At 59.7% G+C, this 57671-nt stretch carries 43 protein-coding genes and 1 pseudogene (1 of these 44 running past the window's edge); 26 read left to right on the top strand and 18 right to left on the bottom strand.

Translation table 11 applies throughout. From position 1 onward, the window contains the following. Together treS and ACIF4X_RS00215 are read right to left on the bottom strand one after the other, a co-directional pair. Positions 1-1301: the beginning of a maltose alpha-D-glucosyltransferase gene (gene treS, locus ACIF4X_RS00220; protein WP_397480430.1), read on the bottom strand. The gene continues 2041 nt to the left of window position 1, outside the view; only the first 1301 of its 3342 coding nucleotides appear in the window; the start codon lies at positions 1299-1301; its stop codon lies beyond the left edge, outside the window. Between the two features lie 159 nt (positions 1302-1460). Further along, entirely contained in the window at positions 1461-3458 is a 1998-nt protein-coding gene (locus ACIF4X_RS00215) for an alpha-1,4-glucan--maltose-1-phosphate maltosyltransferase (RefSeq protein ID WP_397480429.1), read from the bottom strand. Positions 3459-3675: 217 nt separating this feature from the next. On the opposite strand from ACIF4X_RS00215, the gene ACIF4X_RS00210 reads away from it, so the two are divergent. Further along, the gene (locus ACIF4X_RS00210) at positions 3676-3834 is read left to right on the top strand and encodes a hypothetical protein (RefSeq protein ID WP_016985118.1); all 159 of its coding nucleotides are present in this window, start codon (positions 3676-3678) and stop codon (positions 3832-3834) included. Between the two features lie 125 nt (positions 3835-3959). Here the strand turns inward: ACIF4X_RS00210 and ACIF4X_RS00205 are convergent, their stop codons facing one another. After that, complete coding sequence (locus ACIF4X_RS00205) at positions 3960-4472, bottom strand: MgtC/SapB family protein (RefSeq protein WP_397480428.1); 513 nt, start codon at positions 4470-4472, stop codon at positions 3960-3962. A 123-nt stretch (positions 4473-4595) separates the two neighbouring features. Here ACIF4X_RS00205 and ACIF4X_RS00200 point away from each other — a divergent pair, with 123 nt between their 5' ends. The 3 genes from ACIF4X_RS00200 (at position 4596) to mapR (ending at position 8117) form a co-directional block, all read left to right on the top strand. Then, on the top strand, positions 4596-4844 hold the full coding sequence (locus ACIF4X_RS00200) for a DUF3203 family protein (protein ID WP_397480427.1): 249 nt from the start codon (positions 4596-4598) through the stop codon (positions 4842-4844). 195 nt (positions 4845-5039) lie between these two features. Beyond that, positions 5040-6470 carry a cytochrome c oxidase accessory protein CcoG gene (gene ccoG, locus ACIF4X_RS00195; RefSeq protein ID WP_397480426.1) on the top strand — a complete coding sequence of 477 codons (1431 nt, stop codon included), beginning with the start codon at positions 5040-5042 and terminating at the stop codon, positions 6468-6470. Between the two features lie 237 nt (positions 6471-6707). Beyond that, positions 6708-8117 (top strand): GntR family transcriptional regulator MpaR, encoded by a 1410-nt coding sequence (gene mapR, locus ACIF4X_RS00190; RefSeq protein ID WP_016985121.1) that lies wholly within the window; start codon positions 6708-6710, stop codon positions 8115-8117. A 150-nt stretch (positions 8118-8267) separates the two neighbouring features. On the opposite strand, the gene ACIF4X_RS00185 is transcribed toward mapR, so the two are convergent. The 8 genes from ACIF4X_RS00185 to ACIF4X_RS00150 form a co-directional block, all read right to left on the bottom strand. Next, positions 8268-9014, bottom strand: coding sequence for an SDR family oxidoreductase (locus ACIF4X_RS00185; RefSeq protein ID WP_129393441.1), 747 nt, complete (start codon positions 9012-9014; stop codon positions 8268-8270). A gap of 190 nt (positions 9015-9204) precedes the next feature. Beyond that, the gene (locus ACIF4X_RS00180; RefSeq protein WP_397480425.1) at positions 9205-11286 is read right to left on the bottom strand and encodes a putative bifunctional diguanylate cyclase/phosphodiesterase; all 2082 of its coding nucleotides are present in this window, start codon (positions 11284-11286) and stop codon (positions 9205-9207) included. Positions 11287-11587: 301 nt separating this feature from the next. Beyond that, positions 11588-13069: an efflux transporter outer membrane subunit gene (locus ACIF4X_RS00175; RefSeq protein WP_397480424.1), complete on the bottom strand. Its 1482-nt coding sequence runs from the start codon at positions 13067-13069 to the stop codon at positions 11588-11590. Continuing rightward, on the bottom strand, positions 13066-16173 hold the full coding sequence (locus ACIF4X_RS00170; protein ID WP_397480423.1) for an efflux RND transporter permease subunit: 3108 nt from the start codon (positions 16171-16173) through the stop codon (positions 13066-13068). Before ACIF4X_RS00170 ends, ACIF4X_RS00175 begins: the two co-directional genes overlap by 4 nt. A 142-nt stretch (positions 16174-16315) precedes the next feature. Continuing rightward, positions 16316-19417: an MdtB/MuxB family multidrug efflux RND transporter permease subunit gene (locus ACIF4X_RS00165; RefSeq protein ID WP_397480422.1), complete on the bottom strand. Its 3102-nt coding sequence runs from the start codon at positions 19415-19417 to the stop codon at positions 16316-16318. Next, the gene (locus ACIF4X_RS00160) at positions 19414-20721 is read right to left on the bottom strand and encodes an MdtA/MuxA family multidrug efflux RND transporter periplasmic adaptor subunit (protein ID WP_397480421.1); all 1308 of its coding nucleotides are present in this window, start codon (positions 20719-20721) and stop codon (positions 19414-19416) included. Before ACIF4X_RS00160 ends, ACIF4X_RS00165 begins: the two co-directional genes overlap by 4 nt. Positions 20722-20896: 175 nt before the next feature. Then, positions 20897-21397, bottom strand: coding sequence for a thiol peroxidase (gene tpx / locus ACIF4X_RS00155; RefSeq protein ID WP_095112063.1), 501 nt, complete (start codon positions 21395-21397; stop codon positions 20897-20899). Between the two features lie 149 nt (positions 21398-21546). Beyond that, complete coding sequence (locus ACIF4X_RS00150; RefSeq protein WP_397480420.1) at positions 21547-21990, bottom strand: polyketide cyclase; 444 nt, start codon at positions 21988-21990, stop codon at positions 21547-21549. A 131-nt stretch (positions 21991-22121) separates the two neighbouring features. Between ACIF4X_RS00150 and ACIF4X_RS00145 the strand changes: the two genes are divergently transcribed. Beyond that, on the top strand, positions 22122-22547 hold the full coding sequence (locus ACIF4X_RS00145; RefSeq protein WP_397480419.1) for a YciI family protein: 426 nt from the start codon (positions 22122-22124) through the stop codon (positions 22545-22547). Positions 22548-22721: 174 nt separating this feature from the next. On the opposite strand, the gene ACIF4X_RS00140 is transcribed toward ACIF4X_RS00145, so the two are convergent. Continuing rightward, entirely contained in the window at positions 22722-23090 is a 369-nt protein-coding gene (locus ACIF4X_RS00140) for a DUF6124 family protein (protein WP_122844117.1), read from the bottom strand. Positions 23091-23672: 582 nt separating this feature from the next. Here ACIF4X_RS00140 and ACIF4X_RS00135 point away from each other — a divergent pair. From ACIF4X_RS00135 to ACIF4X_RS00065, 15 genes and pseudogenes are all read left to right on the top strand, one after another. After that, positions 23673-24459: pseudogene (locus tag ACIF4X_RS00135) on the top strand (hypothetical protein). 10 nt (positions 24460-24469) lie between these two features. Beyond that, positions 24470-25921 carry a DUF1254 domain-containing protein gene (locus ACIF4X_RS00130; RefSeq protein ID WP_397480418.1) on the top strand — a complete coding sequence of 484 codons (1452 nt, stop codon included), beginning with the start codon at positions 24470-24472 and terminating at the stop codon, positions 25919-25921. Between the two features lie 13 nt (positions 25922-25934). Next, a complete protein-coding gene (locus ACIF4X_RS00125; RefSeq protein WP_397480417.1) occupies positions 25935-27338 on the top strand; it encodes a DUF1254 domain-containing protein in 1404 nt (467 codons plus the stop codon). 16 nt (positions 27339-27354) lie between these two features. Next, positions 27355-28305: a transporter gene (locus ACIF4X_RS00120; RefSeq protein ID WP_397480416.1), complete on the top strand. Its 951-nt coding sequence runs from the start codon at positions 27355-27357 to the stop codon at positions 28303-28305. Positions 28306-28328: 23 nt separating this feature from the next. Continuing rightward, entirely contained in the window at positions 28329-29309 is a 981-nt protein-coding gene (locus ACIF4X_RS00115) for an AAA family ATPase (RefSeq protein ID WP_397480415.1), read from the top strand. Then, positions 29306-30241: a DUF58 domain-containing protein gene (locus tag ACIF4X_RS00110; protein ID WP_397480414.1), complete on the top strand. Its 936-nt coding sequence runs from the start codon at positions 29306-29308 to the stop codon at positions 30239-30241. Before ACIF4X_RS00115 ends, ACIF4X_RS00110 begins: the two co-directional genes overlap by 4 nt. Further along, positions 30238-30840: a DUF4381 domain-containing protein gene (locus ACIF4X_RS00105; protein ID WP_397480413.1), complete on the top strand. Its 603-nt coding sequence runs from the start codon at positions 30238-30240 to the stop codon at positions 30838-30840. Before ACIF4X_RS00110 ends, ACIF4X_RS00105 begins: the two co-directional genes overlap by 4 nt. Beyond that, positions 30827-31819 carry a vWA domain-containing protein gene (locus ACIF4X_RS00100; protein ID WP_397480412.1) on the top strand — a complete coding sequence of 331 codons (993 nt, stop codon included), beginning with the start codon at positions 30827-30829 and terminating at the stop codon, positions 31817-31819. The genes ACIF4X_RS00105 and ACIF4X_RS00100 overlap by 14 nt, the downstream gene beginning before the upstream one ends. A gap of 1 nt (position 31820) precedes the next feature. Beyond that, a complete protein-coding gene (locus ACIF4X_RS00095) occupies positions 31821-33401 on the top strand; it encodes a VWA domain-containing protein (RefSeq protein ID WP_397480411.1) in 1581 nt (526 codons plus the stop codon). Further along, on the top strand, positions 33398-34837 hold the full coding sequence (locus ACIF4X_RS00090) for a hypothetical protein (protein WP_397480410.1): 1440 nt from the start codon (positions 33398-33400) through the stop codon (positions 34835-34837). Before ACIF4X_RS00095 ends, ACIF4X_RS00090 begins: the two co-directional genes overlap by 4 nt. Further along, entirely contained in the window at positions 34834-35856 is a 1023-nt protein-coding gene (locus tag ACIF4X_RS00085) for an HAD family hydrolase (protein WP_397480409.1), read from the top strand. The genes ACIF4X_RS00090 and ACIF4X_RS00085 overlap by 4 nt, the downstream gene beginning before the upstream one ends. 70 nt (positions 35857-35926) lie before the next feature. Then, positions 35927-37507 (top strand): arylsulfatase, encoded by a 1581-nt coding sequence (locus tag ACIF4X_RS00080; RefSeq protein ID WP_397480408.1) that lies wholly within the window; start codon positions 35927-35929, stop codon positions 37505-37507. Between the two features lie 191 nt (positions 37508-37698). After that, entirely contained in the window at positions 37699-40203 is a 2505-nt protein-coding gene (locus ACIF4X_RS00075; RefSeq protein ID WP_397480407.1) for a fused MFS/spermidine synthase, read from the top strand. A 100-nt stretch (positions 40204-40303) separates the two neighbouring features. Continuing rightward, entirely contained in the window at positions 40304-41932 is a 1629-nt protein-coding gene (locus ACIF4X_RS00070) for a J domain-containing protein (RefSeq protein ID WP_397480406.1), read from the top strand. Continuing rightward, positions 41929-42924, top strand: coding sequence for a DUF3829 domain-containing protein (locus ACIF4X_RS00065; RefSeq protein WP_397480405.1), 996 nt, complete (start codon positions 41929-41931; stop codon positions 42922-42924). Before ACIF4X_RS00070 ends, ACIF4X_RS00065 begins: the two co-directional genes overlap by 4 nt. A 49-nt stretch (positions 42925-42973) precedes the next feature. Here the strand turns inward: ACIF4X_RS00065 and ACIF4X_RS00060 are convergent, their stop codons facing one another. Then, on the bottom strand, positions 42974-43648 hold the full coding sequence (locus tag ACIF4X_RS00060) for a DUF3313 domain-containing protein (RefSeq protein WP_397480404.1): 675 nt from the start codon (positions 43646-43648) through the stop codon (positions 42974-42976). Positions 43649-43859: 211 nt separating this feature from the next. Here ACIF4X_RS00060 and ACIF4X_RS00055 point away from each other — a divergent pair, with 211 nt between their 5' ends. Beyond that, the gene (locus ACIF4X_RS00055) at positions 43860-46226 is read left to right on the top strand and encodes a tetratricopeptide repeat protein (RefSeq protein WP_397480403.1); all 2367 of its coding nucleotides are present in this window, start codon (positions 43860-43862) and stop codon (positions 46224-46226) included. 214 nt (positions 46227-46440) lie between these two features. Here the strand turns inward: ACIF4X_RS00055 and ACIF4X_RS00050 are convergent, their stop codons facing one another. From ACIF4X_RS00050 to ACIF4X_RS00040, 3 genes are all read right to left on the bottom strand, one after another. Next, entirely contained in the window at positions 46441-47415 is a 975-nt protein-coding gene (locus tag ACIF4X_RS00050; RefSeq protein WP_397480402.1) for a hypothetical protein, read from the bottom strand. A gap of 153 nt (positions 47416-47568) precedes the next feature. Then, positions 47569-48048 (bottom strand): DUF934 domain-containing protein, encoded by a 480-nt coding sequence (locus ACIF4X_RS00045; protein WP_397480401.1) that lies wholly within the window; start codon positions 48046-48048, stop codon positions 47569-47571. Beyond that, positions 48045-49718, bottom strand: coding sequence for a nitrite/sulfite reductase (locus ACIF4X_RS00040; protein ID WP_397480400.1), 1674 nt, complete (start codon positions 49716-49718; stop codon positions 48045-48047). The genes ACIF4X_RS00045 and ACIF4X_RS00040 overlap by 4 nt, the downstream gene beginning before the upstream one ends. Before the next feature lie 339 nt (positions 49719-50057). Here ACIF4X_RS00040 and ccoN point away from each other — a divergent pair, with 339 nt between their 5' ends. Together ccoN and ACIF4X_RS00030 are read left to right on the top strand one after the other, a co-directional pair. Then, complete coding sequence (gene ccoN, locus ACIF4X_RS00035; RefSeq protein WP_397480399.1) at positions 50058-51485, top strand: cytochrome-c oxidase, cbb3-type subunit I; 1428 nt, start codon at positions 50058-50060, stop codon at positions 51483-51485. A gap of 18 nt (positions 51486-51503) precedes the next feature. Beyond that, positions 51504-51722, top strand: coding sequence for a hypothetical protein (locus ACIF4X_RS00030; RefSeq protein WP_016983187.1), 219 nt, complete (start codon positions 51504-51506; stop codon positions 51720-51722). 191 nt (positions 51723-51913) lie between these two features. Here ACIF4X_RS00030 and ACIF4X_RS00025 read toward each other — a convergent pair whose 3' ends face one another. Next, positions 51914-52405 carry a hypothetical protein gene (locus tag ACIF4X_RS00025; protein WP_397480398.1) on the bottom strand — a complete coding sequence of 164 codons (492 nt, stop codon included), beginning with the start codon at positions 52403-52405 and terminating at the stop codon, positions 51914-51916. Positions 52406-52617: 212 nt separating this feature from the next. Here ACIF4X_RS00025 and ACIF4X_RS00020 point away from each other — a divergent pair, with 212 nt between their 5' ends. Beyond that, the gene (locus tag ACIF4X_RS00020) at positions 52618-53310 is read left to right on the top strand and encodes an aspartate/glutamate racemase family protein (RefSeq protein WP_397480397.1); all 693 of its coding nucleotides are present in this window, start codon (positions 52618-52620) and stop codon (positions 53308-53310) included. Between the two features lies 1 nt (position 53311). On the opposite strand, the gene ACIF4X_RS00015 is transcribed toward ACIF4X_RS00020, so the two are convergent. Beyond that, positions 53312-53830: a GNAT family N-acetyltransferase gene (locus ACIF4X_RS00015; RefSeq protein WP_397480396.1), complete on the bottom strand. Its 519-nt coding sequence runs from the start codon at positions 53828-53830 to the stop codon at positions 53312-53314. Between the two features lie 305 nt (positions 53831-54135). Here ACIF4X_RS00015 and ACIF4X_RS00010 point away from each other — a divergent pair, with 305 nt between their 5' ends. Beyond that, positions 54136-57039, top strand: a complete 2904-nt coding sequence (locus ACIF4X_RS00010) for a hypothetical protein (protein ID WP_397480395.1) — start codon at positions 54136-54138, stop codon at positions 57037-57039. Between the two features lie 341 nt (positions 57040-57380). Continuing rightward, positions 57381-57503 carry a hypothetical protein gene (locus ACIF4X_RS00005; RefSeq protein WP_397480394.1) on the top strand — a complete coding sequence of 41 codons (123 nt, stop codon included), beginning with the start codon at positions 57381-57383 and terminating at the stop codon, positions 57501-57503. The last annotated feature ends 168 nt before the right edge of the window (positions 57504-57671 follow it).

The following is a 57671-nucleotide window of genomic DNA, read 5'->3' as shown; positions in this document are numbered from 1 at the left end:
GGCAGCACCAGACTCGCCGGATCGGCGCGAGAGAAGCCGCCGTTACGGTCGATCGACCACTGCATCGGCGTACGCACACCGTCGCGGTCGCCGAGATAGATGTTGTCGCCCATGCCGATTTCATCGCCGTAATACAACGTCGGCGTGCCCGGCATCGACAGCAGCAGGCTGTTGAGCAATTCAACGCGGCGGCGATCCCGCTCCATCAACGGTGCCAAGCGACGGCGAATACCGAGGTTGATCCGCGCACGCCGATCAGCGGCGTAGTAATTCCATAGATAGTCACGCTCTTTGTCGGTGACCATCTCCAGGGTCAGCTCATCGTGGTTGCGCAGGAAAATCGCCCACTGGCAGTTGGCGGGAATTTCCGGGGTTTGCCGCAGAATGTCGGTGATCGGGAAGCGATCTTCCTGGGCCAGCGCCATGTACATGCGCGGCATCAGCGGGAAGTGAAACGCCATGTGGCATTCGTCACCGTTGAGGCCTGCAGCATCGGTGTCGCCGAAGTACAGTTGAGTGTCTTCCGGCCATTGGTTGGCCTCGGCCAGCAGCATGCGGTCGGGATAATTGGCGTCGATTTCCGCACGGATTTGCTTGAGGACGTCGTGGGTCTCGGGCAGGTTCTCGTTGTTGGTGCCATCGCGCTCGATCAGGTACGGGATTGCGTCGAGACGCAGACCATCGATGCCCATGTCCAGCCAGTAGCGCATCACCGACAGCACGGCTTTCATCACTTGCGGGTTGTCGAAATTCAAATCGGGTTGGTGAGAATAGAAACGGTGCCAGAAGTACTGGCCGGCGACCGGGTCCCAGGTCCAGTTGGATTTTTCCGTGTCGAGAAAAATGATCCGCGTGCCGTCGTATTTCTGATCGTCATCCGACCATACGTAGAAGTCCCGCGCCGCCGAACCGGGCTTGGCCTTGCGCGCACGCTGGAACCACGGGTGCTGGTCGGAGGTGTGGTTGATGACCAGCTCTGTAATCACCCGCAAACCGCGTTTGTGCGCTTCGGCGATAAAACGCCTGGCGTCGGCCATGGTCCCGTAATCGCTGTGCACGCCCCGGTATTCGGCGATGTCGTAGCCATCATCGCGACGTGGCGAGGGGTAGAACGGCAGCAGCCAGATGGTGTTGACGCCGAGGTCGGCAATGTAATCGAGCTTGGCGATGAGGCCGGGAAAGTCGCCGATCCCGTCGTTGTTGGAGTCGAAAAATGATTTGACGTGAACTTGGTAGATCACCGCGTCCTTGTACCAGAGCGGGTCTTTGATGAAGGTGGCTGCCTTGGGTTTCTTCGCCATGTGAAACTCCTGAAAAATTCTGAAGATGTCTTAACTGAAGAAATACGGTCATTGTGGGAGCTGGCTTGCCAGCGATAGCGGTGGTTCAGCAATGAAGATGCAAGCAGACAGACCTCAATCGCTGGCAAGCCAGCTCCCACATTTGAATCATTGCGATCATTACGTAGCGGTGATTCGCCAAATGCCGAACGGTTGATACGCCGGGTCAATGCGCATGAACTGGTATTTGCCATGCCAGTCCCAACGGTGCCCGTTCATCAAGTCTTCGCCATGGGTCGTCGCGTCATCGGGCAGGCCCATTTCCCACAGCGGCAGTTCGAAATTCGCTTCCTGCACGTTATGCGGATCGAGGCTGACCGCGACCAGAATGAAATTGCTGCCGTCAAAGCTGCGCTTGCCGAAATACAGAATGTTGTCGTTCCAGGCGTTGTAAACCTTCAGGCCCAGATGCGTGTGCAGCGCCGGGTTCTGCCGGCGAATGCGGTTGAGCTGGGCGATCTCGGCAATGATGTTGCCGGGCGCCGTGAAGTCGCGGACGCGAATCTCATACTTCTCCGAGTCCAGGTATTCTTCCTTGCCCGGCACCGGCGCCGACTCGCACAGCTCGAACCCCGAGTACATGCCCCACAGGCCCGAGCCCATGGTCGCCAGCGCTGCACGGATCAGAAAGCCCGGACGGCCTGATTCGTGGAGAAATGCCGGGTTGATGTCTGGTGTGTTGACGAAGAAGTTCGGCCGGTAGCATTCGCGCCACGGCGATTCATTCAGCTCAGTGAAATACGTCGCCAACTCAGCCTTGGTATTGCGCCAGGTGAAGTAGGTATAACTCTGCGTGTAACCGACCTTTCCCAGGCGCGCCATCATTGCTGGCGTGGTGAAGGCTTCGGCGAGGAAAATCACTTCCGGGTACAGCGCCCGCACATCGGCGATCAGCCATTGCCAGAACGGCAGCGGCTTGGTGTGCGGATTGTCGACGCGAAAGATCTTCACGCCCTCTTCGACCCAGCCAATGACGATGTCACGCAACTCGACCCACAGACTGGGAATAGCCTCCGGCGCATAGAAGTCGACGTTGACGATGTCTTGATATTTCTTCGGCGGGTTTTCCGCGTATTTGATCGTGCCGTCCGGCCGCCAGTTGAACCAGCCCGGATGCTGCTTGAGCCACGGGTGATCCTGAGAACACTGAATGGCGAAATCGAGAGCGATTTCCAGACCGTGATCGGCGGCAGCGGCCACCAGTCGGCGGAAGTCTTCGCGGGTGCCCAGTTGCGAGTGAATGGCTTCGTGCCCGCCCTCCTCGCTACCGATGGCGTAAGGGCTGCCGGGATCATCCGGGCCGGCGTTCAGTGAATTGTTGCGACCCTTGCGGTGGGCGCGTCCAATCGGGTGGATCGGCGTGAAATACAGCACGTCGAAACCCATGTCCTGAATCATTGGCAGACGTGAGTGCACATCGTTAAAGGTGCCGTGACGGTGAGGATCGTCGGTGATCGAACGTGGAAACAGTTCGTACCAACTGGCAAATTCAGCCAGTTCACGCTCAACGTCCATGGGGAACTCAGGACTGACGCTCAAGTAGGCGCGGTGATCCGCTTGCGCCATCAGTTGCGCACTGCGTGAGTGCAGAAACAGCGCAACCTGCTCGGTTTCGAGCAACCCGGACAATTCGTGGTGCAACGCGGCGAGCTGTTCGCTCAATTGGCCTTCGCTGCGTTCAGCGGCCTGTTGCACCATCGTGCGGCCTTCTTGCAACTCGAGCGAAACGGGTACGGCGGCGTTGTGTTTTTTCTCCAGTTCATATTGGAAACTGGCGAAGTGATCAATCCATGCTTCGATACAATAAAGGAAACGTCCCTGCTGTTCCGGGCGGAACTGGCCTTGCCAGCCGTTATTGCCCTGATCGGCCATGACCTCGCTTTGCCACGCCTCCTCGCCTTCCTCGCGCCAGCGGATGCGCACGGCGAGTTTGTCGTGGCCGTCGGCAAACACCTTGCTGGTGACCACCACTTCACGGCCGGCAATCGACTTCACGGCAAACTGTCCGCCATCCAGCGTCGGCATGGTGTCTTCGATGACAATGCGCGGTAGCAGCAAGGCCTGCGACAGTGGCATGTGCGGGTTGTAGCTTAATTCAGAAGGTTTTTCAGCCGTCATTGAGCATCTCTCCTTAACGCCCAAAGGACGCTCTTGTGCCGGGTCAGTGTTCGCAACGCCGCGCCTGCCCCGGAATGAACTCACTTAGGTTCCGAGCGACCGGCGCCGGGAAAAGTTCAGATGAAATTGCCGTGTCAGAAAAGCGGATCGAATTCGCTACGAGGTGGTCAATCCACTTAAGCACTTCTCACGCCATGTGCCACACGGAGGTCATCAGATGAACATCCCGATCCCGGCCGAAACGCCTGATCCGAATATCGACAAGCCCACGCTTCCCGAGACCGAGCCGCAACCGATTCCCGAGCAGGAGCCGCCCGGCACCACACCGCCGCCTAAAGAGGAACCGCCGAGCACCATGCCTCCGGTCATCGTTTAACCGATCGTTCCCACGCTCCGTGTGGGAATGCAGCCCGGGACGCTCCGCGTCCCAAAGCGGACGCAGAGCATCCATTGAGGCATTCCCACGCAGAGCGTGGGAACGATCATCCGGCGCAGGAATGATCAGTGGTCATCAGTTTTCTCCTCTTCTTTTTCAAAGAGTTTTACGACGCGTGGCATCACGCTGAAAATCCCCAGCGCCAGAAAGGTACTGAGCAACGCCGTCGCTTCCCTGCCCAGCCCGGCCGCGACGCCAATGGCCGCCGTCATCCACAGCCCGGCTGCCGTGGTCAGGCCTTTGACATGGCCTTCATCGCCTTCCTTGTTTTTCAGGATAGTCCCGGCACCGAGAAAGCCGATCCCGGCAATCACCCCTTGCACCACCCGGCTCATCGCATCGGACTCCGCCCCTGACGTCTGCGGCACCAGCACAAACAGCGCCGCCCCCAGTGCCACCAACATATGCGTGCGCACCCCGGCAGCCTTGCCCTTATGCTCGCGCTCAAAGCCGAGAATCCCGCCCAGCACCGCCGCCATCAGCAGGCGAACGGTGATCCGCGTCAATTGCGAAGCATCGCCGACGTCGGCGAATTCCGCTTGCAGGGTTTCCCACACTTCATGCCACCACGCGTTCATCGTGCGGTCCTTGTTATTGGCTCGATAAACGATGGACAGCGGTGACCATTAATCAGTTGCGCAGAACGATCAGCGAAGCGTGCGCCCTAACCTTTCAGATACCCCTGAAAAAAGGACTGCCCCATGCCCCTTCGAGTCGATGAATCCAATCCCGATCAAAAAGTGTGCTTCTTCACCATTGAAAATGGTGAGGAAATTCGCATTTGCGACACCCTGGAAGTGCGCACGGATAGCGACAAAGCCATGTCGTTCGTGGAAATCGACGGCCGCCGCGTCTACGTGACCGAATCAGAAGCCGACGCCCTCACCGTTGCAGGCGCCAAGGATGGACGCAAACACCTGAAAGCCGACGAGAGTGATTCGGTGATTTGACTGACCTTGATCAACACCGCGCGCAAACGTCTGGGATAGGCGTTTGCGCCCACGCCTGCGGGCTGCTTCAACTTGTCGCAGGCGTTGCGCGAAATCCCATCTGATCCGCTTTTTATTGAAATATCTGAGTCTGTTATGCAAACAGATCGACGCTCATAGTGCTCTGGCCTGATGGAGGCTGATGAGCGAATAACCATGAGCGAACAAATCCCCGTCCGAACCGTAGAAGCAACGCCCACTATAAAGAGTGTGCCCGCACGCCCAATGAAGGCGACGGCCAAATCCAGCGACAACCAGATCCACACCCGCAGCTTCACCGGCCTGTTCCGCACCTTGCGCATGAGTGGCGCGGGATTTCTGTTTGTGCTGTTTTTCGGCACCGTGTGGCTGAACTGGGGCGGCCGTCAGGCCGTGCTCTGGGATTTGTCCGAAAGCAAATTCCACATCTTCGGCGCGACGTTCTGGCCGCAGGATTTCATTCTGCTTTCGGCGCTGCTGATCATCGCCGCCTTCGGTCTGTTCGCCATTACCGTGTTTGCCGGCCGGGTCTGGTGTGGCTACACCTGCCCGCAGAGTTCGTGGACGTGGATCTTCATGTGGTGCGAGAAAATCACCGAAGGCGAGCGTAACCAACGGATCAAACTGCAAGCCGCGCCGTGGACCCTGAACAAACTGGTCCGGCGCGCCGCCAAACACACCTTGTGGCTGGCGATCAGCGTAATGACCGGCCTGACCTTCGTCGGTTACTTCACGCCGATCCGGCCACTGGCCGAAGAATTGCTGACCCTGCAAATCGGCGGCGTCAGCCTGTTCTGGGTGCTGTTCTTCACCGCTGCGACTTACATCAACGCCGGTTGGCTGCGCGAGGCGGTGTGCATGCACATGTGCCCGTATGCACGCTTCCAGAGCGTGATGTTCGACAAAGACACCCTGGCGATTTCCTACGACGTGGCCCGTGGCGAAAACCGCGGCCCGCGTAAACGCGACGTGAAACCGCTGGAAGCAGGCCTGGGCGATTGCATCGACTGTCAGTTGTGCGTGCAGGTCTGCCCGACCGGCATCGACATCCGCAACGGCCTGCAGATGGAATGCATCGGTTGCGCCGCGTGCATCGATGCCTGTGACTCGATCATGGACAAAATGAACTACCCGCGCGGTTTGATCCGCTACAGTTCCGAGCGCGAATTGCAGGGTGGCAAAACCCACCTGCTGCGCCCGCGACTGATTGGCTACACCGTGGTGCTGGTGGCGATGATCGGTGCGCTGGCTCTGGCGTTGGTCGAGCGGCCAATGGTCTCGCTGGACGTGACCAAGGATCGCGGGCTGTTCCGCGAGAACGGTCAGGGCCAGATCGAAAACATCTATAGCCTCAAAGTCATCAACAAGACCCAGCAGCGTCAGGATTACAACCTGACGCTGGTCGACGGTGACGGCTTCCAGTTGCAAGGCAAGACCGAGCTGAGCCTGGCGCCGGGGGAAATTGTCGATGTGCCGGTGTCGGTGGCGATGACCACAGAACGCCCGGCCAGCAGCTCGCAGACCTTGAGTTTCAAGATTGCCGACAGCGATGAACCTGAGGTTTACAGCGTGGCGAAGAGCAGGTTTGTGGCGCCGATGAATCGTTGAGCCGTTAGAATCCAGTCCCCTCACCCCAGCCCTCTCCCAGGGGTAGAGGGGGCCGACCGAGGTGTCTGTCGCTATACATCGACTTGAGAGACCGAGTCGATTATGGATTCAGCAAAGCACTTTCAGGTCGGTGTACTTCGCCAGCATCCCGCAATCAGTCCCCTCTCCCTCTGGGAGAGGGCTAGGGTGAGGGGCTTTTTACCTGACACCACAATCAACCAGCACCAAGGCTCCTCGATGAAACGCTACGAAAAATTCGCCGACGACATCGCTGAACTGATCCGCTCCGGCGTCCTTGGCCCCGGCCAGCGCGTGCCTTCGGTGCGTTACGCCAGCCAGACCTACGGCGTCAGCCCGTCCACGGTGTTCCAGGCCTATTACCTGCTCGAACGCCGAGGCCTGATCCGCGCCCGGCCGCGCTCCGGCTACTTCGTCAACACCCATGCGCCGAGCCCGTTTTCCGAGCCGGTGATCAGTAGCCACGTCAACGACTCTACCGAAGTCGACGTCAGCGAACTGGTGTTCTCGGTCCTTGATTCGATCAAGGACCCGAGCACCGTACCCTTCGGCTCGGCATTCCCCAGCCCCACCCTGTTTCCGTTGCAGCGCCTGTCACGCTCGCTGGCCAGCGCCGCGCGAGAAATGGACCCGCGCATGGTTGTCACTGACATGTCGCCGGGCAATCCGCAACTGCGCCGACAAATCGCCCTGCGCTACATGGTCGGCGGCCTGATGCTGCCGATGGAAGAGTTGTTGATCACCAACGGCGCCCTCGAAGCGCTGAACCTGTGCCTGCAAGCCGTGACCGAACCGGGCGATCTGGTCGCCATCGAAGCCCCGGCGTTTTACGCCAGCCTGCAAGTCCTTGAGCGGTTGAAGCTCAAAGCCGTGGAAATCCCCGTGCACCCGCGCGACGGCATCGACCTCGGCGTGCTCGCACAAACCCTGGAACGCCATCCGATCAAGGCTTGCTGGTGCATGACCAGTTTCCAGAACCCGATGGGCGCCACCATGCCCGAGGCGAAGAAACAGGAACTGGTGGAACTGCTGCGCCACCATCAAGTGCCGCTGATCGAAGACGATGTCTACGCCGAACTCTATTACGGCCAACAGGCACCCAAACCGGCCAAGGCTTTCGACACTGAGGGTCTGGTGATGCACTGCGGCTCGTTCGCCAAGAGCCTGGCCCCTGGATACCGCATCGGCTGGGTCGCCGCCGGCCGCTACGCGCAAAAGATCGAACGGCTGAAACTGATGACTTCGCTGTGTGCCTCGATGCCGGCGCAAGCAGCGATTGCCGACTACCTGCAACACGGCGGCTACGACCGGCATCTTCGCAAACTGCGCTACGCACTCGAAGAACAGCAGAGCGCGATGCTCGCGGCGATCGCCCGCTACTTCCCGGCACAGACGCGGGTCAGCCAACCGGCGGGCGGTTACTTCTTGTGGCTGGAATTGCCGCCGCAGATGGATTCATTGAAGTTGTTTCAGATGGCACTGGCGCAAGGCATCAGCATCGCGCCGGGGCCGATTTTCTCGCCGACGCAGCGGTTCAGGAATTGTATTCGCCTGAACTATGGCAGCCCTTGGACCGAAGACTCGGAAAAGGCCATGGAGACGTTGGGGCGGATTGTGCGGTCGTTCTGATGATTTCTTGTTGAATGCACTGGCCCCATCGCTGGCAAGCCAGCTCCCACAGGGATCTTTGGCGAACACAACACTTGTGAGCGACCTGGAAACCTGTGGGAGCTGGCTTGCCAGCGATGAGGCCGGACCTCATCACACACATTCAGAAAATTAACGCCCACCCCCCAAATCAACAAACGTCCCGGTCGCATACGAAGCCTTGTCCGACAACAACCAGACAATCGCCTCCGCCACCTCATCCGGCCGCCCCCCACGGGCCATCGGAATCGCCGACTCGAGCTTGCTGACCCGATCCGGGTCGCCGCTCAGCGCGTGGAAATCGGTATAGATAAACCCCGGGCGCACCGCGTTGACGCGAATCCCCTCGCCCGCGACTTCCTTGGACAAGCCGATGGTGAAGGTGTCGAGCGCACCTTTCGAGGCCGCGTAATCGACGTACTCGTTGGGCGAACCAAGGCGTGAAGCCACTGACGAGACGTTGACGATACTGCCGCCCTGCCCGCCGTGCTTGGGCGACATGCGCAGAATCGCGTGCTTGGCGCAAAGGATCGGCGCCAGAACGTTGGTTTTCATGATTTTCAGAATGCGGAATTCGGACATTTCATCGACCCGCGATTTGTGTCCGACGGTGCCGGCGTTGTTCACCAGCGCAGTCACACGGCCCAATTCGCTGTCGACCCGCTGGAACAGCGCAATCACTTCGTCTTCGATGCTGACGTCAGCGCGCACGGCGATGGCTTGTGCGCCCAATGCACGGACTTGCTCCAGCACACTTTGCGCAGCCTGCTCGTCTTGCTGATAGTTGATGCAGATCCGATAGCCTTGCTCGGCAGCCAACAGCGCCGTAGCGGCGCCAATCCCGCGCCCGCCGCCGGTGATCACAATGACTTTATCCATGCTGGCCTTTCTCCCCCAATGCACACGTAACAGTCGAGGGGAAGAATAACCGCCATTGGCGGGTTTTGCATGAGGTCTGTGGTGTATGGGCAGACGCCTTCGCGAGCAAGCTCGCTCCCACAGGGTTCTGTGTCGTTCACACAACCAATGTGGGGGCGAGCTTGCTCGCGAAGAACGATAACCCGGTCAATCAGACCGCCGCCAGCGCCTCGCCCCGCGTAATATCCTGCATGAATTTATCCGCCGGCATCGGATGCCCGAGCAGATAACCCTGCAGCGAATCACAACCCAACTGCGTCAAGAACGCCTGCTGCACCCCGGTTTCAACACCTTCAGCGACAATGCGCAAACCGAGCGCCTGTCCCAATGCGACAATCGCCGAGACGATCGCCGCATCATCGCTGTCATGCTCCAGATCCCGCACAAAACCACGGTCGATCTTCAGCTCATTGGCCGGCAAACGCTTGAGGTACATCAGGCTGGAATAACCCGTGCCGAAGTCATCGATCGACAGATCGACGCCCATGTCCGACAACTCCTGCAACACCGTCATGCTCGCATCGGCATCGTTCATGGCCGTGGTCTCGGTGATTTCCAGGGTCAGGCTGTTCGCCGGCAAATGATGGGTGGCCAACGCCTTGGCCACGCTGCGCACCAGTCCGGCGTGGCAGAACTGCAGCGCCGACAGGTTCACCGCGATACGCCAGTCGGTGTAACCGAGCACGTACCACTCGCGCATTTGCCGGCAGGCTTCATTGAGCACCCATTCACCGATCGGAATGATCAGCCCGGACTTCTCCGCCAGTTCGATGAATTTGTCCGGCATCAGCATACCGTGAAGCGGATGCTGCCAGCGCAGCAACGCTTCAGCGCCGACCGGACGGCCATTGGCGGCGTCGAACTTCGGTTGGTAATGCAAACTGAACTGGCTGTGCTCCAGCGCCGCGCGCAGGTCTTGCAACAACTGCAACTGCTTGCGCGCGTTGTTGTTCATCGACGCGTCGAAAAAGCTGTAACCGTTTTTGCCGCCGCCCTTGGCGTGGTACATCGCCGCGTCGGCGTTCATCAGGAGTTCCTGCGCGTTCTGGCCATTACCCGGATACAGGGCGATGCCGACGCTGGCGGAGATCTGCAAATCATGTTCGGCGACGCGGAATGATTGCGCGATCAGGCCGACCTGACGTGCAGCCAGTCCCAGTGCGTCATTGGGTTCGGTCAGACGCACCAGCAGCACGAATTCATCGCCGCCGATTCGCGCCAGTGTGTCCGGGCCGCGCAGGTCTTCACGCAGGCGCAACCCGACTTCACGCAACAACTGGTCGCCCATATGGTGACCGAACGCATCGTTGACCGGTTTAAAGCCGTCCAGATCGATGAACATCAAGGCAAAACAGCCGCCCTGCTCGTGGACCTTTTTCATCGCCTGATTGATCCGGTCGTCCAGCAGCATGCGGTTCGGCAGGCCGGTCAGGGTGTCGTGCAGGGCCAATTGCGTGAGCTCACGGTTGGCCACGGTCAATGAGTACGCCAGATCAGCGGTGCGCGCCTCGAGGCGTGCGTCGAGAATCGATGTGAGCAAGGCAATCGACAGCACTGCCAACGTGGTGATCAGCACCAGACTGTCGAGGCCGTTGCCCTTCAAGCCATTGACGGTGGCGCCACAGAAACTGCCATCAGGGAATTGTGCGGCGGCCATGCCGGTGTAATGCATGCCAACAATGGCGATGCCCATGATGATCGCCGCCCCGCCACGAATCAGTCGCACATAAGGCGAATGCTGACGCAGGCGGAAAGCGATCCACAGTGCCGCCGCCGACGCGCCGACCGCAATCAGCAACGAGGCGCCAAACAGTGTCGGGTCGTAGTCGATCCCCGGGGTCATGCGCATCGCCGCCATGCCGGTGTAGTGCATGGCACTGATCCCGGTGCCCATGATCAGCGCGCCGAACGCCAGTTGCAGAATCGGCAGTTTCGGCTGACTGACCAACCACAAGGCGAATCCACAGGACAACACGGCGATGAGCAGCGACAGCGCGGTCAGGGTGATGTCATAGCCCAGGTCGATCGGCAGCTTGAAGGCGAGCATGCCGATAAAGTGCATCGACCACACGCCAACGCCCATGGCAAACGCACCCCCGGCGGTCCAGAAATGAACCGCGCGGCCCTTTGCCGTGGCAATGCGACCGGTGAGGTCAAGCGCGGTGTACGAGGCGAGAATCGCCACACACAACGAAATGAAAACCAGCGTGGAGGAATAACTACCGATGAGCATGGGAATTCTCGTGGCTACCCAACGCGGATTGCGTCCGTTCTCGGTCGGGCAAATGCGGCGATTGTACTGATTGCACAGAAGAACGCACTGACAAAGTAAGCAATTGGCCATCAAGCCGATGAAACGCTTGTTCGATCGTCCGACAAGGCTCTGGCCCGGTGTTCACGGCTTTACCCGATCGTTCCCACGCTCTGCGTGGGAATGCCTCAGCGGACGCTCTGCGTTCGGCTCGGGATGGGACGCGGAGTGTCCCGGGCTGCATTCCCACGCGGAGCGTGGGAACGATCAACACAGAAGCACGTTACTTCGAAGATTGGGCACTGTCGCTCACTTCAAGTTGCCCATCCCAACCACCACCCAGCGCCGCAATCAATTGCACACTGGCAATCAAACGGCTTTGCAGAATGTTCAGCACGCTGCGCTCATTGCTCAGCGCTGTGGCTTGCACCACCACCACATCGATATAAGCAATCAGACCGGCCTTGTACTGGTTTTCCGTCAGGCGCAGGGAGTCGCGGGCTGCATCCAGCGCTTCCTGGCGCACCGCCGCTTCGTCCTCGTACACCTTGAGCTGCACCAGATAGTTCTCCACCTCGCGGAAACCGTCGAGCACGGTCTGGCGGTACTTGGCCACCGTCTGGTCATACACCGCCTCGGTACGGTCGACTTCGGCCGAACGTATGCCACCGTCAAACAGCGGCAGAGCCAGTTTTGGCCCCACCGACCAGAAGCGGTTCGGCAGGCTGACCAGATTCTGCGAAGTACTGCTGCTGTAGCCGCCGCTCAGACTCAAGCTCAGATCCGGGTAATACGCCGCTTTGGCCACGCCGATGTTGGCGTTGGCAGCGATCACCGAACGCTCCGCCGAGGCGATGTCCGGGCGCCGCTCCAGCAACTGCGAGGGCAGGCTCAATGGCACCTGCGGCAGCTTCGGAATGGTCTGTACTTCAGCAATACTAAAATCCGCCGGGGCTTGCCCGGTGAGCACCGCAATCGCATTTTCGAATTGCGCGCGCTGCCAGATCAGGTCGACCAGATCGGCCTGGGTGCTTTTCAGTTGCGTCTGCGCCTGTGCTACCGCATCGCGCCCGGAAACCCCGGCGCGGTACTGGTTCTGAGTCATTTTCAACGAGCGTTCATAGGCAGCGACCGTGGCTTCGAGCAGGCGTTTCTGCTGGTCGATAACGCGCAGTTGCAGGTAGTTCTGCACCAGTTCCGATTGCTGGCTCAGGCGCATGGCGGCCAGGTCGGCAAAACTGGCCTGAGCGCTGGCCTCATCGGCTTCCAGTCCACGGCGCAGCTTGCCCCACACGTCCGCTTCCCAACTGACGCCCAGTTCGGCGTTATAGGTGTCGCGGATACCGCTGGACGAACTGCTCAGACTCGAACTGCTGCTGCCGGTGCCCTGACTGGAGCGGGTCTTGCCCAGGCTCAAGTCAACGCTGGGATAAAACGCGCCACGGGCACTGCGCACCAACGCCTGGGCCTGACGGTACTGGGCCTCCGACTGCGCGACTGTCTGGTTGGCGTTGTTGAGTTTTTCGATCAGCCCGTTGAGCTGCTGATCACCGTACAACTCCCACCAGGCACCACGGGCCAGCGAATCGCTCGGGTTGGCTTGAGTCCAGCCTTCGGCTTGCTTGTACTGGGCGATTTCAACGGTTTGCGGGCGCTGGTAATCAGGGCCGACGGCGCAGGCACTGAGCATCGCCACACACAGTGACAAGCTCAGTAAACGCGAGCCCCGAACAGTGGCCAGATGGATAAGCGAACGGTCAGTCATAGCGGAGTTTCCAGAGCGGCGTCAGTACGCACGCCACGCCATTTGTTGAAACGATGGCGCAGCTTGTCGAGATAGAGGTAAACCACAGGCGTGGTGTAAAGCGTCAGCACCTGGCTGAAAATCAGCCCGCCGATGATCGTCAGGCCCAGCGGCTGGCGCATTTCCGCGCCTTCGGCCCGGCCCAACAGCAACGGCAAGGCACCGAGAATCGCCGCCAGCGTGGTCATCAGAATCGGCCGCAAGCGTTGCAGGCAGGCATTGCGGATCGATTCCAGCGGCGACAGGCCCTGATGGCGCTCCAGTTGCAGCGCGAGGTCGATCATCAGAATGGCGTTTTTCTTGACCACGCCAATCAGCAGGAACAACCCGAGCAACGAGATCAGGCTGAACTCGCCGCCCAGCGCATAGATCGACAGCAACGCGCCGACACCGGCCGACGGCAGGGTAGACAGGATCGTCAGCGGATGGATGTAGCTTTCATACAACACACCCAACACCAGATACACCGCCAGCAGCGCCCCGAGAATCATGAACGGCTGGCTCTTCTGGGTCGCGGCAAAGGCGTCGGCAGTACCGGCCATTTTCGCAATGACATCTTCCGGCAGGCCGAGCTTGGCAATCGCCCGCTCGATGGCGGCACTGCCCTGCTCCACCGTCACGCCTTCGGCCATGTCGAAGGAAATGTCTTCGGAGGCGAACTGGCCTTCGTGGCTGACGCGGTCGTCTTCCAGGCTGTTTTCGTAATGAGCGAACGTCGACAGCGGCACCCGCGCACCGTCAGCGGTGATCACCTGCACTTGCTTGAGCGTCACCGGGTCCTGGGCGTATTTCGGATTAACCTCCATGACCACCTGATACTGGTTGAGGCTGTCATAGATCGTCGAAATCTGCCGCTGGCTGTAGGCGTTGTTCAGCACCGCGGTCACCATGTCCATGTCGACACCCAGGCGTTTGGCCTGATCGCGGTCGACAATCAGCGTCACCTGCTGCGCTCCGGCTCCCTCACGGGCGTCAATGGCCGTCAGCTCGGGCAACGCGCGCAGCGCAGCAACCACTTTGGGATACCACTTGCGCAACTCGCCCAGATCACCACTTTGCAGGATGTAGCTGTACTGCGACGTGGTCTGCTCGCGACCACCGCCAAATTGCAGATCCTGATCCGCCATCAGCATCAGTTGCGCACCGGGAACCTTGGGCATTTCCTTGCGCAGGCGCTCAATGACTTTCTGTGCATTGAGCTGGCGCTCCTTGATTGGCTTCAGACGCACCAGCATGAAGGCGTTATTGGTGCCGTTGGTGCCGCCGATGAACCCGGCGACACTTTCCACCGCTTCGTCCTTGAGCACGGCGCGGCGGAAAATTTCCATTTTCGGCTGCATCACGCTGAACGACAGGCCGTCGTCACCGCGCACGAAACCGATCAACTGGCCAGTGTCCTGCTGCGGCATGAAGGTTTTCGGCACCACGACATACAGCGCAACGTTGACGCCGACGGTGATCAGCAAGCTGAGCAAGGTCAAGCGGCGGTGGCGTAACACCCAGTCGAGGCTGGTGGCGTATTTGCCGACCATCCAGTCGTTGGTGCGGCGGCTCCAGCGTTGCAGACGGTTTTCCTGCCCGGGTGTGTGCGGCTTCAGCCAACGGGCGCAGAGCATCGGCGTCAGCGTCAGGGAAACCACCAGCGACACGACGATGGCCGCAGCCAAGGTGATGGAAAACTCGCGGAACAGGCTTTCGACGATACCGCCCATGAACAGAATCGACAGGAACACCGCCACCAGCGAGACGTTCATCGACAGCAAGGTGAAACCGACTTCCTTGGCCCCGAGGTACGCGGCCTGCATCGGTTTGACGCCTTCGTCGATGTGCCGGGAAATGTTCTCCAGCACCACAATGGCGTCATCCACGACCAATCCTGTCGCGAGGATCAACGCCATCAGCGACAGGTTGTTCAGCGAAAAGCCGTAGAGGTACATCACCGCAAAGGTGCCGACCAGCGACACCGGCACGGCCAACGTCGGAATCAGCGAGGCGCGGAAGTTACCGAGAAACAGGTAAACCACCAGAATCACCAGCGCCACGGCAATCAGCAGGGTCATCTCGGCTTCGTGCAGCGTCGCTTTGATGACTGGCGAGCGGTCCATGGCCAGATTCAGTTTCACGCTGGCGGGCAACACCGCTTGCAGCGCCGGCAGTTGCGCCTTGATCTCGTTGACCGTCTCGATGATGTTGGCGCCGGCCTGACGGTTGATCACCAGCAGCACCGCCGCGTCATCGTTGAAGAAACCGCTGTTGTACCGGTCTTCGACACCGTCGCTGACCTTGGCCACGTCCTTGAGTCGCAGTGCGGCGCCGTCGGCGTAGTGGATGATCAGTGATTCGTAATCCTTGGCTTTCTCCAGTTGGTCATTGGCCTGGATCTGCCACAACCGTTGGCCGTCCTCAACCGAACCTTTCGGCCGGCGCACGTTGGCATCGGCGATGGTCTTGCGCACATCGTCGAGCGCCACGCCGTACTGGTTCAGTGCCTGCGGTTCGAGTTCGATACGCACCGCCGGCAGTGAACTGCCACCGATCTGTACTTCGCCGACGCCCTGCACTTGCGACAGGCTCTGCGAAAGAATGGTCGAGGCCAAATCGTAGAGCTGGCCTTTTTCCAGCACATCGGAGGTCAGCGACAGCACCATGATCGGTGCTTGCGACGGGTTGACCTTCTTGTAGGTCGGCATGCTGCGCATGCCGCTCGGCAACAGGTTGCGCGAAGCATTGATCGCCGCCTGCACTTCCCGCGCCGCGCCGTTGATGTCGCGGTCGAGGTCAAATTGCAGAATGACCCGGGTCGAGCCCTGGCTGGAACGGCTGCTCATGGTATTGACGCCGGCAATCGCGCCGAATGAACGTTCCAGCGGCGTGGCCACGGTGGACGCCATGACTTCCGGGCTCGCCCCGGGCAGGCTCGCCTGCACGACGATCACCGGGAAATCCATTTGCGGCAGCGGCGCTACGGGCAGCAGGCCGAAGCTGACACCGCCGAGCAGCATGATCGCCAGGCTCAGCAGCATCGTCGCGACCGGACGCTTGATGAAAGGACCGGAGAGGTTCATCGAACGCGATCCTCTGCTCCACCGCCCAACCCTGTGGGAGCGAGCTTGCTCGCGAAGAGGCCGGCACATCCAACATCGTTAGTGACTGACTGACCGCTTTCGCGAGCAAGCTCGCTCCCACAGGTTATGTGGTGATGCGAAGTCATACCGACACCTCTTCAGTGTCAGCATTGGTCTTGCCAAAGCGCCGACCGAGGCGGTCGAAATACAGGTAGATCACTGGCGTTGTGAACAGCGTCAACACCTGACTCACCAGCAGACCGCCAACCATCACCAGACCCAGCGGCTGACGCAATTCAGCCCCGGAACCGGTGGCGAGCATTAACGGCACAGCACCGAACAGCGCCGCCAGCGTGGTCATGAGGATTGGCCGGAAACGCAACAGCGCCGCTTGATAGATCGCCTCCTGCGGGGCCATGCCTTGATTGCGTTCAGCATCGAGGGCGAAGTCGATCATCATGATCGCGTTCTTTTTCACGATCCCGATCAGCAAAATGATGCCAATGATCGCAATCATGCCCAGGTCATTGCCGCTGAGCAGCAACGCCAGCAAGGCGCCAACGGCCGCCGACGGCAAGGTCGAGAGAATGGTGATCGGGTGAATGTAGCTCTCGTACAGCACGCCCAGCACGATGTACATGGTCACCACGGCCGCCAGAATCAACAGCAAGGTACTCGACAGCGACGCCTGGAACGCTTCGGCTGCGCCCTGGAACTGAGTCTGTACGCCGACCGGCATGCCGATGTCTTTCTGTACCTGCTCGATGATGTCGACCGCATGCCCCAAGGCCACGCCGGGTGCGAGGTTGAACGACATCATCACTGCCGGGAACTGGCCAATATGGGTGATCGCCAGTTGCGCCTGACGTTCTTCCACATGAGCCAGACTCGACAGACGTACTTGCGCGTCATCCGTGGTCTTGACGTGAATCTGATCCAGCGCTTGCGGGCCGATCTTCTCTCCGGCCTGGGCTTGCAGTACCACGCGGTACTGGCTGGCCTGGGTGTAGATGGTCGAAATCTGCCGCTGGCCGAAGGCGTCGTACAACGCGTCGGTGATGTCCGCCACCGAGACGCCAAGGCGTGAGGCGGCATCGCGGTCGATCACCAGATAGACCTGCAAACCCTTGTCCTGCAAATCACTGGCGACGTCGGTCAGTTCCGGACGCTGCGCCAGTGCTTCGACCAGTCGGCCGCTCCACTGGCTGAGCAGTTCGGAATCCGGCGAGGACATGCTGAACTGGTATTGCGTGCGGCTGACGCGGTCTTCGATGGTCAGATCCTGCACCGGCTGCATGAACAGGCGGATGCCGACCAGTTTGTCCAGCTGCGGTTGCAGGCGCGCAATCACTTCCGTGGCGCTCAGATCGCGATCGCCATGGGGCTTGAGATTGATCAGCAAACGGCCGCTGTTGAGCGTGGCGTTATCGCCGTCGACACCGATGTAGGACGACAGGCTCTGTACCGCCGGATCTTCCAGAATGATTTTCGCCAGTTCCTGTTGGCGCTCGCCCATCGCCGCGAAGGAAATCGACTGCGGCGCCTCGGAAATACCCTGAATCACCCCGGTGTCCTGCACCGGGAAGAAGCCTTTCGGCACGACCATATAGAGGAACACGGTCAACGCCAGTGTGCCGATAGCGACCAGCAAGGTCAGCGGCTGGTGTTTGAGCACCCAGCGCAGCATCCGACCGTATTCGGCAATCATCCAGTCGATGACAGCACCGCTGGCACGGTAGAAACGGCCCTGCTCGTGTGCTTCCGGCTCACGCTTGAGCAGCCGCGCGCACATCATTGGCGTCAGGGTCAGCGAGACCACCAGGGAAATCAGGATGGCCACAGCCAGGGTGATGGCGAACTCGCGGAACAACCGACCGACCACATCGGCCATGAACAGCAGCGGAATCAGTACCGCAATCAGCGACAGCGTCAGGGAAATCAGGGTAAAGCCGATCTGCTTGGCCCCTTTGAGCGCGGCCTGCATCGGACTATCGCCTTCCTCGATAAAGCGCGAAATGTTTTCCAGCATGACGATCGCATCGTCGACCACGAAACCGGTAGCAATGGTCAGGGCCATCAGGGTCAGGTTGTTGACCGAAAACCCGGCCAGGTACATCACTCCAAAGGTACCGATCAGCGACAGCGGCACGGCCACCGACGGAATGATCGTCGCGCTGGCACGACGCAGGAACAGGAACGTCACCATCACCACCAGGGCGATGGCGATCAGCAATTCGTGTTGCACGTCAGTGACCGAGGCGCGAATGGTCTGGGTGCGGTCAGTCAGCACCGTCACTTCGAGGCCGGCCGGCAGATTGTCGGTGATGCTCGGCAGCAGTGCTTTGATGCGGTCGACCACCTCAATGACGTTGGCACCCGGCTGACGCTGGATGTTCAGCAACACCGCCTGATTCAGGTTGGCCCACGCAGCAAGGCGTTCGTTCTCGGCGCCATCGACGATTTCCGCCACGTCCTTGAGCCGCAGCGGCGCGCCGTTCTTGTAGGCGAGAATCAGATTGGCGTAATCCTTGGGCGACGTCAGCTGGTCGTTGGCGTCGAGCATCGACACTCGGGTCGGGCCGTCGAAGTTGCCCTTCGGTTGGTTGACGTTGGAAGCGCTGATCAAGGTGCGCACGTCGGACAGGTTCAGGCTGTTGGCCGCCAACGCTTCCGGGTTGACCTTGATCCGCACGGCCTGACGCTGACCACCAGCAATGCTGACCATGCCGACGCCGCTGATCTGGGCGATTTTCTGCGCCATGCGCGTATCGACCAGGTCATTGAGCTTGGGCAGCAACATGGTTTTCGAGGTGATGGCCAGAGTCAGCACCGGGGTGTCCGCCGGGTTGACCTTGTTGTATACCGGTGGCGCCGGCAAATCGGTCGGCAGCAGGTTGGTCGCGGCGTTGATCGCGGCTTGCACCTGCTGTTCGGCGACGTCCATGTTGATATCGAGGCTGAAACGCAGGGTCAGCACCGACGCGCCGCCGGAGCTGGTCGAGGCCATTTGCGTCAGGCCCGGCATCTGCCCGAACTGGCGCTCAAGCGGTGCGGTCACGGCACTGGTCATTACATCCGGGCTGGCGCCGGGATACAGGGTCATGACGCGGATGGTCGGGTAATCGACTTGTGGCAGTGCAGAAACGGGCAGCAAGCGATAAGCAATCAGGCCGGCCAGAACAATGGCCAGCATGCTCAGGGTGGTGGCTACCGGTCGGAGGATGAACAGCCGCGAAATGTTCATGCGCCCTTCTTGGCCTTGTCGGTGACAGCCGCGTCAGTCGGGGTGGCGGCAGATTTGCCTTGCAGGTGTTCGGTCGGCGTGGTCGGCACTTGATTGCTGTCGTTGACCACTTCCACTTCACTGCCTTCCTTCAAGCGGTCGGTGCCTTCCAGCACCACACGGTCGCCGGCAGTCAGGCCTTCAGTGACCACGGTGTTTTCACCATCACTGGCGCCGATCTTCAGTTGGCGAATGGTGACTTTCTTGTCGCCGTCCAAGGCATAGACGAAGGTGCCGTTGGTACCGAACTGGATAGCCGCCGACGGTGCCAGCACCACGCCTTTCAGCGTGTCAGCCAACAGGTGAACGTTGACGAACTGGTTGGGGAACAGCGCCTGATCGCGGTTTTCGTAACGGGCCTTGAATTTCAGGGTGCCGGTGGCGACGTCGATCTGGTTGTCGAGGCTTTGCAGTACCCCGATGGCTTGCAGCTTGGTGTCACCGCGATCCCACGCCTCGGCCGGCAGCTTGGCGCCGCTGCGGTAACGGGCGAGCACGGTTTCGAGGCTGTTTTCCGGCAGCGTGAAAGCCACGCTGATCGGTTGCGTCTGAGTGATCACCGCGAGGAACGTGGTGTCGTTGGCGGTGACCAGATTACCGACATCGACCTGACGCAGACCGACGCGACCGGCAATCGGCGCGCGGATCTTGGTGAATTCGAGATTGAGCTTGGCGTCGTTGACCGCCGCCTGATTGGTCTTGACCGTGCCCAGATATTGACCGACCAGCGCTTCGGCGGTGTCCAGCGTCTGTTTGGCGATGCTGTCCTCTTTGAACAGACCGCGATAACGCTCGACGTCGACCTGAGCGTTCTTCAGTTGCGCCTGATTCTGCAACAAGGTGCCTTCGGCCTGCAGCAAGGCGTTCTGGTACGGACGCGGGTCGATCTCGGCCAACAAGTCGCCGGCCTTGACCATCTGGCCTTCTTCGAAATTGATCTTGACCAGCTCGCCGCCCACCCGGCTGCGCACATTGATGGTGTTGAGCGCTGTGACCGTGCCCAGCGCCTTGTAATACAGCGGGAAGTCACCGGTGACCGCCGGTGCCACGCGCACCGGAATCGGCCCGCTGCCGCCACCGAAGCCCGGCCGCATCATCCCCGAACGCCCGGTGTGCCCGGCCGCAGCCTTGTCAGCGCCCTCCTTGTGGGCTGAACCGGCAGGCCAGAATTTCCAGCACAGGGCAGCGATCACCAACAGGACAAGCAGGCTGATCAGCCAGCGACGGGAGTTACGGGGGGACGATTGCATGGAGTGATTAACCATTGGGCGCGTGGGCTTCTTTTACGGGAGGCTGAACGATAAGCACTGGTGGGGAAATAGCAAAGCAGCTTTACCGGCAATTTACCTTCAACTTACGTTTCAAGGTGTGAGGCAAAACACTGATACACAAATGAAAACGGCCTGGACAGGGCCAGGCCGTTAACAATTGTAAAAGCGCTTACTTGAGAACGGACAGGGCCGCTTCGTAGTTAGGCTCTTCAGCGATTTCCTTGACCAGTTCGCTGTGCAGGACGTTATCGTTTTCGTCCAGAACCACAACGGCGCGAGCGGTCAGGCCTTTCAGCGGGCCGTCAGCAATGGCCACGCCGTAGTTCTCGATGAACTCGGCACCGCGCAGGGTCGACAGGTTCTGGACGTTTTCCAGACCTTCGGCGCCGCAGAAACGCGCTTGGGCGAACGGCAGGTCAGCGGAGATGCACAGCACCACGGTGTTGCTGATGTCGTTGGCCTGAGCGTTGAACTTGCGCACGGAGGTCGCGCAGGTCGGGGTGTCGACGCTTGGGAAAATGTTCAGGACTTTGCGCTTGCCGGCGAAGTCTTGCAGGGTGACGTCGGACAGATTGCCGGCAACCAGAGAAAAGGCTGGCGCCTTGGAACCGGCTTGTGGCAACTGGCCGTTGACTTGAACCGGATTGCCTTTAAGGGTGACTTGAGCCATGACTTGAGTCCTTCTGATGTTTTGATTGGAAAGCATGCAAGAGGCGGAAGTTAACCACGAAATTGTCCGACGACCTATGCCCTGTTTGGAAATTGTTGGGGGCCTGCGCGAAAAATTGTATACAAAGCCGCCGCCGTTCCAATGTGGTGTTACTGGAGCAGTTGCAGCATATTGCGATGCCGCGCTGCAAAAATCCGCCGCATATAAGCATCCACCAATAACCGCTCGCTGAACGCTCCACCAATCGCCGCGTACGTCACCCGGTCGGTATAAAGCGTACCGCCCTCTCCAGCCGCTACCCGATGTTCATGACGAAAGGCACGCAGCGGCCCCTTGAGCATTTCATCAATGAAATGCGCCTCACCCACTTCGCGGATCAGCACCGTCCAGGTCGCCGGAATCAGGTTGAACATCCAGTGCCGAAAGCGGAACTGCCGCCCGGCTTCGATCCATAGATTGTTCAGGTCGACATCGCCAAGCGGCGTGATGCGTTCCGGGAAGATCTTCGGGAAATTCGTCCCGTCCAGACAAAAGTCGAGCACTTCGGCTGGTGTGCGGGCAGGAATCAACGTTGTGAGTTTCAGGACTGGCATGGCCGACACACTCCGTATGCAGGGGATGCTTGTTAAAACGCAGGTCTGCATCTTTTATTTACAAGCCTGTCGATTCAACCCCGGCCCATTCGACTAAACAACGAATCCCCATAATCCACGGAGTAACCGCCATGCGATTCATGATCCTTGTAAAAGCCAGCGCCGATTCCGAAGCCGGCATCATGCCCAGCGAAGAGCTGATCACCGCCATGGGCAACTTCAACGAAGAACTGGTCAAGGCCGGCATTCTGATCGATTGCGATGGCCTCCATCCAAGCAACAAAGGCGTCCGCGTACGCTTCTCCGGCGACAAACGCACGGTCATCGACGGGCCGTTCATCGAGACCAAAGAATTGGTGGCGGGTTACTGGATCTGGGAAGTGAAATCGAAAGAAGAAGCCATTGAATGGGTCAAGCGTTGCCCTAATCCGATGCCGGGCGATTCTGAAATTGAAATCCGCCAGATATTTTCTGCCGAAGACTTCGGTGCCGAGTTCACCCCGGAAGCGCGCGCACAAGAAGAGCATATCCGCGAACAGGCCAAGAAAAACAGCTGAACCGACTCCTCCCTGTAGGAGCTGCCGAAGGCTGCGATCTTTTGATTCTGATCGTTCCCACGCTCTGCGTGGGAATGCCTCAAGAGACGCTCCGCGTTCCAGCTTGCGAATTTGACGCAGAGCGTCAAGGGCTGCATTCCTTTGCTGCGCGTGGGGACGATCATTCAACAGAGATCAGTCATTGAGTTCGACGTGATCCAAGGCTTGATTCACCGCAAGTTCACCCAGCATGACGACCTGTGCGATCCCCAGTGCAGTCTTGCGCTGTGAGGTTTCCAGCGAGGCGGCGAAGTTGATGAGCATCTCGCTGGCCGAGCCGAGGGTTTCGCTGGCGTTGGCTAGAAGAGATTCGGTGTTGTACCTGGGATTGGCGAGGTACATGGGTTCCGGCTCGTTGGCGCTGGACATGATGCGGGCGGCGGGATTGAGGTAGTAGTCGAGGGCGCGGTCGGCGGCTTCGTGGAGTTTTTTACTGTCGACTGAGGCGTAGGGAGATGTGGTGTCGGCGTCTGATTCTGGGGGATTGGGTGTTGGCTTCTTCATAGTGTTTTCTCTATCCGAACGGTGGAGCTGGCCCATTCGGCTTCCGGTCGAATGGGTGGCAGCTGTACGCAGGCTGGAAACCCGGGGGACAGAGAAACCCGGACGACCCGAAGGTCCCCCACGCACAGCCGCCATAACTAAGTACGCACCAGAAAAGGTGCGCAAGCATACGTCATGAACGGTGCTGTTGCGTTCAGTTTTCCCCCGGGGTTTCCAGTCCCGGTCGCTGATTTGGCAGCGACGAACACAGGCTAGAGACCCGACGTCCGACGGACAACCTGAAAACCTTGTGGGAACGTTCCGCAAAATCGAAACAACTTTTAAACATCCCGAATTGAAATACGCATATGTAGCAGCCTCATCTCCACTCGACAGCCACTACATCATGAGCAATGGAATGCTTAGTACACAATCACCTGTGACCTCGTACACAAAACCAAAGAATTAATCCCTTCGGCTGGCTAACTCCCGATTAGCTGCTAGCGTCATTCAGACGTGTCCTACGGGCTTGATAAGAAAGGGATTACGCAGTAACGGCCGACAAGCGCCAAGTGTCCATAAGCCACCAGGGAATCGGGGATGATGTTCAATCGAGTGGGGAAGACTCTTTTTCTGGCGGGTTCGCTGGCGGCTGCGTGTGGCGCGCAGGCAGATAACGCCGAGGATTCGAACAAAAGCAACAACCCGTTGAACGTCGCACCGGGCGCGAATCTGCAGGATTACTACACCCCTAAACTCTACGACAGCAACGCGCACAGCAATGACGTGTTGCTGCGCGGCACCCTGCCGATCGCGCCGAACGATTTCATCGGTGTGCCGCAATTGGTTCGCGCCACGCTGCCGATCAGCACCCGCCCGGATCCGCACAACGGTTACAGCACCGGCATTGGCGATCTGAACCTGTTCGATATCTTCATTCTGAAAACCGACGGCGTGCAGTTGGGCATTGGTCCGCTGATCACGGCGCCGACCGCTGAACAGGACGAACTCGGTACCGGCAAATGGCAAGGCGGACTGGCTGCTGTGGCCATCGACGCCTCACCACGCGGTGCTCGGCGCTCTGGTGCAGTACCAGAGTTCGTTTGCCGGCGACAACGATCGCCCGCATGTAGAGAGCGCAACGATGCAGCCATTCATCATCCATAACCTGGAAAAAGGCTGGTATCTGCGCTCCACCGGCACTTGGACCTTCGACCTGAAAAACGACACCCATTACATCCCGATAGGTCTGGGTGTGGGCAAGGCCTGGAAGTCCGGCAGCAACATCCTCAACGCCTTCGTCGAGCCGCAGTGGACGGTCGACCGCAAGGGCGATGGCCTGCCGCAATTCACCCTCTATGCCGGCCTCAACGTGACGTTTGGCAAGTAAGGAAATCGCTATGCACGCAGCCCTCAAAGCCGCCGGTTTCAGTTTGATGACGATGTTTGTCAGTTGTGGCGTCGGCGCCCAGGACCTCGATACCCCTATCGGCAAGATCGCTATGGAGGGCGAGCTGCCGAGCCATGACTCGATTGCCAAACTGTACGCCGAACTGGATTTCCAGCAGGCGACCCAGAGTTATCTGTGGGCCTTGCCGCTGGTGTCCTACGCCCAGTGGCAGGAAGAGTTTCGTGACAAGCTCGGCGCGCGCAGCGGCGATCTGATGGTACTCAACAGCTACGAAGACAAGCTTGGGGTGATCACTGCCAACGCCACCACCCCGTACATTCTCGGCTTCGTCGATCTGAGTGAAACCGGGCCACTGGTGATCGAGTTGCCGCCGGGGCCGACCGCTGGCGGCATCGGTGATTTCTGGCAGCGGGCGATCATCGACATGGGGCAGACCGGCCCCGATAAGGGTCAGGGCGGCAAATACCTGGTGCTGCCACCCGGAGCCGAACCACCGGCAGATGCCGGCCGGTACTACCTGGCGAAATCGGAAACGATGAACGTGCTGGTGGGTTTCCGTGTGCTCGATCCGGACCCGGCCAAGGGCAAGGCACTGGTCGAGAAGTTCAAGATGTACCCCTACGCCCAACGCAATAAGCCGGGCGACACTCGCCTGCTTTCGCCGCAAGGCAAACCTTGGTCCGGTACACAGCCCCAAGGCATCGCCTACTGGGAACGCCTGTACCAGATCATCCAGAAAGAACCGGTCAACGAGCGTGACCGGTTCTACATGGCGATGCTTGCCAGCCTCGGTATCGAAAAGGACAAACCCTTCAACCCCAATACCCATCAACGTCAGGCCCTTGAGCAAGGTGCGCAGGTCGGCGAACTGATTGCCAAGGCCAACACCTTCGCCAAGCGTTTTCCTGACGCTCAGTATTGGCCCGACCGGCATTGGGACACGGTGCTGAACATCGCCGAGCCATCCCAACGTGTGGCCTATTACGACCAGTTGTGGGAACGCAGTGCCTGGTTCTACGAGGCGGTCACCAACACCAAGGGCATGGTTTCCAAAACGCCGGGGCTGGGCCAGACCTACCTCGGCGCCTACACCGATGCCAAGGGTGACTGGCTCGACGGTGGCAAGAGCTATCGACTGCACGTTGGCGCCAACCCGCCGGCCAAACAATTCTGGTCGATGACCGTTTACGACATCACCAGCCGCGGCCTGATCGACAATCCGCAGCGCAGGGCCGACCTTTCTTCGCGTCAGGATTTGCAGAAGAACCCCGACGGCTCGGTGGACCTGTACTTCGGTCCGACCGCGCCCAAGGGCCTGGAAAGCAACTGGGTGCAAACCCTGCCCGGCAAACACTGGTTCAGTTATTTCCGTCTGTACGCGCCGACTGAAGCGTATTTCGACAAGAGCTGGAAACTCGACGACATCACGCTCGCGCAATAAACAAGGACGCACCATGCACACACGCAATCTGTTGCTGACCAGCCTGACGCTTACGCTGAGCACCAGCGTCCTGGCCGATTTCACCGCCAGCCCGGAAGAGGCCCGAGGGATTGCCAAAGAGGCCTACCTCTACGGCTTCCCCGTGGTGGAGATGTACAAAACCCTCTACACCCAAGCCATCGACAGCAAAAGCCCGAACTACAAGGCGCCGCTGAACCAGATCGGCAACACGGCGAAAGCCTTCACCGCCAAGGACACCGCGTTTGTCACGCCCAACGCCGACACGCCCTACTCCTTCGTCTGGATGGACTTGCGCACCGAGCCGCTGATCCTGACCCTGCCGCCGATCGAAGAACACCGTTATTACTCGGTGCAACTGATCGACGCCTACACGCAGAACTTCGCCTATCTGGGCACGCGCAGCACCGGCAACAACGGTGGGCATTTCATGATTGCCGGGCCGGACTGGCAAGGTCAGCAACCGGTCAACATCGACCGCTTGCTGCGCAGCGAAAGCAACATCACCTACGCGCTGTACCGCACGCAGTTGTTCGATGAAAAGGACTTGGCCAAGGTCAAGCAGATCCAGAAAGGCTACAAAGTAGAATCCCTCAGCCACTACCTCAAACAAAAAGCCCCGGTCCCGGCCCCCAAGGTCAACTGGCCGAAACCCACGCCGACCATAAGCGAAACCCCGGAGCTGTTTCGTTACCTGAATTTCATGCTGGCGTTCACGCCGCCGCAGGATGTCGAGAAGGATCTGCTCGCACGCTTCGGCAAAATCGGCATCGGCGCCGGCCAGCCGTTCGACCTGAAGAAACTCTCCGCCGAGCAGCGCAAGGCGCTAGAAGACGGTATCAGCGATGCCAAAGCCGAATTTGCCGCGTTCAAAAAGGACAAGGTCGACACCCATCAAGTGACCAGCGGGGACTTCTTCGGCACCCGCGATCACCTCAAGGGCAATTACCTGTACCGCTACGCCGGCGCCAACATGGGCATCTTTGGCAACTCCGCTGAAGAAGCGAATTACATCGGCTATTTCGTCGACAAGGACGGCCAGCCAGCCGACGCTTCAAAACACGATTACACCCTGCATTTCGACAAGGGCGCCCTGCCCCCGGCCGACGCGTTCTGGTCGCTGACGATGTATGACGGCAAGAACAAATTGCTGGTGGCCAACCCGCTGAATCGCTACCTGATCAACTCGCGAATGCTGCCGGATCTTGCGCTGGATGCCGACGGCGGCCTGACCCTGTATGTGCAGCACAAGAACCCGGGCAAGGACAAACAGGCCAACTGGCTGCCAGCGCCCAACGGGCCGTTCTACGGGATCCTGCGTCTTTATCTGCCAAAACCGGAAGTGGCCAGCGGCGAATGGAAAATGCCGCCACTGATCCCGGTCAACTCAAAACAATAAGCGGAGTCATTGATTGATGATCAAGCCTAACGTTGTGCGCCCGCTGTTGGCGCTGTGCATGATCGGCAGTCCTCTGCTTTACGCAGCGGAGGGTGGCGTCGGTCGACCGATCACCGGTCAGCAGGTGTTCTCCAACGCCGGGATCGTCCCGCCCGAGCCGGGTTGGGTCATGTCGCTCACCAGCATCTGGTACGACGGCTCGCTCAAGGGCAGCACCGGCGCACCGATTTCCGGCGCGGTCAGCGGCGGGATCGACATGAAAGTCTCCTACACCATGGGCAACTTCACGCATGTATGGGACACCGGCAAGGGACGCTGGAACTACGCTTCGGCAATCGGCGTACCGGTGCAGTACACCGACATCAAGGCCAGCATCACCGGCCCGCGCGGTCGCACCCTGGGTGACAGCGATTCCGGCACGCAATTCGCCGACGCCTTGATCACGCCGATTGCCGCCGGTTACCACTTCGATGAGCTGAACCACATCTCGTTTTCGCTACCGATTTACGTGCCCACAGGTGCCTACAACAAGGATCGCCTGGCCAACCCGGGTCAGAACAACTACACCTTCATGCCAACGGTGGCGTTCACGCATCTGGATGGCAAGGGTGGCGAATTCAGCCTGATGAGCGCGTTCGAGCGCTATACCGAAAACGACGCCACTGATTACCGCAATGGCAACATCTTCCGCCTCGATGCGCTCTGGACCCATGGCTTTGGCGATGGCTGGAACGCCGGTGTCGCCGCCGGTTATATCCAGCAATTGACCGACGACAAAGGCCAGACCGCCGACACCTTCAATGGCTATCGCGGACGCTCTGTAGGCGCCGGCCCGGTCGTGGGCTGGACCGGCAAATTCGCCGACGCCCAAGCCAACATCAGTGCGCGCTGGGTACCGGAGTTCGACACCAAGAACCGCCCTGAAGGCAACGGCTTCAGCGTCAACCTGACCCTGGCCTTTTTCTAGACCGGACACAAAGGACTGCCCCCATGACTGCGCTTACCGACCTCAACGCCCTGCAAGCCAGCATCGCCGAAGCGGTGCTCGGCCAGGATCAAGTGATCCGGCAGATCCTCCTCGGATTGCTGGCCAACGGTCACTTGCTGCTGGAAAGTCTGCCGGGGCTGGCCAAGACGCGCACGGTCAAGGCGCTGGCCAAACACCTCGACGCGAAGATGAGCCGCATCCAGTTCACTCCGGACCTGCTGCCCTCGGACATCACCGGTGCCGAGGTGCTGCATCAGGTCGAAGGCAAAAACGAAATCCGTTTTCAGCCGGGGCCGCTGTTTGGCAATCTGATTCTCGCCGACGAGATCAACCGCGCACCGGCGAAAGTCCAGGCAGCGTTGCTTGAAGCCATGGAAGAACGGCAGATCACCGTGGCCGGCAACAGCCATGCGCTGCCGGAACTGTTCATCGTGGTGGCAACGCAAAACCCGATCGAACAGGAAGGCACTTATCCGCTGCCTGAAGCGCAGATGGACCGTTTTCTGATGAAAGTGCTGCTCGACTACCCGAGCGCGGAAAACGAGAGCCAGGTCCTGCGCCTGTTGCGCAACGAAGAGTTCGCCCAAGGCGCGAGCACCACGCCGGCCAAAGGTTTCAGCCTGGCGCAGGAGGTGATCTTCGCCGCCCGCAAGGAAGTCAGCGCCGTGCACGTGTCGCCGGCCATCGACAGCTATCTGATCGACCTGATCAACGCCACCCGCCACCCCGCCGATTACGACGAAGACTTGGCGCGCTGGATCGCTATCGGCGCCAGCCCGCGCGGCGGCATCGGCCTTGATCGTTGTGCGCGTGCCGATGCGTGGTTACAGGGTCAGGACTTTGTTTCGCCGGACAACGTGCGCGCGGTGGTGCATCCGGTGCTACGCCATCGTCTGCAATTGAGCTACGACGCCGTGGCCGACGGTGTAAATGCCGATCAGGTGCTTGACCGGATTCTCGACAAAGTGGCGATTCCGGCGTGAACGATGAAGGACTGGTCTACGTCTCTCTCGCGCAATTGATGGCGCTGGAGTTCAAGGCCCGTGACCTGAGTTTTCTCGCCCGTCAGCCTCGGGGCAGCATCCTCGCCGGCAACCATGCTTCACGCCTGCGCGGGCGTGGCTTGAATTTCGATGAGTTGCGCCGCTATCAGCCGGGCGACGACTTGCGTCACCTCGACTGGCGCGCCTCGCTGCGCACCGGCAAACCGGTGGTGCGCACCTTCACCGAAGAGCGCGACCGCCCGGCGTTGATCGTCGTCGATCAGCGCATGTCGATGTTCTTCGGCTCGCAGCGCAGCTTCAAATCCGCCCTCGGTGCCGAACTCGCAGCGTTGGCGGCATGGATGGTGTTCAACGCCGGCGACCGGGTCGGCGGGCTGGTGTTCAACGATCAGCGCATCGACAGCATTGCGCCGCTGCGCAGCCGCAAACGCGTCGAAGCCTTGCTCAGCCGCATCGCTGAACAGAATCGGGCACTGAGCGCGGCCAACCCCGACGCTGAAGACGAAGATCAACTGGACAAGGTCCTGCAGCGCTGCCTCGCGCTGGCCGGGCATGATCATTTGATCTGCATCGTCAGCGACTTTGCCGGGGCCGGCGAACGTACCCTGCAACTGATGCGGCAACTGTCGGCGCACAACGATGTGATTGCGCTGCAGGTTTACGACCCGCTGGCGATGAAGCTGCCGAACAATGGCCGCCTGCTGGTCACTCAGGGCGAGTTGCAGGTGGAACTGGCCATCGAGAAACGCAACGTCCATCAGCCGCTGGGGGACTTTCTCAGCGGGCGGCTCCAGGACGTCGCCACCCTGCTGCGACGCAGTCAGGTGCCGTTGATGATGTTCAGTACTGCCGAAGAGGCCCACGCACAACTGCGCGCCGAACTGGGTAAAAGTGCCGGAGCAACGCGGTGAATCCGCAGATCCCAAGTATCGAACAGCTCAAGGAGCTGGGGCTGCCTGCACCGATCAGTTACGCGCCGCAGACCTGGGGCTGGTGGGTGCTGCTCGCCCTTTTGATATTGGCCGCGTTGCTGATCGGTATCCGCCGTTATCGGCAATGGAGAAGAGACGCTTATCGGCGTGAGGGCCTTGCGCGTCTGGCGCAATTGCGGGGTCGCAGCGATGATCTCAATGCCTTGCGCGAATTGCCGGAACTGCTCAAACGCGTGGCGCTTTCGATACCCACACCCAAATCTTTCTTGTGGAATGCAAACCCTGTGGGAGCTGGCTTGCCAGCGATGGGGCCATCACATCCAACATCTGTACTGATTGACAGGACGCCATCGCTGGCAAGCCAGCTCCCACAGAGTCCTGCGGTGCTTGGGCGGGAGGATTGGCAAGGCTTCTTGCAGCAGCACTGTAAAAAGCCGTTGCCGGCGGACTTCAGCGACCAACTCGCACAACTCGCCTACGCCCCCGACGACGCCCTGCGCGCCCTGCCCGCGCCGCAACGTCAGGCGTTGTTCGAGACCTGCCAATACTGGATGGAGCATCACCATGTGGCAGCTTGATTACCCGTGGCTGTTGCTCCTGCTGCCGCTGCCCTGGCTGGCTTACCTATACCTACCCGCGTACAACGAGGCCCGCAGCGCCGTGCGCGTACCGTTTTTTGCGGCGATGAGCCGGGCCGTCGGTGAGGCGCCGGGCATCGTCGGCAGCCGACGGAATCTCTCGCAGCTGCTGCTTAACGTCCTCGTCTGGGCACTGATTGTGCTGGCCGCCGCGCGCCCGGTGTTCGTTGAAAAACCCATCGAACGGCAACAACCGGTACGCGACCTGATGCTCGCCATCGACCTCTCACAGTCGATGGAAACCGAAGACTTCACCAACGCCAGCGGCGAGAAAATCAATCGTCTCGCGGCCGTCAAGGAAGTGGTGCAAGGCTTTATCGACAAGCGCAAGGACGACCGCCTTGGCCTGATCGTGTTCGGCAACGGTGCCTATCCGCAGGCACCGTTGACCCTCGATCATGCCAGCCTCTCACTGTTGCTGGCCGACACAGGTATCGGCATGGCCGGCCCGAACACCGCGATCGGCGACGCCATCGGCCTGAGCCTGAAGCTGCTGGACAAGGCCCACGAGCAGGAAAAAGTCCTCATCCTGCTCACCGACGGTAACGACACCAGCAGCGCAATCACCCCGGATCACGCCGCTGAAATGGCCGCCAACAAAGGCGTGATCATTCACACCATCGGCATCGGCGACCCCAGCGCGTCTGGCGAGGCCAAGGTCAATCTGTCAGCGCTGGAGCAGATCGCTAAAACCACCGGCGGCCAGTTCTTCCGCGCCGAAGACCGCAACGCACTGGATCAGGTCTACAGCACCCTCGATCGCCTCACCCCGCACCAGGTGAAAACCCTCAGCCATCAACCGCAGCGCGAATTGTTCTACTGGCCGCTGGGCGCGGCGGTTGCCCTGTTGGCGCTGTATCACCTCGGCGCGCTGCTGCGTGTGCGCCTGGCGTTTGCCCGTCAGCGGCAGGAGGCCTGAGATGGAGATCAATCTCAGTGACTTCCACTTTCTCCGCCCCCTATGGCTGCTGCTCGCACTGTTCGGTGCCGTGCTGCCGCTGCTCTGGCGGCGCGGTCGCGACCTGCAACGACGCCTGCGCGGCAATATCGCCGAGCACTTGTTGCCACACCTCCTGGTAACGCCGCAGGACCATCAGCGCCTGCGCCCGGTGCATCTGCTGTGCGCGCTGTTGATCCTCGGTGCGGTTGCGGCCGCCGGGCCGACCTGGGAACAGGATCGACCGGATTTCCTGGAGAATCGTGCGCCGCTGATTGTCGCCGTGGATCTGTCGCCGTCGATGGACGCCAGCGATGTGCAGCCGAGCCGACTGGAAGCGGCGAAACACAAACTGCATGATCTGATCCAGCGCCGCGCCGGCGCCCGCACCGCGCTGATCGCCTACGCTGGCAGCGCCCATCTGGTATTGCCACCGACTGACGATCCGGCCCTGCTCGACACGTTCATTCAAGCCTTGGGTAGCGGGCTGATCGACAAACCGGGCAAAGATGTTGGCGCGGTGATCGATCAGGCTAAACGCTTGCTCAGCGCCGAAAAAACCCCCGGCAGTCTGCTGCTGATCACCGACGGCGCCGACATTACGCAACTCGACGGCCTCGACAAACGGGTGGGCGACAGTCCGTTGCAAGTGCTGGTACTGGCGGTCGGCAGTGAGGACGGCGGCGTTATTCACGACGCCAACGGCCAGCCGCGTACCGATGCCAACGGGCGTCCGGCGCTGGGTAGCTTCGATCAGGCGGCAATCAAGCAACTGGCCTCCGCCGTCGATGCGCCGCTAGGGAGCCTGACGCTCAATGACGATGATCTGGACTGGATCGAACTGCACGCGCAACAGCACTTTCAGAGCGCCAGCGCCGAGCAGCGCGAACTGCACTGGAAAGACGCCGGCTATTGGCTGTGCTGGCCGCTGTTGCTATTGGCGCTGTGCAACGTGCGCAAGGGCTGGAGCGTCAACTGGATGCCCGCGTTGGCATTGGCGATTAGCCTCGGTTGGCCAGCGGCACCGGCGCAGGCCAACGCCCTGACAGACGCCTTCTTCACCCGCGACCAGCAAGGTCGCTGGGCGTTCGAACATGAGCATCTGCCGCAAGCCGCCGCGCTGTTTGTCGACCCGTACTGGAAAGGTGTCGCGGCGTATCACGCAGCCGATTACGACCTCGCATTGGCGACCTTTGCGCGGCTCGACACGCCGCAGGCGTATTTCTATCTGGGCAACATTTACGTGCGGCGCTTCAAGTTCGATCAAGCCATCGCCGCGTATACCCAGGCCTTGAAGCTGCAACCGCAGTTCCCGGAAGCGACGGCCAATCTGGCCCTGGCGCAGGCGCTGCTCAAGGACACCGAAAGCGCCGAGAAAAACGCCCCGGAGACCAAACCCGATGAGGTGAAATTCGACAAGGCACCGGGTAAGGGTCAAAGCAAAAAAGTCGAGACCGAACAGGCCGCGTCCGATGCCTTGTGGTTGCAGAACCTGACCACTTCGCCGGCGAAGTTTCTCAGGCAGAAGTTCAGCTTGCAGGATCAGCAGGGAGCCAAGCCATGATTCCTCTGAACCCTACTGGCCCCATCACCGGCAAGCCAGCTCCCACAGGGAGCTCCTGGGTTTTCACCGATTGTGTTAACACCACAAGACCCTGTGGGAGCTGGCTTGCCAGCGATGGGGCCAGATTGATCAGCACAAAAATCAGCACAGTGTTCCTGGCCAGCCTGCTCAGCTTCAATGCCTTCGCCGACCCCCAACTCAAAGTCCAGGCCCACCTGCAACCCGCCGAAGGCGCGATGGTCGGTGGCCTGGTCGAACTGCAAGTCGACGTCCTCACCGACACCTGGTTCACCGGCGCCGCCACCCTGCCCGACTTGAAACTCGACGGCGCGCTGGTCATGCCGCCGGACGGACAGGCGCAGCACCTTAACCAAACCATCGACGGCCAAGCCTTCAGCGGTTTGCGCTACAGCTACCTGATCACCCCGAACGTCGCGCGCACGTTTGATATACCTTCTCTGACCGTGCGCGCAACACCCGGCCAAGCCACGACAGAAATCACTGCGCAAAGCCAACCGGTGCAGTTCAGCGCCGCACAACCGCCCGGTTTCAGACCCGGGGAAACACCGTTGGTGGCCAACGGTTTGCGTTTCACCCAGACCGTCACAAACTCGGCGACGCCCTTGAAAGTCGGTGACAGCATCACCCGCCAACTGACCCTGCAAGCAGACGGTGCGCTGGCGATGGCCCTGCCGATTCCAACGCTCGGTGATATCCCCGGTTTGAGCCGCTATACCAAAACCCCGCAAGTCACTGCGCTGGATGACGGTCGCGGTGAAATCCTTGGTGGCCAGCGCATCGACAGCGTCACCTACCGCATCGACAAGGCCGGCTCGCACACGCTGCCGGCCGTTGAGGTGAAATGGTGGGACGCCAGCACTCGGCAATCGCGCACAGCGCAAGTGCCGGCGGTGACGTTCGAAGCAGCAGTCGGCACGCCTTCCAAACCGGTATTTTCGATCAGCGAAGACCTTAAGCAACTGGGCCAGAATCATCTGCGTTTCTCCACCCGCTGGCTGTTGTGGCTAACGCTGATCGCCGCTGTCGTTGCCGCCGCTTATCTGCTGCGTCCTGCGTTCATCCGCGCCAGGCAACAGTGGCAAGCACGCCGGCAAGCGCAGCAACGGGCCTGGCAGCAATCTGCTGATTTCGCCTGGCAACAAATCAATACCCAACTGCAAGCCAGTCCAGCGCAATTGACGGCGCTGTACCTGTGGCTGCGGCGCAGTCGCCTGGGGCTGAAACTGGTCAATGCCGGCCCGCGCCTGCAAGGACTGTTACGCGGGCTTTACGGTCGCCAGCCAAGTACCGAGCAAACACTCGTTCAACTGCGCGAATCATTGACTACGCTTCACAGTCAGGCCGAACAGCAGCAAGCAAAACCGGCCTCGGCCCTGCGCCCGCTCAACCCCGTTCACGAGAAGGATTTCCCATGACGACTGCGCTACGGCACCGCCAACGTTTCGCCCTGGCCCTGGTGTTTGGCCTCGCCCTGCCACTGCTGGCTCAAGCCAACGAGCCGCTGCCTTCGTGGAATGACGGCCCGGCGAAGAAGAACATTATCGAGTTCGTGCAGGCGGTGACCGACCAGACCAGCAAGGACTTCGTCAAACCGGGCGACCGTATTGCCGTGTTCGACAACGACGGCACCTTGTGGAGCGAGCAACCGACCTATTTCGAATTGCTGTTCGCCTTCGATGAGGTCAAGCGTACTGCCGCGCAGCACCCGGAATGGAAAACCACCCAGCCGTTCAAGGCCGTGCTGGAAAACGATCACAAGACCCTGGCCGCTTCCGGTATGGAGGGGCTGCTGAAAATCGTCGGGGCGACCCACACCGGCATGACCACCGACGCCTTCGATGACTACGCCAAGACCTGGCTCAGTCAGGCGCGCCATCCTAAAACCGGCAAGCCGTACACCGAGATGATCTTCCAGCCGATGCTGGAAATGCTCGACTACCTGCGCAAACAGGACTTCAAGACCTACATAGTCTCCGGCGGCGACACCGGGTTCATGCGCGCCTTCGCCGAGAAGGTCTACGGCATCCCGCCAGAACAAGTAATCGGCACCACGTTCATCACTTCATTTCAATACAAGGACGGCCAGGCCTCGATCGTACGCACACCGAAACTGGCGCACAACGACGATGGCCCCGGCAAACCGGAAAGCATCGACGCGGTGATCGGCAAGCGACCGATTCTCGCCTTCGGCAATTCCGACGGCGACCTGCAAATGCTGCAGTGGACCGCCGCCGGTTCCGGCAAACGGTTTATGGGGCTGGTGCACCACACCGACGCCAAGCGCGAATGGGCCTATGACCGCCAATCCGATATCGGCCGGCTCGACAAGGCGCTCGACGAAGCAAATTCCCGTGGTTGGACCGTGGTTGACATGGCGTCGGAATGGCGCCGGATCTACCCGTTCGAGCCTGCGGTCACCGGGCAGGTGCAATAAGAAAGCGTGATGCAGGACTGCAATAAACGTTAGTCGCAATAAACGACCCCCGCGAAAAGGAGCAAGTCAGATGACTCGCATACGCAAATGGCTACCGAAACTCGCCTTGGTGGCGACTTCGGTCATGGCGCTTTCGGCTACGGCCACGGCGGCTGAAAAACCCAACATTCTGGTGATCTTCGGCGATGACATCGGCCAGACCAATATCAGCGCCTATTCGATGGGGGTGGTGGGCTACAAGACCCCGAACATCGACCGCATCGCCAAAGAAGGCATGATGTTCACCGATTACTATGCGGAGAACAGTTGCACGGCTGGGCGATCCTCGTTCATTACCGGGCAGACGCCGCTGCGTACCGGTCTTTCGAAAGTGGGCTTGCCGGGCGCAACGGTCGGCCTGCAGAAACGTGACATCACCATCGCTCAAGCGTTGAAATCGCAAGGTTACGCCACCGGCCAGTTCGGCAAGAACCACCTCGGTGACCGTGACGAATATCTGCCGACCAACCACGGTTTCGACGAGTTCTTCGGCAACCTGTACCACCTCAACGCCGAAGAAGAACCGGAACGCGAGAACTGGCCCAAGGACAACCCCGAGTTCACCAAAGCCTTTACCCCGCGCGGCGTGATCCACAGTTTCGCCGATGGCAAGATCGAAGACACCGGCGCGCTGACCACCAAGCGCATGGAAACCATCGACGACGAAACCACCGCCGCAGCTCAGGCGTTTATCGAGAAGCAGGCCAAGGCCGACAAGCCGTTCTTCGTGTGGATGAACACCACGCGCATGCACTTGTTCACTCATGTGCGTGATTCAATGAAGGGCCAGAGCGGCATGGCCGGCAACGAGTACGCCGACGGCATGCTCGAGCACGACGGCGACGTCGGCAAACTGCTGAAAACCCTCGATGACCTGAAAATCACCGACAACACCATCGTCGTCTACACCACCGATAACGGCCCGAACCAGTTCTCCTGGCCGGACGCCGCCACCACCCCCTTCCGTAACGAGAAAAACTCGAACTGGGAAGGTGCGTTCCGGGTTCCGGCAATGGTGCGCTGGCCAGGCAAGATCAAACCGGGTGAAGTCTCCAACGAGATGTTCTCCGGTCTGGACTGGTTCCCGACACTGCTCGCCGCTGCCGGTGATGCTGGGGTGAAAGACAAGTTGCTCAAAGGTTGGGCACCAGCGTCCGGCGGCGCCAACTATAAGGTGCATCTGGACGGGTACAACCAACTGCCATACCTGACCGGCCAGCAACCCAAGGGTGAACGCAAAGAGTTCTACTATTTCAACGACGATGGCGTGCTGGTGTCGATGCGTTACGACAACTGGAAAGCGGTCTTCTGCGAACAGCGTGAACCGGGCGGCTTTAAAGTCTGGAGCGAGCCATTTGTATGCCTGCGCGTGCCGAAGATTTTCAACCTGCGCATGGATCCGTATGAACGTGCCGACGTCGTTTCCGACCAGTACTCTGACTGGACGACCAAGAACGTTTATCTGACCGAGGTCGCCGTGATGAAGTCCGCCGCATTCCTGCAGACTTTCGTCGATTACCCACCTAGCCAGAAACCGGCCAGCTTCAGCATCGACCAGATCCGTGCTGCGGTGGACGCGAAAATCGCTGAAAAAATGAAAGCTGCACAGTAAAACCGCTGGACTGCCGTTCGCCCTCACCGGCGGACGGCCTTATTGATCGTTCCCACGCTCTGCGTGGGAACGCAGCCCGGGACGCTCCGCGTCCTTTGCCGAAGCGGACGCGGAGCGTCCAATGAGGCATTCCCACGCAGAGCGTGGGAACGATCAGCCAGTCACCATGACTTTTGAATTAAGGCCTTCGCATGTCCTCACGTATCGCCAGCAAGCCATCGGCCATACCCGCTTCGCACACCACCGCCCCAGCCTTGCTGATCCCCGCCCTGCTGCTGTGCATCTCCGGCACTGCGGCGCTGGTCTATCAGGTGCTGTGGATCAAGCAACTGTCGCTGGTGGTCGGGGTCGAGGTGTACGCGATCACCACCGGCATCAGCGCGTTTTTCGCAGGCCTGGCGATCGGTGGCTGGCTGTTCGGGCGTTGGGCAGACCGTGTGCAGCAGCCGGTTCTGCTGTATGCCGGGCTGGAAGTGCTGGTGGCGATTCTCGGCGTCGGCGCGACCGTGGCCATGAGCCTGGCGGCCAGTCCGTTTGCCTGGCTGCAAGAGCATGTCGGCCTGCTCGCGTGGGTATTGCCGTTTGCATTGGTCGGTTTGCCGGCGGTGTTGATGGGCGGCACCCTGCCGGTACTGGTGCGTTCGCTCGCCGCCGATCCGGGCAAGGCTGGCGGTCAGTTGTATGCGGCCAATACCTTGGGGGCGATTGTCGGCACCCTGCTCGCCGCGTTTGTGTTGATCGCCAGCCTCGGCGTCCGTGGCAGCGCGTTGTTCGCGGCGATGCTCAATCTGCTGGCAGCCATCGGCGCGTTATGGCTGGCCCGGCAGCATCCGGTGCCAGTGGCAACCCTCGCTAAACATCATGCGGAAAAAGCCCCGGATCGCAGCGCGCTGTGGCTGTATTCCATCGCCGGTGGCGTGGCGCTCGGTTATGAGGTGGTCTGGTCGCAATCGATCGTGCAGTTCATGAGCACCCGCACCTACGCGTTTGCCGTGGTACTGGCGACTTATCTGACCGGGCTGTTTATCGGCAGCGCCCTGCTCGCGCGCCGGGTTGAGCGCATCCGCGATCCGTGGGGCGTGTTCGGCCTGCTGATTGCCGGCGCCGGGCTGCTCGCGTTGCTGGAAATTGCCGTGCTCGGGCGCTGGCTGGTGATCGCGCAAAGTCAGGCGGAAATGTGGCTGTTGAGCCTCGGCGCCAGTGAGTTGGCCGGCATGAGTGCACGCTTTGCAGTGGCAGCGTTGAGCATCGTGTTTGTGCCGACGCTGTTGCTGGGGGCGGCGTTTCCGCTGGCCTTGCGCCTGAGTGTCGGCCATGAACGCGTAGGCCGGGATGTGGGTGCCGTGGTCGCTTTCAATACCCTCGGCGGGATCGTCGGGGTGATGCTCTGCGGCTTCTTGTTGATCCCGCTGCTGGGGCTCGTGCGAACCTTGGGCCTGCTGGCGATTATCGCCGCCGGCATCGGCTATTTTGCCGTGCGCAAAGGTCATCACGTCAAGAAAGGCCGGCGTCAGGCCGTGGTTGCCCTCGGTTTGCTCGCGGTTGCTCTTGCCGTGTTCACCCCGGTCGACAAACTTGCCAGCCTGTTGCCCGGTGCGCGCAACGGCAGCCTGGCGTTCTACGAAGAAGGCCGTGGCGGTACGGTGGCGGTGGTTGCTCAAGGTCGCGGCGACAACACCTTCCACCGTTTGTACATTCAAGGCGTATCGAACACCGGTGATGCCATGCCGTCGCTGCGCTATATGCGCATTCAGGCACTGTTGCCGCTGCTGATCCACAACGGTGAGCCACGCTCGACACTGGTGATCGGTTTCGGCACCGGCATCACCGCCGGCGCCATGTTGCGCTATCCGGGGCTGGAACATCGGGTGGTCGCCGAGTTGCTGCCATCGGTGGTCAAAGCCGCGCCGCTGTTCAAGGGCAACTTCAACGCCGCCAGCGATCCCGGCGTCGATGTACGTCTGCGCGACGGGCGTCAGGAACTGCTGCGCAGCGCGCAAACCTACGACCTCATCACCCTCGAACCGCCACCGCCTTCTGCGGCGGGTGTGGTCAATCTTTATTCGCGGGACTTCTACCAGTTGGCTGCCAGTCGCCTGGAAAACAAAGGCATCGTCGCCCAGTGGCTGCCGTTACCGACGCAGAACATTGACGACTCGCGTTCGCTGGTGCGCAGTTTCCTTGACGTGTTCCCGCATGCATCGCTGTGGACCAGCGAGTTCCACGAGATGTTGCTGGTCGGTTCGCTGCAGCCGATGGAACTGGACGCCGCGAAAATCACCGCGCGTTTCCAGCAGGACAGCGTGCGCAGCACCTTGCAGGATGTCGGCATCGGCTCGGCGGCTGCGCTGCTGGCGACCTGGCTCACCGATCGCTCCGGGCTTGAGCGCTTTGCCGCCGATGCGCCAGCAGTGACCGACGATCAACCGCGCATCGAATACGCGCCGTGGGTGCGCAGCAAGGAAATCACACGAGTGTTGCCGGCACTGTTGGACCTGTATCAAGCGCCGCCACTGGTGAATGCCGACGCCGGTTTCAATGAACGTATGGAAACCCATCGCCAGCGCCTGATGCAGTTCTATCGCGCCAGCCTGCATGCCTATGACGACGACCGCGATGCCTGGGCGCGGGATATCGGCGAGGTGATGCGCGGCGATGGCGGCAACCCGTATTTCCGCTGGTTCGTCGGCAAATAAACAACGGCTGAGGACTTTTCGACGCGAAACAGGTAGGGTGCGCACAATCAAAGTGCCACCACTGGACCGCGTCGAAGGTTTTCATGGAGTTGTACACGCAATGAGTTGCTGGACCGTCCTTGGCCTCACGGCCGACGCCGATACGCGCAGTATCAAACGCCAATACGCTGCCCTGCTCAAACAGACCCGTCCCGACGAAGACGCCGAGGGCTTCCAGCGCCTGCGTGACGCCTACGAGCAAGCCCTGCATTACAAGGAATGGGCGCAGGCCAGCGAAGACACGGATAGCGAAAACGACAGCTGGGACCTGACCGGCCTGACCGTGGTCGAGGTCGATGCCTTGCAGCAGGCGACGCGCGCTCTGCACGACACCAGCCTTGCACAATTGCAACAGCGCCACGCCCTCGCCCTTGAGCAGGGTTGCGCGCATATCCTCGAAGAGACCCTGCTGCAGCATTGCATCGAGCACCCTGAAACGTCGGCGTCGATGGTCGACTGGGCGGTGCAGACCTATCACTGGTTCAGTGCCTGGCAACGGCTTGAGCTGGATGAAGAGTCGATCGAACTGCTGCTCGATCAGCAGCGGGAGCGCATGACTCGACCGCTGCGTGACGCCCTCGAACGTGAGGACAGTGCGGCCTTTTTGCAGGCCTACGCACAGTGCGCGCAATGCCTGTGGCTTGAGGCTGAAGTTCACCGGCTGTGGTTCAACCTGTTCCTGAGTCGATTGCTACTGGACAGCGAATACTGGTCCTCCGCTATTTTCGAACAGGTTTGTGCGGGCCAGGGCTGGCATTCCGGCCCGGCCAACCGTTGCCCGCAAGACGAATGGAAGCGACTGGTCGCGCGCCATGACGCACCGCTTTTTATCGCCCGACAGCGTCAACTCGCCGAAGCGCCGCCCGCCACTGCCGAACACCGCGCCGCGCGCCTGTTACTCGGCAGCGGCCCGTTCAGCCAGCGTCGCGCATTGGCCCGGCGCCTGCGTGAGAAAGATTGGGAGCATTGCCGACATTTGAGTTCGGCGCTGTATGCCAATCATCCAAGGGTCTGCGCAGAGCTACCCGGGGGCACCGCGTTTTTCTGGCGCGACTGGGAGCTGAGCCGTGGCGAATGGCCGACCTACGTTGGCGTGGTGCTGGCCTGTCTGATCGGTGCGTTTACTCATTTCATCCCGCTGGGGCTGCGTGTCACCGGGCTGATCAATATCGTCATGACCTCAACGATCGTGTTTGGCGTGATCGCTGCGGGCATCAACTGGCTGACTCACGAACTGGCGCACACCCATTGGCTGCTGGATGACCGCCTCAGCGCGCGGTTGTGGCCGGGTTTCGCCAAGGACGCTGCGCCGTTCGGCATACTGCGCGATCTGATTCCGTGCGCATTGATGGTGGCCGGGCTCAGCTGGTTTTTCGGCCCCATCGCTGGCGTCGTCTATGCCGCCACACTGGCCTGCGTGGGTTTGATCCGTCGCCGTCAGGTCAAACCACACACGTCCTGGGAAAAGACCAACCTGCCGGTGAAAATCGGCCTGACGCTACTCGGGGTTGTCGCCCTGGTGCTGGTGCTGGGCGTGTTCAAAGTGGCCGCCAGCCAAGGCACGGTCAATCGCAATCAGGGTCTGCAACCCTGGGCCGAGCGCTTGTGTAGCCGGTTGCCGGCGAGTTCTTTCGATTGCGGCGCTCCGGCCACCCGCGAGCAGTGGTATCCCGCGGAGGCACGGCCATGACGTCGAGATTCATGTTTGTCAGCGGCGTAGTGGTCGTTCTGGTGGTGCTGGGTCTGACGAGCGCGACCCGGCCGTTCCTGAAACTCGACCTGTGGCTTGATCAGCGCGAATCAGCGGTGACTGCACAGGCCAACGCGATAAGTCCGATCATTGCATGCGTCAACCGTGTCGATGTGCACTGGCGCAACGCATACGACAAATTCGAACGTCCGCGACCAACAAGTGATGCATTCGGGCATTATCTTGCTGAGGCACGGGATTTCGACAACACGGATGCGTACACCGTGCATGACATCCAAAAGGATCTCTGCCTCGGTCATATCAACGAAAAACTCGAACTCTTGGCCTATCAGCCAGTGCTTTCGCAAAAAGTCCGTGACTACGCGCAAGCATTGCAGGGGGCAGCGGTGATCTTTACGCCGGAGCGACTCGACAGAAGTGCGAACTTTTATGCCACGCCGCTCGCCCGGTTGTCACAGGGCTCAGGGCAAATCCAGGCCGCCAGCAATGCCTACATCAACGCATCGACAGCCTTGCGAGAAGAACTGCTGCCACTGGACGTGGCACAGCGCCCCGAACAGCTCAAACGGCTGGAGGCACGCGTAGGCAAGGAGATCCACTGGTCACTGCTGGCGTACATGATTCAGGCCCGGGAAACACTTGAGCGGCTGGAAAACGGAATGAAACACCGCACCCTGACCCCACAAGTCGTGGCCGATACCACCGCCGATCTGCTGCTGGCGTGGAATCGCCGCCAGCCGTTCATCGGGCTACGCGAGGGTGGATTTCGAAACAAGGACGATGACGCGCGGGAGTTGTGGCAACACATCAGTGAGCCATCGAAAAACTATCTCGACGCACTGAACACCCTGCACAAGGACTGGCAAGACCGCGCCGAACCGCAACGCTTGAGCGACGATTACTACGCCGTCACCCGGGGGTACGACGCCCTGCTCAGCCAATACAACCGCCAGGCACGCGCCAACTTCTGAGGGTGTGCACAGGCCGGACGGTCCTCACGGACGATCCGGCCTCGTACGCTTACTTGCCGGCCTTGAGCTTCAGATACGACTGACGCATGTCTGAGGCCCAGCCATCGATCACTGGCTTGACGTCATTGGCCGACATCGCCTGCGTGTCATTTTCCAACGGCTTGCCGGTGCCTTTGCGCACCACTTGCGAGATAACCTTGTTGCTCGCGCCATCGAGGAACACCGCTTCGGTGGCCAGGGTGGTTTCCTGATCGCGAATACCGCTGGCCGTGCTGACCGCTGCCGCCACCAAGGCAATCGGAATCACTTCATACGCGTGCAGGCCTTCGGTCTTGCTGCTCACGGCGGTGATCGCCGCACGCACCACAATTACACCTGGACCGGGGCCAGTCGCCAACGGCAGGTCTTTGCCGATTTCACGCTTGAGCGCCTGATCGTAGTAGGAAGTGATGCCATTGAGGGTTTGCTGGGAGATCTTCGCGGTCGGTTGCGGTTTCGGGTAAAGCTGGGTTGGTTCGATATAAACGCTGGTGAATTTCTTGATGTCGACCTTCGGATCGATCCAGCGCATCACCTCGGCACCGGACGGCGATTTGGCCTCCTTGAGCTGGCTGTAGTCTTTGAGGAAGCCGGAGTACTCTTTCGGGTCGACGGTTTTGCTGGAACAACCCACCATCGCCACGGTGGCAATGCACAGCGTGCCCATCATCACTGCTAGCTTCATGCTGTAACTCCTGTCAGAAGGCCAAAAACTTTGCCGGGGGAGTTACAGGTATAGCTAAAACCTCAGTAATTGCGATTGCAAAGCACAATATTCACGCAAGGCTGCGTGGCGGATCACAACCGTCATTTGACAGACGCCGGTCATCCGGCAAAGCTGCATCGAGCTTGAACGCACGCCAGACGGCAAATGCACCTGGACTACGGAAGTCGCAATGCCCAAGCATAAAAACAAAGCAGTACAACCTGACCCTGATTCGACTCAATCTTCACCCTCAAACTATCTGTTTCCGATCACCATTGGCGTGCTGCTGGCCGCTGTCGTGGGCATCGGCTGGTTTCTGTTCAGCCCTGCGCAGGCCCCGGTCCCGGTGAAACCTGCGCCAGTCAGCGCCCCCGTTGCCGCCCCTGCCAAGCCGCAAGCCGTGCTCACAAGCAAACCGGCGACGATGGTCGATGAACAACAATGCCAGGGCTGCCACAGCGAACAGGTCAAGGACTGGCAAGGCTCGCATCACCAACTGGCGATGCAGCCGGCGAACGCTGAAACGATGCTCGGCGATTTCAACAACATCACCTTCAAAGCCGAAAACGAGACCACGCGTTTCTCGCGCAAGGGCGATGAATTCTGGGTCAATACCCCCGGCATCGACGGCAAGAATGTCGACTTCAAAGTGGCATATACCTTCGGCATCGCGCCGCTGCAGCAATACCTGATCGAGGTCGGCGAAGGTCGCTTGCAGGCGCTCGGCGTGGCATGGGATACCGAGAAACACCGCTGGTTTCACCTCTACTCCGGCCAGGGCGTGAACTTCAAGAACCCGCTGCACTGGAGCAAGCCAAGTCAGAACGCCAACTTCATGTGCGTTGAGTGCCACACCACTGGGTTCAAGCGCAATTTCGATGCGCCGAGCAACACCTTCAACAGCCAGTGGAACAGCCTCGGTGTCGGTTGCCAGGCGTGCCACGGTCCGGCTTCGAATCACCTGGAATGGACGCAGAAAAAAACCGATCTGATCCATCAGGGTTTTGACGTCGACCTCAAGGACAAGAACGCCACCGTCGAGATCGAAACCTGCGCCCGTTGCCACGCGCGGCGTGCGCCGCTGGGCGATGGCTACACCGTCGGCAAGCGCTTGATGGACGACTACCTGCCGAGCACCCTCACCCGCGAGCTGTATGCGCTGGACGGCAAGATCAAGGATGAAGTGTTCGAACACGGCTCGTTCCTGCAAAGCAAAATGTTCGACAAGGGCGTGCGGTGCAGCAACTGCCACAACCCGCACAGCACCGAACTGAAAGCACCGGGCAACGCGGTATGCCTGCAATGCCACAACACCGCCGGCAAGACTCCGATCGAAGGCGTTGACGGCAAAGGCCTGCAAGCGAAGAACTACGACTCCGTCGAACATACCCGCCACACCATGGGCCAGCCCGGCTCGCAGTGCGTGAATTGTCACATGCCCGGCAAGTTCTACATGGGCAATGACTTCAGGCATGACCACAGCTTCAGCATTCCCGACCCGGAACGGGCGCAAAAACTGGGCACACCTGACGCCTGCCTGACCTGCCATCAGGGCAAGGCTGGCGACAAGGTCACCGCGCAGTTCAAGTTGTGGAGCGCTTCCACCGCGCCGTTGGCACCGCGTTACGACGAAAGCCTTTGGTTGATCCGCAACGGTCAACCGGGTGCTGCGCAGGCGTTGTATGAGCAGTTGCAGCGCAGCAATCTGCCGGCAATTCAGCGCGCAACATTGCTCGCGGAGCTGCCGCTGTATCCGAGTGAGCAAGCGTTGAAGCTGGCCACGCAGGATCTGAAAAACCCGGCGCCGCAGGTGCGCGAAAGTGCGGTGCGGGCGATCAGTGCATTCCTGCCGCCACCGGAGCGTGCGCCGCTGTTGTCGCCGCTGCTCGCTGATCCAGTAAAAGCCGTGCGCATCGTTGCCGCTCGGGACTTGTTGAGTGTTGCGCGCAATAACGGTCTCGGCGCGGCGCAAGCCAATTGGGATGCGGCGATTGCCGAGTACGAAGCGGTACAGAAAAGTCTGCTGGAGCGTGCTGAAGCCAATCTGAATCTTGCGATGCTGTATCAGGCCAGTGGCCGTGGTTCGGAAGTCGAGGACCTGCTGCGTTCAGCACTCAAACGCGACCCGGATTTCTACCCGGCGCTGGTGACGCTGGTGCAATGGCTGGAGGCCAATGGTCGCGGCCAGGAAGCCCAGACGCTGTTGGATGACAGCCTCAAGCAGCATCCGGACGCGGCGCTGTTGCAGCACACCCGTGGCTTGTCGCTGATCCGCGCCGGCAAGACAACCGAAGCCATGTCTGCGCTGAAGAAAGCCGCACAACTGGAACCGCAGAACGCGCAGTACGGTTATGTGCTGGCGGTGGCGCTGCATGAAAGCGGCAAGGTCGATGAGGCGTGTGCGGTGCTGGAAGGTTTGCTCAAGGTGCAACCGGCGAACCGCAATGCGCGGTTGTCGCTGATTCAGTGGTATCTCGACAGTGGGCAGGAGCCAAAGGCGCAGGTGCTGTTGCAGGGCTGGAAGAAGATGAATATGGGGGATCCGGCGCTTAAGTGATTGGCTGGAGATTGGCTTCCCTCACCCTAGCCCTCTCCCAGAGGAAGAGGGGACCGACCGAGTTGTCTGGCGAGTTACACCGACCTGAAAAACCGAGTCGACTATGGATTCAAGGCCGATCGTTCAGGTCGGTGTATCTCTCAAATATCCCACAGTCAGTCCCCTCTCCCTCCGGGAGAGGGTTAGGGTGAGGGGCTTTCAAGGGTTCACCCCATCACCAGGACGAAGTCTCACCACTGCGCAACGCCATCTCCCGCCGGCTGTTGATGTGCATCGCCTTGATCAGCGACACCGTGCCCACCAGCAGAATCGCCGCGCCCAACAGAAAGTCGATGTTGTACAGCTGAAAATCCTGCACCGGCCCGATCAGCAGCACCCGCACGATCGCGGCGCCCAACAGCGTGGCAAGAAAGTCGATCCCCGGCTCATTACGGTAGAACACCAACAGCAACGGCAGGCACAACACCAGCAGCAGCAACAGCACGACTACCTTGAACGAACCCTTGCGCTCGACGCTAAAGGCACATTCGTGCGGGCCGTAAGCCTTGTAATCATCGTCGCGGATCATCGAGTTGTTCTCGTTGATGTAGTCGACGCGGTTGTATTTCTGAATCGGTGTGAAGGTGTTGGACATCTCCATCAGCGTGGTGATGTTCTTGAAGCGCAGGTCGATACGCTCGCTGCCTTTGAGGTAATAAAGCACCGGTTTGTAGCCGTAGCGATAGGTGTCGAAGGGGAATTCGGTGACCTGACCCTGTACACCGATCGGCCGTGGTTCAAGTTCGGCGTAGGCACTTTTGTTGGTGGCGGACAGGTTGCGGCTCAGCGACTGCACCTTGACCTGTTCAAGGAAGATCGGCGTGACGCCGTAGGACCACTGCAACGGTTCCAGTCGCAAACGCAGTTCGTTGCGGCCCAGGTCGTAACGGTTGAAGGTGCGTTCCGAAACCACCAACGAGCCGCTGAGCATGAACTCGCCGCGCAGGTTGTTGGTGACGCGCAAGGTCAGTTGGTCCTTGCCCAGCAACGCCGCCTCCGTGGAGGGCGGCGTGCCGCACCACGCGGTGCTTTCGCCGACGCCGCCGAGCTGGCCGCTGCGGTTTTCCTTGAATACGTAAAAGTAACTGGCCCACAGCGTCACCATTAAAAGCAACGCTGTGAGGCCGAGGATTTTTTTGCCCGGACTCACTGATCAGACTCCCTTCTTCGGTTCCATCGTCCAGCCGAAAACCCGCTGGCGACGGCGACTCTACCAAAAGGCCACCATCGACCCAAGGAAAAATGCCCGAATCATGAGGTTTCTAGGGGTTTCCCCGGTGGTAAAAGCCAGATCAAAAGATCGTCAGCGCCGACGGAACAACGGACGCGGCTCGATCACCGAACGTCCATACAACACGCTCATGCCGGCCAACCCCTTCAGCGCATCCTCGGCGGATTTGTCCTCGCGCACCGCAAAACTGTCGAACCCGCACTGGCGCATATGGCTGAGCTGATCCCGCAAGACATCGCCAATCGCACGCAACTCCCCTGCCCAGCCGAAACGACTGCGCAGCAGATAAGCCTGGCTGTAGGCGCGGCCATCACGAAAACTCGGAAAATCCAGCGCGATCAGCGGTAACGAGACCAGCCACGGCACCAGGCTTTCGACCTCGTCGTCCGGGCCGAGCCATACCGCGTGGGTTGACGGCGATTCCAGCCATTGCGCCAACGGCAGCATCAGCAATCCGTCGGACCTCGGCATTGACGGATCGCGCACCAACGTCCACGGATCGTCCGTCACGATTCGCGCCACACCCTGCTCCAGCCGCAACAGATTATTCATACCGTGGCCTCCAGCGTCTTCGGATAGACCCGTTCCTTGAACGGCTCGAGGCCAATCCGCGCCACGGTGTCGACAAACAATTCCTCATGCTCGCGATAGCGGACAAAGGTGCCGATGATCCGCTCGATCACCTGCGGCACTTCGGCGGCGCTGAACGACGGGCCGATGACTTTGCCCAACGCACTGTGCTTGCCCTGTGCGCCGCCAAGGGTGATCTGATACCACTCGCTGCCGTTTTTATCGACGCCGAGGATGCCGATATTGCCGATGTGGTGATGGCCGCAGGCATTCATGCAGCCGGAGATGTTCAGGCTGATATCGCCCAGATCATGCAGGTAATCGAGGTTGTCGAAGCGCGCTTGAATCGCCTGGGCAATCGGGATCGATTTGGCGTTGGCCAAGGCACAGAAATCGCCACCGGGGCAGGCAATGATGTCGGTCAGCAGGCCGACATTGGCGCTGCCCAGATCGTGTTTGCACGCCAGTTGCCACAGCGCGTAGAGGTCGGTTTTCGCCACGTCGGGCAGGACGATGTTCTGCTCATGGGCGATGCGAATTTCGCCAAAACCGAAACGCTGCGACCAGTCCGCCACCGCCAGCATCTGCACACCGGTCACATCCCCCGGCGGCGAAGCCATGCCCGGTTTGGTCGACAGCACCACGCTGGTGTAACCCGGCACCTTGTGCGGCTGCACATTGCGCGCGACCCAACGAGCGAACGCCGGGCTCTCGGCCAGGCGCGTGCCGAAGTCCAGATCGGTGTCGGTCAGGCTGTGATAAACCGGCGGCACGAAGGCGCTGGCAACGCGTTGGTATTCGGCCTCGGTCAACTGTGCGGGGCCGTCCTTGAGGTGTTGCCATTCCTCCTCGACTTCCTTGGCAAACGCCTCGATGCCCAGTGCCTTGACCAGAATCTTGATTCTCGCCTTGTACTTGTTGTCACGTCGACCGTGACGGTTGTACACCCGCAGAACTGCTTCGACATAGGACAGCAAATGCTGCCAGGGCAAGCCCTCACGAATCTGCAGACCGAGGATCGGCGTGCGCCCCAGGCCACCGCCGACGATCACTCGCAGAAGCATTTGCCCGTCGCGACCGGGGTAAAGATACAGGCCGATGTCATGCATCATGATCGCCGCGCGATCCTGTTTCGCCGAGCAGATGGCGATCTTGAATTTGCGTGGCAAAAACAGGAATTCCGGGTTGATCGTCGACCACTGCCGCAGGATCTCGGCCAGCGGGCGCGGGTCGATCAATTCGTCTGCTGCAACCCCGGCGAAGGCCTCGGTGGTGATGTTGCGCACGCAATTGCCGGACGTCTGGATCGCATGCATGTTGACCTGCGCCAAGCGTTCGAGGATGTCCGGCACCTCGGCCAGTTCGATCCAGTTGAACTGCATGTTCTGCCGCGTGGTGAAGTGGCCGTAACCGCGATCGTAATCGCTGGCGATGCTCGCCAGCGTGCGCATCTGCTCGGCGCTCAAGGTGCCGTAGGGAATCGCTACGCGCAGCATGTAGGCATGTTTTTGCAGGTACAGGCCGTTTTGCAGGCGCAGCGGCAGGAACTCCTCTTCGCTCAATTCCCCGGCCATGAAGCGCTCGACCTGATCGCGAAACTGCGCGACGCGCTCGAACACCAGCGCCCGGTCGTAATCATCGTATTGATACATGCCTGCCACCTCATCAGTTATATCTGTGGGAGCGAGCCTGCTCGCGAATGCGGTGTGTCAGGCAACTGCATTGTTGGCTGACACACCGCATTCGCGAGCAGGCTCGCTCCCACAGTTTTCTTCAGAGCACTATGACGAAGCAGCGCAGCACGTTACAGATTCACCTGAAGCGATAAAAACCATATCAGGGCGCGGCAGAACGCCGCAGTCAGCCCTTCAATCTGATCCGCACAAATGAAAGATTCCTGAGCCTGTTTTGTTTCTGACGGGGTTTCTACAGTGCAGCTCATGCCAGACCGGGTGGCCTGGCAAGACTTTGCAACCGTGGATGAACTGACCATGAGCACAGCAACAATCGGACAGGCTTATAACTACAAGGTCGTCCGCCAATTTGTCATTGCGACGATCTTTTGGGGTGTGGTGGGGATGGCGATGGGCGTGTTGATCGCCTCGCAACTGGTGTGGCCGGAGATGAACCTGGACCTGCCATGGACCACCTTCGGCCGCTTGCGCCCTTTGCACACCAGCCTGGTGATTTTCGGTTTCGCCGGCAGCGCGCAATTCGCCGCCAGTTACTACGCGGTGCAGCGTACTTGCCAGGTACGGCTGTACTCGGACACCCTCGCCGCGTTCACCTTCTGGGGCTGGCAGTCGGTGATCGTGATCATGCTGATCACCCTGCCGATGGGCTACACCACCACCAAGGAATACGCCGAGATCGAATTCTCCGGCGCGGTGTGGATGGCCGTGGTCTGGGTCGCCTACGCCGTGGTGTTCTTCACCACCGTGGTGCAGCGCAAGACCAAGCATATCTACGTCGGCAACTGGTTTTTCGGCGCGTTCATTCTGGTGATCGCCATGCTCCATGTGGTCAATCACCTGTCAATTCCGGTGGACTGGTTCAAGTCCTATCCGGTGTATTCCGGCGCCACCGATGCGATGGTGCAATGGTGGTACGGACACAACGCGGTGGGCTTCTTCCTGACCACCGGTTTCCTCGGGATGATGTATTACTTCGTGCCGAAACAGGTCAATCGGCCGGTGTATTCGTATCGCTTGTCGATCGTGCATTTCTGGGCGCTGATCACCCTGTACATCTGGGCCGGCCCGCACCATTTGCACTACACCGCGCTGCCGGACTGGGCGCAGTCGCTGGGCATGGCCATGTCGCTGATCCTGCTGGCGCCGAGCTGGGGCGGGATGATCAACGGCATGATGACCTTGTCCGGTGCCTGGCATAAGTTGCGCACCGACCCGATCCTGCGCTTCCTCGTGCTGTCACTGGCGTTCTACGGCATGTCGACCTTCGAAGGGCCGATGATGGCGATCAAAACCGTTAACGCCCTCTCCCACTACACCGACTGGACCATCGGCCACGTGCACGCCGGCGCCTTGGGCTGGGTGGCGATGATCACCTTCGGCGCGACCTATCACATGGTGCCGAAAGTCTTTGGCCGCGAGCAGATGTACAGCACGCCGCTGATCAACCTGCACTTCTGGCTGGCGACCATTGGCACGGTGTTGTACATCGCCTCGATGTGGGTCAACGGCATCACCCAGGGCCTGATGTGGCGAGCGATCAACGAGGACGGCACGCTGACCTATTCGTTTGTCGAGGCGCTGCAGGCCAGTCATCCGGGGTTCATCGTGCGCTTTGCCGGCGGGGTGTTCTTCCTCACCGGGATGTTGCTGATGGCTTACAACGTGTGGCGCACGGTGCGGGTCCCCGACGTCGCGCTGGCCCACCGTGAAGCGCAGATCGCCTGAGGCAGGGAGCCGCTCGTGATGGAGATTTTCTTTGATGTGTTGGGTGTGGTGTTTCTGTGGCTGGCAGTGGAGTACTGCTTGCGGCGGGAGACGGCGGACAGCCTGGATGAAGCGAGCATGGTGCCGTTTGCCGATGACCCGGAGGTGGCGCGGCGGGTGGAGCTGGCCACTGGCAAAACCGTGAAAGCGGTGGCGCCGGAGGTGGCGAAGCCGGGGTGGGTCAATCTCGATATGTGAGGGGTGTCAGAGGGGCTGCCCTCACCCTAGCCCTCTCCCAGAGGGCTAGGGAACTGACCGGGTTGTTTGTTCGTGTTACGTCGACCTGAAATATCAAGTCGAACTCAGGTTTTGGCCATCCCCCAATCGGCTCCCTTTCCCCCTCGCCCCCTTGGGGGAGAGGGCTGGGGTGAGGGGGTAAGCTCTTGATCTTAACTACGGTCGCGAGGAATCAGACTCTGCAACTGCTGGGCGAGAAAGTTGGCGTCGAAAGCAAACGTATCCGGATCCTTCAGCCCATTGGTCTTGCGCCACTGCCACTCACCATTCGCCAATCCCACCAGCGAAATGCTGCCATAACGCGCCGCCGTCAGTCCCATCACCGCCAGTGAAATCTGCCCGCCACTGCCCATCACATCCGGCACGAACTCCACCGGTTTGCCGGCAATCACAATGCTCAGCTTTTCCGTCTTGAACGTGGACGTCTCCACCGGGTTGCTCGGCCCGAACGCGACATACGCCTCACGACTCACCTCCAGCAGATTCGGCGCCTGCACCGGTTCCAGCCATTGCTGAATATCGCCGAACAGCGCAGTTATCCGCGTGGCCCAAGCAGCCGATTGCGTCTCGAACAGTTGTTTCTTGTGCGCTTCACTCTCGGCGTAGTGACGAAGCATTTCGCCCAATTGTTGTACGTCGTCCATAGCGGTGTTCCTCGGAAAGGAGCTGCAAAGGTCGATAGTGGCAGATACCAGCCCCGGCGTACGTTTAACCTGCAGCATGCCCGATGAAGCACCATGACACTTGCGTGAAAGATCAGCAGTACAGTCACTTGTCGCTGGCATCGGATCGCGAACAAAAGGACACTCCGGGCAAACCTGTACGCTCGACACTGTCATTTGCCTGAGGACATCCAATGCGCACCATCGGCCTGATCGGCGGCATGAGCTGGGAATCCAGCGCCGAATATTATCGACTCATCAATCAGCAAGTCCGTGATCGTCTCGGCCCGTTGCGTTCGGCGCAATTGCTGATGTACAGCGTCGATTTCGGTCCGGTCGAGCAGGCCCAACACGCCGGGCGCTGGGACGATGCGGCGGCAATTCTGGTCGATGCCGCACGCAGGCTCGAAGCCGGCGGCGCTGATTGTGTGGTGCTGTGTACCAATACCATGCACAAGGTCGCCGAGCAGATTCAGGCGGCGATCAGCATTCCGTTCCTGCACATCGCAGAGCCGGCCGCGCAGGCTGCGCTGGACATTGATGCCCGCACCGTCGGTTTGCTCGGCACGGCCTTTACCATGGAGCAGGATTTCCTCAAGCAACGCTTGATCGCTCAGGGTTTGACGGTGCTGGTGCCGGACGAAGCCGAGCGCAAGGACGTGCACCGGATCATCTACGACGAACTCTGCGTCGGTGTGATCAGCGATCAGTCGCGACAAATCTATCAGCGGGTGATCGAATCCCTCACCGCGCGTGGCGCGCAGGCGATCATCCTCGGTTGCACGGAAATCGGCCTGTTGCTCAAACCCGAACACAGCGCCCTGCCCCTGCTCGACACCACCGAACTGCATGCGCAGTCGGCGGTGGCGTTCGCCCTGGGCGACTGACTCAGGTTTTCGGACGACTGCGCAGACGGGCCATGCTCAGGGTGTCGACCCATTGCCCGTCGCGCACGGCGTAATCGCGAAACAGGCCTTCGTCCTCGAAACCGAATTTGCGGTAGAGGCCGATGGCCGCTTCGTTATCGGCATAGACCGTGAGTTCGACGCGGTGCAGGTTCATCCAGTTGTCGGCGACCTCCAGCGCCGCCGCCAACAACTTCGAGCCCACGCCTTTGCCCTGCCACGCGACCGCAACGCCCATGCCGAAACTGCCAGCGTGGCTGCGACGAATCCGCGAATAGTGTTCCAGGCCCAGATGGCCGATCACCACGCCCTGATGCAGCGCCACCAGCTTCACCGCCCGCTCGTTATCCGCCAACACCCGCTGACGCCAGACCTCGACGGACTGAAACGGCATCTGCAACACCTGACGCGCCACGGCCGGATCGTTGTACAGCGCGGTGACGGCCTCTACATGGGATTCGTTGAAACGTTCGATGTGAATGGCGGCGTTGTGGTCTGGCATGGCGGATCCTTCCTGGATCGATGTGTGGCTGATCACTCTAAACCGATCAACCGCTGCCTGGCGAATATCAAAATGTGAGAGCCAGGCTGCTGGAGATAACGGTTTGCCAGCGGCATCGTCAGTGCCTGACACCGCGCCTTCGCGAGCAGGCTCGCCGCCGTAAAAGCCCTGAATCTACAACCGTTCGTCAGAAACCCGCCCGCACCTGTCAGATCTGACAGTAGGCAAGCGTCCTGCTCAGGTGTCTGATCAATCCATCCCGGCAGTCCCGCGTATCAGGCGGCCCGACAAAGGAAGGTGCTTTCATGGCAAACGATAAAGTGAACAACGCAGTGCTGGCGCTCTATCCCGGTCAAATCGACGGTGCGACCAGCGATGTAATCAGCGACCCGGCGCCACCGCCAGACGTGCCCGTGCAAGGTGTGCCTTTGAACCTGTTCCGCCCGGTGCTCAATCGCAACGGTGTGTTGGCCGGCGCGGTGAAACTGCGCATCGATCCACCGCCGGTCGACAGCAGCGACGACATTAATGCCATCTCCTTCTGGCTCAACGGAAAAGAAATCCAGCGCACACCGGTCACCCCCGAAAACCGCAACAAACCGTTTTTATTTGATGTATTCCAGGCGGACTTGCTGGACAACGTCGTCAACAAGATCCTCTATAAAGTGCACCGCCCCAGCGGCAACACCGGGACCTCCACAGAGCTATGGGTGCTGTACAGCGCCACCCTGCCCGGCGGCAACGATGTGCCGGAAGATGAAGGCGATGAACACCCTTATCTTCACCTCAACTTCCCCCCCGAACTTGGCGATCCGCCGCGCATCGGCAAGGATGAAGTCGAGACAGGCGTCACCCTTACCGCCGACTATCCATACACGAAAGCCTACGACCGGATTACCCTGGAGATCCGCCGCGAGCGGTTCCTTTTCACCGTCAAACCGGCGGATGTCGGCAAACCGGTTCCGTTGTTCATTGATCCAGACATGTTTCAACTTATCGGCAGTCTGGATGCGTGCCCTTTTTCCTACACCGTGGTCGATCAACTGCTCAATGCTACTCACAAGCGACGCTGGTCGAAGATCAGTCGAGCGGATATCGACCTTGATCGATTGATCCTTGACAAGGCGATTCTGCGTGAAGTCATTGATGACGACATGGATGAACCGGAAATCGTAGATCTGGACAAGATTCTCGGTGACTCACTGTTGGTGGTGGTGCCCCCCAAAGCAGGCGTCCATAAAAAAGGCGATAAAGTTTTGGCGTTGTATCGTTCCACCCAGCCCGATGCGCAATGGGAGCTGGAGGGAACATTTGAAGAAAACTTCGGCGTATTGCTGCCGTGCGTTATGAAACTGGCGAAAGCCGAAGTCATTTCGGGCAGCAAGGTCCAGGTGACGTACCAGCTCAAACGAGGTCTTGAAGTCATTGGCGATTCTAGAGTGGCCAAAGCTGACGTGATTGGCGGCACTGTCGGCGATGACAAACCGGTGATTTCAAGGATCACTGGCTCACCGAGTGGCGAGGACATTCCTGATGGCGGTAATACCGTAGAAACCGCTGTCACGCTGACCGGTGTCGCGAAAAAAGGGGAAAAAGTCGAGGTATTCAGCGGCTCCGTGTCCCACGGCAAACCCGATGTCGATGGCGTCACAGGTATCTGGACGCTGCTCATTCCGGCGCTGGACGAGACAACATACGTTTTCGTGGCGAAGGAGCTGTATGGGGCGGGACAGAGTTCCGATGCCTATACGATTAATGTTGTGGTCATGCAGCCGCCGGTGTTGTTGGCACCCGCGGTCAATCCGATCGATGTGCTGGCTTACGAGCAAGGTGTCACCTTACGCGTTGCGTTTGCGCAAACATTGCCGGGACAACAAGCTCAGCTCAAGGAACGTGATCCGTTGCCGGGGAGTGAACCGTTTCCAGTATTGGCGCTTGATCCGGGCAAGCAGGCTGACTTTGCGCTCGGCTCGGCATTTCTGGTAGCACGCCGGGGAAGCAACAGAAGGTTTTATTGGACGTTGATCAGTGGTGGCAAGCCGATTGGCGATTCGCCGGATTTAGCGTTGGTTATTAATGCCATTGCCGAGAATGATCCGCGGCTGCCGACGCCGAATATTGCCGGGGAGACGGGTGAGGTGCTGGAAACGAATGAACTTGAATCAGACGCCCGGATTCTATCGGCGAAATGGCCTTTGCAGAAGCCGGGGCAACCGCTCTGGATCACGTGTGAAGGTAGTGACAAGAACGGAAATCCGGTTACAGAGGCTGTTCGCAGTGGCGAGCCGAATGATTCGCCAACTGGATTATCGGTGACAGCGCCCGTTGACTGGTTGAAAGCGCTCATGGATGGGACGGATTTGCTGATTAGATGCTTTGTCGGTCTTGATGGTAGTGCTGATAAGAACGCAGCAGTGCCTCTTCCGTTGCGCACTTATAAAATAAGCGCATTCGTGGAGATTCGACCTACGATCACAGGAGTGAAGGACTCAATCCGGGAGAACATTGCAGAGGGCGGAACGACAGCTGATTCCGCAGTTACGTTAAGCGGAACTGCAAGTGCTGGACAGAACATTCAACTCTACGATGGAGCGTCCACGATAGGACCTGTCATCAAGGTTCAGACAAACGGAGATTGGAGTCAGATAATCGATGGATTGACACTCAGAACATACAGTTTTACTGCTGTAGCGAAATATGGTGGCGAACTAGTATCAATACCACCAAGAACGTTGAAAGTTGTTGATTATGTAGAGGAAGATTTTGACGGCGTACCAGTTCAACAACTTTTAAATCGAGGAGATAGAATTGAAACACCAGTGATGACAATCGAGCATTCGGGGACAGGAGGGCAGAATGGAACATCTGGACGCGTCAGCATCATTAACAACCCGACTCCCGGCAGTATTGACGGGAGAGCTTTTAATTGCACACACATGTTTCACGACAACACTGCGCAAATCAAAATCATATTAAAAAAATCAAAATACACGAAGATATCATTTTGGCTGCAAACCAACTCGGTAGGCCAACCACTCGGCACTATTGCCTTCTTAAATAACAGAGTTAAAATCGCAGAAATAAAAACTTCTGCCGGCCTCATGTTCTACGAAAGAAACTTTCAAAACGAATTCAACGAAATTGAATTATATTCTTACAATGGCACCTCAATGAGCTACCTTTTTGATCATATCAGGCTGATAAAATAATCTATCCGAGACTAGCCACGTTTCAGTACCTACTCTTTTCATGGCGGCTATGCGGGGGCTCGAGATCCTTGAGCCTGCTCTGCTAACCTGCGTAAAGCCGCCGTCCTTCTTCGTTGAAAGACGATGTTTAGCGGCTCCATTCCTAACGAGCTTTAACAGGATCAAACCAATCTACAGCCCTGCCGATCCCATGGTCCTTATCTCCTGAACGTCCTAGAACAGCCCCTCGTCTACCTCAACTGCGCCGAAGCCCTAGCCCATCAAGCCCCCTCCGCCATCCGCCCTGAACTCTGCGGCTCCGGTTTCTGGCAGCGACGCAGATGATGAAGAGTCTGGCCAGCTTGGACATTTCATCCGCCAAAGGCCCCGATGTGCAACAACTGGCGCATGCCACCGCGATCTTGTTGCGCGATGGCTGTGATGTGATGGACATGTTGGGCCGGCAGATTCGATTGCGGGTTTGAGGCCAATACTGGAACCTTTGTATTGTGCCCATTCAGTCAGGTTTTCAGCGGCTGGTCGGGCGTTATCGCGAGCAGGCTCACTCCTACATCTATGGTTACCCCCTTTTCTGCAATACTGTTTTTGATGTCGTGTTTGGCTTGCTTTCATCTATCCGGCGTCTGAGTGGG

The organism is Pseudomonas sp. NPDC085632, assembly GCF_044541255.1.
In the GTDB taxonomy this organism is placed as follows: Bacteria; Pseudomonadota; Gammaproteobacteria; order Pseudomonadales; family Pseudomonadaceae; genus Aquipseudomonas.
Note: the sequence above shows the minus strand (reverse complement) of the source record. Positions and strands in the feature narration are given on the sequence as shown.

Excerpts from the sequence above, each read along its gene's own strand:
- ACIF4X_RS00215 (WP_397480429.1), bottom strand. The coding sequence starts at position 3,458 with ATGACGGCTGAAAAACCTTCTGAATTAAGCTACAACCCGCACATGCCA.
- ACIF4X_RS00210 (WP_016985118.1), top strand. The coding sequence starts at position 3,676 with ATGAACATCCCGATCCCGGCCGAAACGCCTGATCCGAATATCGACAAG.
- ACIF4X_RS00205 (WP_397480428.1), bottom strand. The coding sequence starts at position 4,472 with ATGAACGCGTGGTGGCATGAAGTGTGGGAAACCCTGCAAGCGGAATTC.
- ACIF4X_RS00200 (WP_397480427.1), top strand. The coding sequence starts at position 4,596 with ATGCCCCTTCGAGTCGATGAATCCAATCCCGATCAAAAAGTGTGCTTC.
- ccoG (WP_397480426.1), top strand. The coding sequence starts at position 5,040 with ATGAGCGAACAAATCCCCGTCCGAACCGTAGAAGCAACGCCCACTATA.
- mapR (WP_016985121.1), top strand. The coding sequence starts at position 6,708 with ATGAAACGCTACGAAAAATTCGCCGACGACATCGCTGAACTGATCCGC.
- ACIF4X_RS00185 (WP_129393441.1), bottom strand. The coding sequence starts at position 9,014 with ATGGATAAAGTCATTGTGATCACCGGCGGCGGGCGCGGGATTGGCGCC.
- ACIF4X_RS00180 (WP_397480425.1), bottom strand. The coding sequence starts at position 11,286 with ATGCTCATCGGTAGTTATTCCTCCACGCTGGTTTTCATTTCGTTGTGT.
- ACIF4X_RS00175 (WP_397480424.1), bottom strand. The coding sequence starts at position 13,069 with ATGACTGACCGTTCGCTTATCCATCTGGCCACTGTTCGGGGCTCGCGT.
- ACIF4X_RS00170 (WP_397480423.1), bottom strand. The coding sequence starts at position 16,173 with ATGAACCTCTCCGGTCCTTTCATCAAGCGTCCGGTCGCGACGATGCTG.
- ACIF4X_RS00165 (WP_397480422.1), bottom strand. The coding sequence starts at position 19,417 with ATGAACATTTCGCGGCTGTTCATCCTCCGACCGGTAGCCACCACCCTG.
- ACIF4X_RS00160 (WP_397480421.1), bottom strand. The coding sequence starts at position 20,721 with ATGGTTAATCACTCCATGCAATCGTCCCCCCGTAACTCCCGTCGCTGG.
- tpx (WP_095112063.1), bottom strand. The coding sequence starts at position 21,397 with ATGGCTCAAGTCACCCTTAAAGGCAATCCGGTTCAAGTCAACGGCCAG.
- ACIF4X_RS00150 (WP_397480420.1), bottom strand. The coding sequence starts at position 21,990 with ATGCCAGTCCTGAAACTCACAACGTTGATTCCTGCCCGCACACCAGCC.
- ACIF4X_RS00145 (WP_397480419.1), top strand. The coding sequence starts at position 22,122 with ATGCGATTCATGATCCTTGTAAAAGCCAGCGCCGATTCCGAAGCCGGC.
- ACIF4X_RS00140 (WP_122844117.1), bottom strand. The coding sequence starts at position 23,090 with ATGAAGAAGCCAACACCCAATCCCCCAGAATCAGACGCCGACACCACA.
- ACIF4X_RS00130 (WP_397480418.1), top strand. The coding sequence starts at position 24,470 with ATGCACGCAGCCCTCAAAGCCGCCGGTTTCAGTTTGATGACGATGTTT.
- ACIF4X_RS00125 (WP_397480417.1), top strand. The coding sequence starts at position 25,935 with ATGCACACACGCAATCTGTTGCTGACCAGCCTGACGCTTACGCTGAGC.
- ACIF4X_RS00120 (WP_397480416.1), top strand. The coding sequence starts at position 27,355 with ATGATCAAGCCTAACGTTGTGCGCCCGCTGTTGGCGCTGTGCATGATC.
- ACIF4X_RS00115 (WP_397480415.1), top strand. The coding sequence starts at position 28,329 with ATGACTGCGCTTACCGACCTCAACGCCCTGCAAGCCAGCATCGCCGAA.
- ACIF4X_RS00100 (WP_397480412.1), top strand. The coding sequence starts at position 30,827 with ATGTGGCAGCTTGATTACCCGTGGCTGTTGCTCCTGCTGCCGCTGCCC.
- ACIF4X_RS00095 (WP_397480411.1), top strand. The coding sequence starts at position 31,821 with ATGGAGATCAATCTCAGTGACTTCCACTTTCTCCGCCCCCTATGGCTG.
- ACIF4X_RS00090 (WP_397480410.1), top strand. The coding sequence starts at position 33,398 with ATGATTCCTCTGAACCCTACTGGCCCCATCACCGGCAAGCCAGCTCCC.
- ACIF4X_RS00085 (WP_397480409.1), top strand. The coding sequence starts at position 34,834 with ATGACGACTGCGCTACGGCACCGCCAACGTTTCGCCCTGGCCCTGGTG.
- ACIF4X_RS00080 (WP_397480408.1), top strand. The coding sequence starts at position 35,927 with ATGACTCGCATACGCAAATGGCTACCGAAACTCGCCTTGGTGGCGACT.
- ACIF4X_RS00075 (WP_397480407.1), top strand. The coding sequence starts at position 37,699 with ATGTCCTCACGTATCGCCAGCAAGCCATCGGCCATACCCGCTTCGCAC.
- ACIF4X_RS00070 (WP_397480406.1), top strand. The coding sequence starts at position 40,304 with ATGAGTTGCTGGACCGTCCTTGGCCTCACGGCCGACGCCGATACGCGC.
- ACIF4X_RS00065 (WP_397480405.1), top strand. The coding sequence starts at position 41,929 with ATGACGTCGAGATTCATGTTTGTCAGCGGCGTAGTGGTCGTTCTGGTG.
- ACIF4X_RS00060 (WP_397480404.1), bottom strand. The coding sequence starts at position 43,648 with ATGAAGCTAGCAGTGATGATGGGCACGCTGTGCATTGCCACCGTGGCG.
- ACIF4X_RS00055 (WP_397480403.1), top strand. The coding sequence starts at position 43,860 with ATGCCCAAGCATAAAAACAAAGCAGTACAACCTGACCCTGATTCGACT.
- ACIF4X_RS00045 (WP_397480401.1), bottom strand. The coding sequence starts at position 48,048 with ATGAATAATCTGTTGCGGCTGGAGCAGGGTGTGGCGCGAATCGTGACG.
- ACIF4X_RS00040 (WP_397480400.1), bottom strand. The coding sequence starts at position 49,718 with ATGTATCAATACGATGATTACGACCGGGCGCTGGTGTTCGAGCGCGTC.
- ccoN (WP_397480399.1), top strand. The coding sequence starts at position 50,058 with ATGAGCACAGCAACAATCGGACAGGCTTATAACTACAAGGTCGTCCGC.
- ACIF4X_RS00030 (WP_016983187.1), top strand. The coding sequence starts at position 51,504 with ATGGAGATTTTCTTTGATGTGTTGGGTGTGGTGTTTCTGTGGCTGGCA.
- ACIF4X_RS00025 (WP_397480398.1), bottom strand. The coding sequence starts at position 52,405 with ATGGACGACGTACAACAATTGGGCGAAATGCTTCGTCACTACGCCGAG.
- ACIF4X_RS00020 (WP_397480397.1), top strand. The coding sequence starts at position 52,618 with ATGCGCACCATCGGCCTGATCGGCGGCATGAGCTGGGAATCCAGCGCC.
- ACIF4X_RS00015 (WP_397480396.1), bottom strand. The coding sequence starts at position 53,830 with ATGCCAGACCACAACGCCGCCATTCACATCGAACGTTTCAACGAATCC.
- ACIF4X_RS00010 (WP_397480395.1), top strand. The coding sequence starts at position 54,136 with ATGGCAAACGATAAAGTGAACAACGCAGTGCTGGCGCTCTATCCCGGT.